At 47.3% G+C, this 57,263-nt stretch carries 57 protein-coding genes (1 of these 57 running past the window's edge); 29 read left to right on the top strand and 28 right to left on the bottom strand.

Features of this window, described 5'->3' with window-relative positions:
• The 4 genes from O8C68_07835 to O8C68_07850 all read right to left on the bottom strand — a co-directional run.
• Positions 1–838 (bottom strand): epoxide hydrolase (locus O8C68_07835; GenBank protein MCZ7395711.1); only part of this gene is annotated, 838 nt, incomplete at its 3' end.
• Positions 839–1,226: 388 nt separating this feature from the next.
• A complete protein-coding gene (locus O8C68_07840; protein MCZ7395712.1) occupies positions 1,227–1,754 on the bottom strand; it encodes a HEAT repeat domain-containing protein in 528 nt (175 codons plus the stop codon).
• 430 nt (positions 1,755–2,184) lie between these two features.
• A complete protein-coding gene (locus tag O8C68_07845; protein ID MCZ7395713.1) occupies positions 2,185–2,628 on the bottom strand; it encodes a GatB/YqeY domain-containing protein in 444 nt (147 codons plus the stop codon).
• On the bottom strand, positions 2,606–3,574 hold the full coding sequence (locus tag O8C68_07850; protein ID MCZ7395714.1) for a nucleotidyltransferase domain-containing protein: 969 nt from the start codon (positions 3,572–3,574) through the stop codon (positions 2,606–2,608). The genes O8C68_07845 and O8C68_07850 overlap by 23 nt, the downstream gene beginning before the upstream one ends.
• A gap of 209 nt (positions 3,575–3,783) precedes the next feature.
• Here O8C68_07850 and O8C68_07855 point away from each other — a divergent pair, with 209 nt between their 5' ends.
• A complete protein-coding gene (locus O8C68_07855; protein ID MCZ7395715.1) occupies positions 3,784–3,993 on the top strand; it encodes a TRAM domain-containing protein in 210 nt (69 codons plus the stop codon).
• 33 nt (positions 3,994–4,026) lie between these two features.
• On the opposite strand, the gene O8C68_07860 is transcribed toward O8C68_07855, so the two are convergent.
• Positions 4,027–6,201 (bottom strand): ATP-dependent DNA helicase, encoded by a 2,175-nt coding sequence (locus O8C68_07860; GenBank protein ID MCZ7395716.1) that lies wholly within the window; start codon positions 6,199–6,201, stop codon positions 4,027–4,029.
• A 126-nt stretch (positions 6,202–6,327) separates the two neighbouring features.
• Here O8C68_07860 and O8C68_07865 point away from each other — a divergent pair, with 126 nt between their 5' ends.
• The 14 genes from O8C68_07865 to O8C68_07930 all read left to right on the top strand — a co-directional run bounded on the left by O8C68_07865 (position 6,328) and on the right by O8C68_07930 (position 19,498).
• Positions 6,328–6,750: a DUF356 domain-containing protein gene (locus O8C68_07865; GenBank protein MCZ7395717.1), complete on the top strand. Its 423-nt coding sequence runs from the start codon at positions 6,328–6,330 to the stop codon at positions 6,748–6,750.
• Between the two features lie 90 nt (positions 6,751–6,840).
• A complete protein-coding gene (locus O8C68_07870) occupies positions 6,841–7,212 on the top strand; it encodes a tRNA CCA-pyrophosphorylase (protein ID MCZ7395718.1) in 372 nt (123 codons plus the stop codon).
• Entirely contained in the window at positions 7,212–8,543 is a 1,332-nt protein-coding gene (locus O8C68_07875) for a formylmethanofuran dehydrogenase subunit B (GenBank protein ID MCZ7395719.1), read from the top strand. The genes O8C68_07870 and O8C68_07875 overlap by 1 nt, the downstream gene beginning before the upstream one ends.
• A gap of 1 nt (position 8,544) precedes the next feature.
• Complete coding sequence (locus tag O8C68_07880; GenBank protein MCZ7395720.1) at positions 8,545–10,263, top strand: formylmethanofuran dehydrogenase subunit A; 1,719 nt, start codon at positions 8,545–8,547, stop codon at positions 10,261–10,263.
• The gene (locus tag O8C68_07885; GenBank protein ID MCZ7395721.1) at positions 10,264–11,022 is read left to right on the top strand and encodes a formylmethanofuran dehydrogenase subunit C; all 759 of its coding nucleotides are present in this window, start codon (positions 10,264–10,266) and stop codon (positions 11,020–11,022) included.
• Complete coding sequence (locus tag O8C68_07890; GenBank protein ID MCZ7395722.1) at positions 11,019–11,621, top strand: cytochrome c3 family protein; 603 nt, start codon at positions 11,019–11,021, stop codon at positions 11,619–11,621. The genes O8C68_07885 and O8C68_07890 overlap by 4 nt, the downstream gene beginning before the upstream one ends.
• A 67-nt stretch (positions 11,622–11,688) precedes the next feature.
• The gene (locus O8C68_07895; GenBank protein ID MCZ7395723.1) at positions 11,689–12,483 is read left to right on the top strand and encodes an indole-3-glycerol-phosphate synthase; all 795 of its coding nucleotides are present in this window, start codon (positions 11,689–11,691) and stop codon (positions 12,481–12,483) included.
• A gap of 31 nt (positions 12,484–12,514) precedes the next feature.
• A complete protein-coding gene (gene trpB, locus O8C68_07900) occupies positions 12,515–13,702 on the top strand; it encodes a tryptophan synthase subunit beta (protein MCZ7395724.1) in 1,188 nt (395 codons plus the stop codon).
• Positions 13,699–14,499 carry a tryptophan synthase subunit alpha gene (trpA, locus tag O8C68_07905; GenBank protein ID MCZ7395725.1) on the top strand — a complete coding sequence of 267 codons (801 nt, stop codon included), beginning with the start codon at positions 13,699–13,701 and terminating at the stop codon, positions 14,497–14,499. Before trpB ends, trpA begins: the two co-directional genes overlap by 4 nt.
• 84 nt (positions 14,500–14,583) lie before the next feature.
• A complete protein-coding gene (locus tag O8C68_07910; protein ID MCZ7395726.1) occupies positions 14,584–14,817 on the top strand; it encodes an antitoxin family protein in 234 nt (77 codons plus the stop codon).
• 138 nt (positions 14,818–14,955) lie between these two features.
• Complete coding sequence (locus O8C68_07915) at positions 14,956–15,894, top strand: protein translocase subunit SecF (protein ID MCZ7395727.1); 939 nt, start codon at positions 14,956–14,958, stop codon at positions 15,892–15,894.
• Positions 15,891–17,549 carry a preprotein translocase subunit SecD gene (locus tag O8C68_07920; protein MCZ7395728.1) on the top strand — a complete coding sequence of 553 codons (1,659 nt, stop codon included), beginning with the start codon at positions 15,891–15,893 and terminating at the stop codon, positions 17,547–17,549. The genes O8C68_07915 and O8C68_07920 overlap by 4 nt, the downstream gene beginning before the upstream one ends.
• A 50-nt stretch (positions 17,550–17,599) precedes the next feature.
• Entirely contained in the window at positions 17,600–18,940 is a 1,341-nt protein-coding gene (locus O8C68_07925; protein MCZ7395729.1) for a cyclic 2,3-diphosphoglycerate synthase, read from the top strand.
• A gap of 27 nt (positions 18,941–18,967) precedes the next feature.
• Positions 18,968–19,498 carry a YfcE family phosphodiesterase gene (locus O8C68_07930; GenBank protein MCZ7395730.1) on the top strand — a complete coding sequence of 177 codons (531 nt, stop codon included), beginning with the start codon at positions 18,968–18,970 and terminating at the stop codon, positions 19,496–19,498.
• Between the two features lies 1 nt (position 19,499).
• Here the strand turns inward: O8C68_07930 and afpA are convergent, their stop codons facing one another.
• Positions 19,500–20,057 (bottom strand): archaeoflavoprotein AfpA, encoded by a 558-nt coding sequence (gene afpA / locus O8C68_07935; protein MCZ7395731.1) that lies wholly within the window; start codon positions 20,055–20,057, stop codon positions 19,500–19,502.
• 238 nt (positions 20,058–20,295) lie between these two features.
• On the opposite strand from afpA, the gene O8C68_07940 reads away from it, so the two are divergent.
• Positions 20,296–20,685, top strand: a complete 390-nt coding sequence (locus tag O8C68_07940; GenBank protein MCZ7395732.1) for a hypothetical protein — start codon at positions 20,296–20,298, stop codon at positions 20,683–20,685.
• An 18-nt stretch (positions 20,686–20,703) separates the two neighbouring features.
• On the opposite strand, the gene O8C68_07945 is transcribed toward O8C68_07940, so the two are convergent.
• A complete protein-coding gene (locus O8C68_07945) occupies positions 20,704–21,138 on the bottom strand; it encodes a cupredoxin family copper-binding protein (GenBank protein ID MCZ7395733.1) in 435 nt (144 codons plus the stop codon).
• Between the two features lie 172 nt (positions 21,139–21,310).
• On the opposite strand from O8C68_07945, the gene O8C68_07950 reads away from it, so the two are divergent.
• From O8C68_07950 to O8C68_07960, 3 genes are all read left to right on the top strand, one after another.
• A complete protein-coding gene (locus O8C68_07950) occupies positions 21,311–22,375 on the top strand; it encodes an AI-2E family transporter (GenBank protein MCZ7395734.1) in 1,065 nt (354 codons plus the stop codon).
• Between the two features lie 80 nt (positions 22,376–22,455).
• A complete protein-coding gene (locus O8C68_07955; GenBank protein MCZ7395735.1) occupies positions 22,456–22,848 on the top strand; it encodes a ferritin-like domain-containing protein in 393 nt (130 codons plus the stop codon).
• Positions 22,849–22,852: 4 nt separating this feature from the next.
• The gene (locus O8C68_07960; protein ID MCZ7395736.1) at positions 22,853–23,341 is read left to right on the top strand and encodes a hypothetical protein; all 489 of its coding nucleotides are present in this window, start codon (positions 22,853–22,855) and stop codon (positions 23,339–23,341) included.
• Positions 23,342–23,353: 12 nt separating this feature from the next.
• Here the strand turns inward: O8C68_07960 and O8C68_07965 are convergent, their stop codons facing one another.
• From O8C68_07965 to sdhC, 4 genes are read right to left on the bottom strand one after another with little or no spacing between them, the layout of a single operon-like run.
• Positions 23,354–24,055: a succinate dehydrogenase iron-sulfur subunit gene (locus O8C68_07965; GenBank protein MCZ7395737.1), complete on the bottom strand. Its 702-nt coding sequence runs from the start codon at positions 24,053–24,055 to the stop codon at positions 23,354–23,356.
• Positions 24,055–25,749: an FAD-binding protein gene (locus O8C68_07970; protein ID MCZ7395738.1), complete on the bottom strand. Its 1,695-nt coding sequence runs from the start codon at positions 25,747–25,749 to the stop codon at positions 24,055–24,057. Before O8C68_07970 ends, O8C68_07965 begins: the two co-directional genes overlap by 1 nt.
• 2 nt (positions 25,750–25,751) lie before the next feature.
• Positions 25,752–26,102 (bottom strand): hypothetical protein, encoded by a 351-nt coding sequence (locus O8C68_07975; protein ID MCZ7395739.1) that lies wholly within the window; start codon positions 26,100–26,102, stop codon positions 25,752–25,754.
• Positions 26,103–26,105: 3 nt separating this feature from the next.
• Positions 26,106–26,504: a succinate dehydrogenase, cytochrome b556 subunit gene (gene sdhC, locus O8C68_07980; GenBank protein ID MCZ7395740.1), complete on the bottom strand. Its 399-nt coding sequence runs from the start codon at positions 26,502–26,504 to the stop codon at positions 26,106–26,108.
• Between the two features lie 294 nt (positions 26,505–26,798).
• Between sdhC and O8C68_07985 the strand changes: the two genes are divergently transcribed.
• The gene (locus O8C68_07985; GenBank protein MCZ7395741.1) at positions 26,799–29,111 is read left to right on the top strand and encodes a TIGR03118 family protein; all 2,313 of its coding nucleotides are present in this window, start codon (positions 26,799–26,801) and stop codon (positions 29,109–29,111) included.
• A 385-nt stretch (positions 29,112–29,496) separates the two neighbouring features.
• Here the strand turns inward: O8C68_07985 and O8C68_07990 are convergent, their stop codons facing one another.
• Positions 29,497–30,096, bottom strand: coding sequence for a PH domain-containing protein (locus O8C68_07990; GenBank protein ID MCZ7395742.1), 600 nt, complete (start codon positions 30,094–30,096; stop codon positions 29,497–29,499).
• 319 nt (positions 30,097–30,415) lie between these two features.
• Here O8C68_07990 and O8C68_07995 point away from each other — a divergent pair, with 319 nt between their 5' ends.
• Positions 30,416–30,802, top strand: coding sequence for a RidA family protein (locus O8C68_07995; GenBank protein ID MCZ7395743.1), 387 nt, complete (start codon positions 30,416–30,418; stop codon positions 30,800–30,802).
• Positions 30,803–30,815: 13 nt separating this feature from the next.
• On the opposite strand, the gene bioD is transcribed toward O8C68_07995, so the two are convergent.
• Genes bioD through bioB form a run of 5 tightly spaced genes read right to left on the bottom strand, consistent with a single transcriptional unit; the run spans position 30,816 to position 35,432 of the window.
• Positions 30,816–31,529: a dethiobiotin synthase gene (gene bioD, locus O8C68_08000; protein ID MCZ7395744.1), complete on the bottom strand. Its 714-nt coding sequence runs from the start codon at positions 31,527–31,529 to the stop codon at positions 30,816–30,818.
• Positions 31,526–32,683: an 8-amino-7-oxononanoate synthase gene (bioF, locus tag O8C68_08005; protein MCZ7395745.1), complete on the bottom strand. Its 1,158-nt coding sequence runs from the start codon at positions 32,681–32,683 to the stop codon at positions 31,526–31,528. The genes bioD and bioF overlap by 4 nt, the downstream gene beginning before the upstream one ends.
• Positions 32,680–33,681 carry a hypothetical protein gene (locus tag O8C68_08010; GenBank protein ID MCZ7395746.1) on the bottom strand — a complete coding sequence of 334 codons (1,002 nt, stop codon included), beginning with the start codon at positions 33,679–33,681 and terminating at the stop codon, positions 32,680–32,682. The genes bioF and O8C68_08010 overlap by 4 nt, the downstream gene beginning before the upstream one ends.
• A 9-nt stretch (positions 33,682–33,690) precedes the next feature.
• On the bottom strand, positions 33,691–34,464 hold the full coding sequence (locus O8C68_08015) for a 6-carboxyhexanoate--CoA ligase (protein ID MCZ7395747.1): 774 nt from the start codon (positions 34,462–34,464) through the stop codon (positions 33,691–33,693).
• Positions 34,464–35,432: a biotin synthase BioB gene (gene bioB, locus O8C68_08020; GenBank protein ID MCZ7395748.1), complete on the bottom strand. Its 969-nt coding sequence runs from the start codon at positions 35,430–35,432 to the stop codon at positions 34,464–34,466. Before bioB ends, O8C68_08015 begins: the two co-directional genes overlap by 1 nt.
• Before the next feature lie 117 nt (positions 35,433–35,549).
• On the opposite strand from bioB, the gene O8C68_08025 reads away from it, so the two are divergent.
• Positions 35,550–36,017, top strand: a complete 468-nt coding sequence (locus O8C68_08025) for an NOB1 family endonuclease (GenBank protein ID MCZ7395749.1) — start codon at positions 35,550–35,552, stop codon at positions 36,015–36,017.
• Between the two features lie 78 nt (positions 36,018–36,095).
• Here the strand turns inward: O8C68_08025 and pheT are convergent, their stop codons facing one another.
• From pheT to O8C68_08040, 3 genes are all read right to left on the bottom strand, one after another.
• Positions 36,096–37,694 (bottom strand): phenylalanine--tRNA ligase subunit beta, encoded by a 1,599-nt coding sequence (gene pheT, locus O8C68_08030; GenBank protein MCZ7395750.1) that lies wholly within the window; start codon positions 37,692–37,694, stop codon positions 36,096–36,098.
• 117 nt (positions 37,695–37,811) lie between these two features.
• The gene (locus O8C68_08035; protein ID MCZ7395751.1) at positions 37,812–38,255 is read right to left on the bottom strand and encodes a PIN domain-containing protein; all 444 of its coding nucleotides are present in this window, start codon (positions 38,253–38,255) and stop codon (positions 37,812–37,814) included.
• Positions 38,252–38,527, bottom strand: coding sequence for a hypothetical protein (locus O8C68_08040; GenBank protein ID MCZ7395752.1), 276 nt, complete (start codon positions 38,525–38,527; stop codon positions 38,252–38,254). Before O8C68_08040 ends, O8C68_08035 begins: the two co-directional genes overlap by 4 nt.
• Before the next feature lie 570 nt (positions 38,528–39,097).
• Between O8C68_08040 and O8C68_08045 the strand changes: the two genes are divergently transcribed.
• The 7 genes from O8C68_08045 to O8C68_08075 all read left to right on the top strand — a co-directional run bounded on the left by O8C68_08045 (position 39,098) and on the right by O8C68_08075 (position 47,378).
• A complete protein-coding gene (locus O8C68_08045; protein MCZ7395753.1) occupies positions 39,098–39,994 on the top strand; it encodes a Fic family protein in 897 nt (298 codons plus the stop codon).
• Between the two features lie 270 nt (positions 39,995–40,264).
• Complete coding sequence (locus tag O8C68_08050) at positions 40,265–43,105, top strand: DEAD/DEAH box helicase family protein (GenBank protein ID MCZ7395754.1); 2,841 nt, start codon at positions 40,265–40,267, stop codon at positions 43,103–43,105.
• 53 nt (positions 43,106–43,158) lie between these two features.
• Positions 43,159–43,362: an antitoxin family protein gene (locus tag O8C68_08055; GenBank protein MCZ7395755.1), complete on the top strand. Its 204-nt coding sequence runs from the start codon at positions 43,159–43,161 to the stop codon at positions 43,360–43,362.
• Positions 43,298–43,759 (top strand): PIN domain-containing protein, encoded by a 462-nt coding sequence (locus O8C68_08060; GenBank protein ID MCZ7395756.1) that lies wholly within the window; start codon positions 43,298–43,300, stop codon positions 43,757–43,759. Before O8C68_08055 ends, O8C68_08060 begins: the two co-directional genes overlap by 65 nt.
• Positions 43,760–43,930: 171 nt before the next feature.
• A complete protein-coding gene (locus tag O8C68_08065) occupies positions 43,931–45,154 on the top strand; it encodes a restriction endonuclease subunit S (GenBank protein ID MCZ7395757.1) in 1,224 nt (407 codons plus the stop codon).
• Positions 45,151–45,903, top strand: coding sequence for a hypothetical protein (locus O8C68_08070; protein ID MCZ7395758.1), 753 nt, complete (start codon positions 45,151–45,153; stop codon positions 45,901–45,903). Before O8C68_08065 ends, O8C68_08070 begins: the two co-directional genes overlap by 4 nt.
• Complete coding sequence (locus O8C68_08075) at positions 45,870–47,378, top strand: class I SAM-dependent DNA methyltransferase (GenBank protein MCZ7395759.1); 1,509 nt, start codon at positions 45,870–45,872, stop codon at positions 47,376–47,378. The genes O8C68_08070 and O8C68_08075 overlap by 34 nt, the downstream gene beginning before the upstream one ends.
• Here O8C68_08075 and O8C68_08080 read toward each other — a convergent pair.
• The 8 genes in view from O8C68_08080 to O8C68_08115 are tightly spaced (at most 5 nt apart) and all read right to left on the bottom strand, a layout consistent with a single transcriptional unit that may run on beyond the window.
• Positions 47,359–47,820: a hypothetical protein gene (locus tag O8C68_08080; GenBank protein ID MCZ7395760.1), complete on the bottom strand. Its 462-nt coding sequence runs from the start codon at positions 47,818–47,820 to the stop codon at positions 47,359–47,361. The genes O8C68_08075 and O8C68_08080 overlap by 20 nt on opposite strands.
• A 5-nt stretch (positions 47,821–47,825) precedes the next feature.
• On the bottom strand, positions 47,826–49,295 hold the full coding sequence (locus O8C68_08085) for a hypothetical protein (protein MCZ7395761.1): 1,470 nt from the start codon (positions 49,293–49,295) through the stop codon (positions 47,826–47,828).
• Between the two features lie 3 nt (positions 49,296–49,298).
• Complete coding sequence (locus O8C68_08090) at positions 49,299–50,450, bottom strand: Coenzyme F420 hydrogenase/dehydrogenase, beta subunit C-terminal domain (GenBank protein MCZ7395762.1); 1,152 nt, start codon at positions 50,448–50,450, stop codon at positions 49,299–49,301.
• The gene (locus tag O8C68_08095; GenBank protein MCZ7395763.1) at positions 50,450–50,902 is read right to left on the bottom strand and encodes a hydrogenase iron-sulfur subunit; all 453 of its coding nucleotides are present in this window, start codon (positions 50,900–50,902) and stop codon (positions 50,450–50,452) included. The genes O8C68_08090 and O8C68_08095 overlap by 1 nt, the downstream gene beginning before the upstream one ends.
• On the bottom strand, positions 50,899–52,881 hold the full coding sequence (locus O8C68_08100) for a CoB--CoM heterodisulfide reductase iron-sulfur subunit A family protein (protein MCZ7395764.1): 1,983 nt from the start codon (positions 52,879–52,881) through the stop codon (positions 50,899–50,901). The genes O8C68_08095 and O8C68_08100 overlap by 4 nt, the downstream gene beginning before the upstream one ends.
• Positions 52,882–53,295 carry a hydrogenase iron-sulfur subunit gene (locus tag O8C68_08105; protein MCZ7395765.1) on the bottom strand — a complete coding sequence of 138 codons (414 nt, stop codon included), beginning with the start codon at positions 53,293–53,295 and terminating at the stop codon, positions 52,882–52,884.
• The gene (locus tag O8C68_08110) at positions 53,292–56,351 is read right to left on the bottom strand and encodes an FAD-dependent oxidoreductase (GenBank protein MCZ7395766.1); all 3,060 of its coding nucleotides are present in this window, start codon (positions 56,349–56,351) and stop codon (positions 53,292–53,294) included. The genes O8C68_08105 and O8C68_08110 overlap by 4 nt, the downstream gene beginning before the upstream one ends.
• Positions 56,348–57,263, bottom strand: the 3' portion of a protein-coding gene (locus O8C68_08115; GenBank protein ID MCZ7395767.1) for a CoB--CoM heterodisulfide reductase iron-sulfur subunit B family protein. Its footprint extends 23 nt past the window's final position; 916 of the gene's 939 nt are visible here — the last part of the coding sequence; its start codon lies off the right edge, out of view — the gene reads right to left on this strand; the stop codon is at positions 56,348–56,350. Before O8C68_08115 ends, O8C68_08110 begins: the two co-directional genes overlap by 4 nt.

Here is a 57,263-nt window from a genome sequence, read left to right on the forward strand (position 1 = left end):
CATCGCCGCCGCAATCGCTCCAGGTGCGGAACTTCTCGACGATCCACGCACACAGTCCGGCCGGCGAGTCGTTCAATCCGTATGCCAGCGTCTGCGGCTTGGTGCCCTGAATCCACTGGTAGCCGGTCTCATGGGTGCGGAATTTTTCCAAGTCAGCCAGGAAAACTTTCTCTTCTGGCGTTAGCTCGGGAGCATTGCGGCCCTCGGCCGGGCCCACCGCAATCATGTTGAGATGAATCCCGTACACGCTCGCGGCGTGCACCTCGCCGATTCGCGACGTTATCGCCGCGCCCCAGTCCCCGCCCTGCACCGCATAACGATTGTAGCCGAGCACCTGCGTCATCAGCTTGTGAAAAATATCGGCCATCGCCTGGATATTCATCGCACGGGCACGCGCGTGATCTGAAAATCCATAGCCCGGAAGCGACGGCGCGATCACGGTGAACGAATCTTTCGCGTCGCCGCCGTGCGCCGCCGGATCGGTGAGCATCGGGATAATCTTCATGAACTCGTAAATCGATCCTGGCCATCCGTGAATCAGCAGCAGCGGCTTGGGATTCGGTCCCTTGCCTTTCTCGTGGATGAAATGAACGCCCAGCCCGTCGACACTTGCCTTGAAGTGCGCGAAGCGGTTGATCTCACGCTCGTTGGCGCGCCAGTCGTATTTTGTCCTCCAGTACTCAACCAGTTCCTTTACGTAGGCGAGATTGGCCCCATACTCCCACCCAGTATCGGGCACCTCGTCGGGAAACCGCGTCCGCGCCAGCCGCTCCCTGACGTCGGCAATCACCGCGTCGGGCACTTCGATACGAAACGGAACCGCCTTTCCATCTGCCATATTAGCTGGACCTCGGATTTTGGTCTCGGGATTACGCTCAAAGTGCTACAAGGAATCGTGTGATTTCGTCAACCCGATTTCCCGCGCTGGAGCACCCGCGCGCAATTGTATGCGGGGCTCGCGCCCCGCACCCCCGGCAGGGCACTGCCCTGCACCCTCTACGTCTCCTGTGTACCTTGTTACCCTCGCCCGCTTGCGGGAGAGGGAACGACGTCCGCGCCTAGGGTGAGGGTGCTTTCGGAAAGATGCGGGCTACGCCCTGTTAGGAAGTTAAGGCGCGAGGACGCGAATCCCCTCCAAGCGCAACCGCGTGGCACTATCCGAGGCGTAGCGAACGCGGAGTCGAGGGAAATCAAAAGTGCCGCGAGCCCCGCATACGATCGATCGCCTATGGTTGCTCGGCAGCCGCCGCGGTCTGCGACTCCGCGTAGCGCTTGAGCCCCCAAGTCGCCCACGTCCGCAGCTTCGGATCGGTCTCGTCGCGCAGGATGCAGCGGAATATCTTGGCGATGCGCCGCTGCGGCTTTTGAATCGCCAGCGTCAGCGCCGCGGTACGGCGCACCTTGATGCTCTTGTCCTCGCGCAGCCTTTCGGCAAGCAACGGCACCGCGTCGATCGGATTCTCACCGTTCTTGCATCGGTCGCAGCCGAGCGAATGCACCGCCGCCTTGCGAACCTTCAGCTTCGGATCGTGCAGCGTCAGCACCAGGCGCTGAAGCGATTCGACGTCCCAATTGTGGTCGAGAAACATCGCGCACCACTGTCTGACACGCCACTCGGAATGCGACAGGCCGGCGCGGATGTGCGGCAGCGCATCGTCGCCAGCTTTCTGCAACTCGGCCCACGCGGCATTCAGCGTCTCGCGGTTGGCAAGCTGTTCGACGTATCGCGAAATATTCTGTTTTTGCTCTGCCATTTTTTTCCTCCAGCCGCCAAATCCCGCGCCCGCAAACGAATTAACCCCGTGTTTGCCTGACCGGATATTCGGTCTGACGAACACGGGGTGTCCCCGTCTTCGCTCGGGCGATGCGCCGAATCTGTCGGCAGCAAGGCCCGGATATGTTTACGCCGCCGTGTCGGACGTCAGCGACCGCTGGTTTAGGGCGGCCGTCTTCCCTCGCGGCACGGTCGGCACGTCGATCATATCGACCCGACGCTCAGTGTCAACACTGCGCCTACGCGCAATTATCAATGGACTTCGAGCGCAAGCGGTGATGCCGCCGTGTCGGACGTCGGCGTGACGCTTTTTTAGGGCGCCACGTCTTCCCTCGCGGCACGGTCGGCATACCGATCATAGTACCGCGCGATATGCAGTCAACATGTGAAATCAAAGTTCGCGCGGCGGGCTATTTCTTCGCGAGCGCTTCCTTCGCGAGTTCGCTGGCTGTCTTGCCGTCCAGGCTGGCGCCGAACTTTTCGCGCAGGGCCTTCATGATAGCGCCCATCTGAGACGCGCCACCCGCCATCGCCGCCGCAATTTCGGCACGCACTTGATCGGGCGATGCCGTCGCGGGCAAATACGACTCGAGAATCCTCGCTTCGATCTCATTCTGCTCGATCAAATCGACGCGCGCCGCCTTGCGCGCGAACTCCAGCGACTCTTCGCGCTTGGCCCGTTCGCGTTTGAAGATTTGCAGAATCTCGTCCGTGGTCGCTTCGGTGTTGGGCGCCCGCTTCTCGGCTTTTTCGAGCCTCGAAATCTCCGTCATCACTCCGCGCAGCGTCATCGTGCGCAGCTTGTCGCCGCTTTTCATCGCGGCCTTCAAATCATCCTGTATTTTTTGTTTCACAATTTGGATTTCTGTTTCGCGATGATTGCAGCGCGACGCGGCCCGCGAATTCGCGAGCCGGAGTCCGCCGCCGTCCTAGTATGAGTACCGGCGGCTGTTTCGGCGTCCGGCTACTTTTTCTTCGCCGGCGCCGCGGCTTCGGCGGCGCCCGGAGCGGCCGCGACCCCACGTAAGTATGGGTATAGGAAAGCACGTAGCTTATATCAGGATGCCGGATTTTATAAATTGCTGGGCTGTCGAATGAAAAATCCGCGTTTGTCACAACTGCCTCGATTGTCCGGGCGCCGGCATCAACTCCACGAAGACATGGGGCAATCTCCTCCCAGTCCCGCACGTACAGGAGGTCAAAATATGTTTCTCCCACCATGCCCCTGTTCCCCTTCCTCTTTTCATGAGTCAGGAATTCATCGAAAGATAGCTCAGGCTTGCGTTTCTTATAGATTTCATGCCACATCTGGTCGCTTATCTCTGCTATGGGATTTTTTTCCTTCTTTGCACGCGCAATAATATCCCTGGCTTTGAACCATGAACGTCCATACACAATGAAATCAATGTCCGACGACTCGTTTTCCAGACCTGCAAGAAGCGACCCCGTAACTCCCATTTTATCAGGCGGGATAGAGCTAAGTGTGCTCACAATAGCCCTGACTTTGCTGTTTTCCGCTGCCACCAGCGCCAGCCCACTGCTGGGCGCAAGTACCTGCCTGACACAATCCCACGGAACTATATGGACGTCGCTCACCCATTCAGGGCGCGCTGCTTTCATAAACTCAAATGCAGCATCAAAATCCAGTTTGCGGTATTTTTTATGTTTCCCCCTTTCACCCATGGCATCAGGCACGTACCTGAGAATCGAGCGTACTCCCTTTTCATGGCAGTAGTCTGCCACTGCAAATATCCAGTCATCGTGTGTAATTATAAAATCCCGGAGGCGGGTTCTTGGCATCGATTACTCTACGGAATCGGATTTATATAAAGAGTACGCATATCGCATCTGATTTTATTTAATTTTAGCAAAGTTTTATATATCGTAAGGATAATTATCAAACAAGATTAAAGCTGTTTTAAGCGGCATTTACAGCAGTAAAGGTTTGACTATTTCTGCAGTTATGTTTGCCCCGACAGATGATAATCGAACGTTAAGGATGTGTAATAGTGAAAGAATTTCAGGAAAGAATTGCTCCGGTAAAAGCCGGGGAAACGTATGATGTATCGATAGACGACCTAGCAAAAGAAGGCGACGGTATCGCCAGGATAGAGGGCTTTGTTATCTTTGTGCCTGCAACAAAAGTAGGCGATAAGGTCAAGATCAAGGTAAACAAAGTAATGCGGAAATTCGCAATCGCCGAGAAAGTAGAAGCCTAAACAATTATTTTTCTTATTTTTCTATCTTAATTATTAATTTTTTGCATTATTTTTCTTGATATCATTAAAAAAATTCATAAGAGAATACTTCACGTTTTCGGGCTTGACATCGATTATCTCTTCCCGTTCTGTTTCCGGAAAGATATTGAATACGGAATATTTCCCCAGTTTCTTAGCCGATGAAGAGGTGTATCGCCCGTCAAGCAGCACTCTGACACCAAAGTCCTGAGGTGAACGCACCACCCTGCCGAGCGCCTGCCGTACTTTTCTAATTGTGGGGATCTCAATCGCATAATCCCAGCCGTGCCCGAACTCTGCCTCGTACGCAGCCTCGATTGCCCTCGTCCTATCGCTCAAAGCCGGATATCCCACGCCCACGATAACCACGGTTCTCCCCCTTCCATTCTTATAGTCCACACCTTCGGTGAGGGTTCCCCACATATATGATATGAGCACAGCCTTTTTGCCATTTTCCCCTATCCTGAAGAACTCATCCCTGATGGTCTGCGCCGAAACGCCAACCTCGTCGAGGAAAACGGGAACACTGCATTTAAGCCTGCTTTTGTACAGCAGAGCCTCATTGAAGCTCGGAAAAAATATGAGCACATTGCCATCCGACTGCTCAATTATATCGCCCAGAACTTTGGTGACAAGCTCCTTTGTCTGTGGCATATCCCTGTCCTTGGCAAAAAGAGGCGGAACCGAGACTGCAATGGTCTGTCGTCTTTCTCTTGGAAAGCACAGACCAAACGCCAGTTCACTGGTTTCGCGCGCTATGCCAAGAGTGGTCTTGATGGTCGCAAACGGCGCAAGCGTGGCTGACATTAATACTGCTGCATGGAGAGAATTAAATAGCGGCGCAGTTACGTTTTTTGGGATGCAGGTGAATAATTCAAGCCGTCCGTAAATTTCATTGTTCAGGCGCCGCACACCCAGAACAGGGTAATATCCCATATCGTTTGAAAATTTAAAGTAATTCGAAAGGAAACCTGCTGTAGCAAGGCTGCTGGATATTTTTTTGACGGGGCTTTTTCCTTCCATGAATTGCTTCTCGTAAAACGCATCAATAGTCGCCCCGAAACTCCGTATATGTTCTATTGTCTCCTCGGTTTTCTTAATCCCTGCTCCGTCCAATGCCCGCAGAAGTCGAGCCCTGAACATATCCATCCTTTCTTCTGGGTCTGATATTCGAAGGTCGTGCCACTCCTTGCCAATCCTTTCCCGTTCACCGAATTTCTTATCGAGGATGTAGTTATATGTCGATTTCAGGGTATCAAGAAAGACGCGCAAAAACGTTTCAACTTCCTGCGAGGGGAGAGTGTCCCTGTTCGCTTCAACCTCATCGAGCGCCCTGTTTATGGTAAGTTCTGAAAGTTTCATGGACGAATGAGAGCGCGCTGCGGATTCAATATTATGGGCTTCATCAAAAATTGCAATAATATCCGCCAGGCTTTTATCCATCCACCCCAGCACATTGGTGCGGATATCCTCATCAAGAAAATGATGATAATTGCATATCAAAAGGTCGGCTTCTTTCATAAACCTTTTAAGTAATTCGTACCCGCAAGCTTTATGTGATAATGCCCACTCAGCGACTTCTTCCGGAGTGCGCACACCGGAAAAAAGCCATGTACGGAACTCTTCATTGTCGCCCTTTAGCAGTTCAAGCAGCATATCGCATGAATTTTTCCTCTGCTCATGGAGATGCCGCTCTTCTTTATCGAACTCAATACTGAGTTCCCTTTGAAGTTCGATTAACCCCGAATCTTTGACTCGCTTCAGTTTGTCCTTGACGGATTTTATTTCGGTTTTCAATTGCCCGAAGTCTTTCTCCTGCTCGATCAGTTTATACGTATTATCCCGAAGCAAACTGCATGTGTCGTAATCCATATTCGGCTTCGGGCACATCAGCATTTTACCTTTGAGCACTATCACTTTAATATCGGTTTGTTTTTTTATTTCCCTTGCCTCTTCTATGAACTGAGCCATCTGCTGGTGGACGTTGGTGGCGATAACCACGGTCTTTTTCTCTGTTTTCGCAATATGAAGGGCTGGTGTAAGCGCGCTCAGCGTCTTCCCTGTACCGCACGCTCCTTCAAACAATGCGACCTGTTTCTTTATTAAAGCCTCGTGTATGGCATCCATCGCTTCCAGTTGGTTTGGATAGTATGAGCTCTTCGGAAAGTAGTGCAGGTAGTCCTTTTTCATCAGCAACTATACGATGCAGGCATGATATAAACAGTACGATAGGTTATTCGAGCACTCCAGTACTAATTAAGTAGTACTAAATTAGCACCACTATATATATTGGTGTTACTACTTTTTAATTTAAAAATGGATAGTGCTAAAAAACAGGGGGAAACTATGAATTCAATGGCTGTGGTGAGAGCTGATGACGTATCAAAAGTTAAAATAGCTCTCTGCGATCTGGTGAGATACGGACATATGACTTTTGCAGATAGTGCAAGAAAACTGGAACCCACTTTTGCAGATAATATTCTCGTACACATAATGAAAAGCCCGCTCAGGGCAAGCTGTTCGGCTGCGGCCATAGTGCCGCTTGAGGATCAGGCAAGCATTGCAATCGGGAGGCTTAGGAAAATCCATCCGCCTGCCCATGTGATTATCGTAAGCCCAAGGCATGAAATATACCACGAACTGGTTAACTATGTGGACATATTGCCTGAGATAGACCTGATGCTTGAGCCCTGGGCTGAGCCTGAGCAGGTTCTGCAGGCAGCCGAAGCCCAGGTTTAACCTGGCTCGTTTTAGTTTTTACGTTTTTCCGGTTTTGTGAATCGAACAAAATCACATACTTTTTAAACATGGAAGTAAAAAGAAGAGACCATGACATTAAAAGTAACCTTGATAACAGGAAGAACAATCAGCCAGGGAGTAAATCTTGAAAACAAGACCTCTTCTGATTATATGGAAGCAACCGCTTCCTGTGAATTGAATTCAAAGGATATAGAGCTCTTGGGTAAACCAAAGTATGTGAGGGTTAAAACGGAATACGGGGAAGTGATTGTGAAGTTAAAAGAGAACGACGCCAATCCGGACAGCATCGCATTCATCCCGATGGGCCCATGGGCAAATGCTGTTGTCGACCCCGACACCAAAGGCTGCGGGATGCCAGGATTCAAAGGAATCCCTGCTGAAATCGAAGCTACGGAGGATAAAGTACTGTTATTGAAAGAACTGATGGCGAGGTATAAGTAATGAAAGTAATAACCGACGCGCTCTGCCCTTTTTGCGGCTGTCTGTGCGATGACATCACAGTGGTTGTAGAGGATAACAAGATAATTGAAGCAAAACATGCCTGCATGCTGGGCTCTGCAAAAATACTGGGGCACTGCAGGCTTGGCGGGACAAACATAGAGACGCACCACACCATAAAAGAACCCATGACCAGAGCAGATAAAAATGCGAATTTCAGGGAAGTATCCTATGATGAAGCCATCAACGAAGCGGCAGGGATACTTGCCAAATCAAAGAGACCTCTTCTGTACGGCTGGGCTTCTGCATCATGCGAAGTCCATAAAAAAGGCCTCCTTTTAGCCGAAGAACTTGGTGCGATAGTAGACAATACAGCATCTGTATGCCACGGTCCAACAGGGCTTGCGACCCATGAAAAGGGCGCCCCGTCTGCCACACTGGGACAGATAAAGAACCGCGCTGATGTTATCGTGTTCTGGGGCTGCAATCCTGTGCAGGCACATCCAAGGCACATGGGACGTTATTCGACTTTTGCACGGGGATTTTTTTCGGAAAAGGGAAGAAAGGGACGCAAGATTATCGTAGTGGATGTACGGAAGACCGACACTGCAAAAATGGCTGATGAATATGTGGAAGTACAGCAGGGCAGTGATTATCTGGTTCTATCGGCGCTGCGCGCCATACTTTCAGGACATGCTGATGTCGTGCCTGAGACTGTGGGCGGCGTTTCGAAGGCTTCACTTGTAAAGGTTGTGGAGACATTAAAGACAGCCAATTTCGGTGCGATATTTTTCGGCATGGGACTCACCCAGAGCAAATCCAGGTATAAGAACATCGACAATGCCGTTTCGCTGACCTTTGAATTGAACTCGTTTACAAAATATGTAATCATGCCCATGCGCGGGCACTACAACGTGACGGGTTTCAACCAGGTGTGCACATGGGAAACGGGTTTCACAACGGCAGTGGATTTTTCGCGCGGGATACCCTATTATAATCCAGGCGAGACAGCAGCCAATGACGTGCTTTACAGGAATGAAGTGGATGCCGCGATGATTATAGCTGCCGACGCTGCTGCGCATTTCCCTGCAAATTCGGTGCGCCAGCTTGCAAAGGTACCTTTAGTTCAGATCGACCCCCACTGGAGCGCCACAACAGAGATAGCCAATGTGGTTATACCCACAGCCATCTGCGGTATTGAAGTGGAAGGAACAGCGTACAGGATGGACGGCGTTTCCTTGCGCCTTCGAAAGATGATAGAACCAACGCATATGACAGATGAAGAGGTGCTGGAAAGAATAACCCAGCGTGTAAGAGAGCTGCGGGGTGAGTGACATGGAACTTCTAATAAAGAACGGTGCTGTTTACGACCCGATTAATGGTATTGCAGGCGACAAGACCGATATCTCAATTAAAGACGGGAAAATCGTGGAAAAAGTGAGCAGCAGTGCTTCAGTAATCGATGCGGGCGGAAGGCTTGTCATGCCCGGGGGTGTTGATGCCCACTCTCATATAGCAGGCGCAAAAGTGAATCTGGGCAGGCTGATGCGCCCCGAGGATTCACGAATAGGATTAAAACCCAGAACAAAAGTAACCAGGGTATATTCGGGATATACAGTTCCGAATGTCTATGCCATGGGATACCGCTATGCTCAGATGGGCTATACCACGGTTTTCGAGGCTGCGCAGGCAATCATGAAGGCGCGCCATACCCATGAGGAGCTGGAGGAGATCCCCATAATAGACAAAGGCGCGCTCACGCTGTTCGGGAGCAACTGGCCTACAATGGATTACGTTCGCGAGAAGAACCTTGACAAACTTGCAGCATATGTGGCATGGGGACTGCTTGCCTCCAGAGGCTTCGGTGTAAAGGTTGTGAATCCAGGCGGAGGAGAGATGTGGGGCTTTGGAAAGAACGTCACAAGCCTTGATGATGTAGTCCCGAATTTTGACGTCACGCCAGCACAGATAATCGTGTCGTTGATGAAAGCCAACGAGATGCTGGGGCTGCCGCATTCCGTGCACCTTCACTGCAACAATCTGGGAAAGCCGGGCAATTATAAGACCACGCTTGCGAGCATGGAACTGGCGAAGCAGGTCAAGCCCAGCAAGGAAAGGCAGGTGCTGCACGTCACGCATCTCACATTCAATGCATGGGGCGGAACGAATTGGGGCGACTTTGAATCCAAAGCAGATGAGATTGCGAATTACCTCAATAACAGTGAGAACGTGACAACCGATATGGGTCAGCTTATCTTCGGCAGCGCAACGACCATGACTGCCGACGGTCCTGTGCAGTATGCCAATGCAAAATTGCTGCATGCCAAGTGGGGCAACGGCGATGTAGAGCTTGAGGACGCCTCGGGTGTTGTTCCCATCTTTTATGCCAGGCAAATCTCCATTCATGCCATCATGTGGGCGATAGGGCTTGAACTTGCGCTGCTCACGAAAGACCCGTATAAGGTCTTATTAACCACTGACCATCCAAACGGCGGACCATTCGTGAACTATCCCGAGGTCATAGCCCTTCTCATGAGCAATAAGAAACGGCAGGAAGAAATAAAGACCCTTCACGAGGCGGTTCATAAAAGGACAAAAATACCCGGGATTACGCGGGAGCTTGACTTCAACGACATAGCGATAATGACAAGGGGAGGTCCGGCAAAAGTGCTCGGGCTTCTTGAATCAAAAGGGCATCTCGGAGTTGGCGCGGACGCAGATGTTTCCATATACGACATTTTACCCGACCAGATAGACCCGTCAGTGGAGCACGCAAGGATAAAGAGCGCTTTCTCATCAGCAGCCTATACGCTCAAGGGCGGTGAGGTTGTGGTGAAAGATGGGCAGGTTGTGGCTACACCCATGGGCAGGACTTTCTGGGTAAATGCCTCTGTGCCTGAGCAGTACATGAATGAAGTTATGAAGGATATGGAAATGAAATTCCGAAATTACTACTCCATACAACTTGCAAATTATATGGTACAGGATGCATATGTCACGCATCCGAGAGTGGTCAGGGCTGGTGTCGCCCCTGTGATGGCGGAGGTGGAGTGAATGCAGGAAGTTTTTTTAAAGCCGAAGGCGGAATTTAAGATTTCAGTCGAGGCTGAGAACATTTCTCCTGACAAGTTCGCAGGCAGGACGGAAAAAGAGATACAATCCCTGGAAGCCTGGATGGGAAATCATAAAACCACGCTCGGAGAGCTGTTCTCGGTTAATGTGAATGGAACAGGAGCGGCAGCAGATACAAAAATAATTATGGAAGGTGACTTCTCGCGCGTCAAAAGAATCGGAGAAGGTATGACAGCGGGTCTCGTCACGATCAAAGGCAATGTTGATATGCATCTTGGCTCGAAGATGAGCGGCGGTAAAATATCAGTGGCGGGAAATGCAGACTCATGGGCTGGCAGGGAGATGAAAGGCGGGGAAATCATAATCGAAGGAAATGCAGGCTACTACCTCGGAGCAGGATACCGGGGCGAGACGTGCGGTATGCGCGGAGGCAAAATCACGGTTTCAGGAAATGCCCTTGACTTTCTTGGGGAACATATGTGCGGGGGTGAAATTGTTGTGAAAGGTAATGCAGGAATACTCCCGGGATTGAGCAACAACGGGGGAAAAATCGTAATCGAGGGCAGCACCTCCCGACCGGGAAGCGAGATGGCAAAAGGCACAATAATTGCCGGCAGGGTGGAGGAAATGATGCCTGTGTTCAAGCTTGAAGGAACGGAAGCTTTGGACGGAGTTATGTACAGGAAATACGTGGGCGACGTAATAGTAAATGGAAAAGGCATGCTGTATGTGAAGGAATGAAAGCTGAAACGGTTATTTATTTAATTGTTTTAGTGGTAATCGGGCTTGTAATCGGCATATTTTTCTCTATTTATTCGCCTAATAGATCTTCCCTCGAAGAATCAAAAGTTGAATCATCTTCAGCTGGAACGCAGACAAAAGATATACAAACCTCGAATTTCACCGCTCTGATCTCGGCTGGACAGAATATATGCGAAGGCTGCCATCTTTCAGGAAAGAAATACATTCCACAGGCATACGAGGTAAAACAGCATGTGGATGGGGGCGCCTATTGCCTTAAGTGCCATAAAATCGACCACAATATCCATCCTATCAACAAAAATGTTACATGCGAGCGATGCCATGGACCTACAAGCCCGAAGGTTCCTGAATTTAGAAATGGTACCATAGTATGTGCAGAGTGTCATGATTTTCCAGACCCGCTAAAACCGAGTAATGACAATCTTATAGTAATACACCGTCCAAGAAATGTGGATTGCATCAGCTGCCATTTAGACTCCTTCGAATCGTGTTTTAAGTGCCATAATGAAATCAAGAACGATACAAGGTGGGAAACAAGGCTCACCCATTTCAACACACTTCTGAAGACATTGCAGTAACCGCAAAATTTATATTCAATGAACATAATTGTACATCAGAGTACTAAAATGTACAGTAAGATAATTTATGCACCCGACAATCAATGAAATACTCAGATTAACAAGAAAGAGGATTCTGCCTCTTAGAAATGAGGAAAAAAAGGTTATAGCCTCGAGGAATTTCCACGACATCATAAAAGCCAGAAAACAACAAAACCTGATTCCTGTGATCGCAGAGGTAAAACCCTCCTCGCCTGCACAATTTATCAGAAACGTAACCCCAAAGGATGCGGCGCAAATCGCAAGAGAAATGGAAGCTGGCGGTGCTTCCGCTATTTCCGTGCTCACAGAACCGCAATTTTTTAAGGGAAGCATCGAAAACCTGGTCTCGGTGCGGCAGGCTGTAAGCGTTCCTGTGCTGCGAAAAGACTTCATCATCGATAAAGCACAGATTTGTGAAGCAGATAGCGATCTGATACTGCTCATCGCAGGGATCCTTGGTGATAAATTGAATGACTTCGTGGACGAGTCCATGTCCTGCGGCCGTGAGCCTCTGGTAGAAGTTCATAACAAGAAGGAAGTGGAAAGTGCCCTTTCCACGCACACCGGCATCATCGGGATAAACAACCGCGATCTGGACACATTAGAGGTGGACATAACAACTACGGAAAAACTGGCGCCGCTCATCAGCGACAGGATAATTATCAGCGAAAGCGGAATATCCACCCCTGAAGAAGCGGTCCGAATGATAGACGCAGGGGTGGATGCTGTTCTCATCGGAACATCCATCATGCAGGGAAATATTTACGATAAAACATACGAGTTAGTACACGCATTGAACAGTCCAGATGAAAAAATAAAAACCGCAGATAAACACAGATGAACGCAGATGTCCACCTGTCGGGAATAAAACTATGAAACAGGAACTCAAATCAGCAAAATTCGGCAGATACGGCGGGCAGTTCGTGCCCGAAGTACTGATGCCAGCCCTTGAAGAGCTGGCGGAACAATATGAAAAATACAGGGACGACCCTGTTTTCAATGAGGAATTGAATTATTATCTCAGGGATTTCGCAGGGCGCCCCTCGCCGTTATATTACGCCAGACGACTGAGCAAAGAGTACGGTGTCAAGATTTATTTAAAGCGCGAGGACCTTATCCACGGCGGAGCCCATAAACTGAACAACACGCTCGGGCAGGCGCTCCTTGCCAGATATATGGGGAAAAAAAGGATTATCGCTGAGACTGGTGCGGGTCAGCATGGAACCGCATGCGCAATGGCTGGTGCAACCTTCGGCATAAAAACCGAGGTTTACATGGGCGCCAAGGATACGCAGCGCCAGCGAATGAACGTTTACAGGATGGAATTGATGGGCACAAAAGTAATACCTGTGAAAAGCGGCTCGAAGACCTTGAAAGACGCCATCAACGAGGCAATGCGTGACTGGGTCGCCAATGTCGAGACCACGCATTACATGATAGGTTCTGTCGTGGGTCCGCATCCTTTTCCAACCATCGTGCGCAACTTCCAGAGCGTCATAGGAAAAGAGGTGCGCACGCAGATAATGGAGAAGGAAGGAAGATTCCCGGATTCCATCGTGGCATGTACGGGCGGAGGCAGCAATGCCATGGGAATTTTTTACCCTTTCATAGAGGATGACGTTTTGCTTTTTGCAGTCGAGGCAGGGGGAAGCGGAATGAAGACCACGGATAAGGAGGCGCTGCATTCAGCATCCCTGTGCGCAGGCGAAGAAGGGATACTCCACGGCATGCGCACCAAAGTGCTTCAGAATAAGTATGGGCAGATACTGGAGTCAAGCTCGATAGCAGCCGGGCTGGATTATGCGGGCGTTGGTCCAGAGCTTGCCTACCTTGCGGAGATCGGAAGGATTAAACCCAGAAATTCAATGGATAGCGAGGCACTTGGGGCATTCCACGACCTGTGCAGGCTTGAAGGCATAATACCTGCCCTTGAGTCCTCGCATGCGATAGCGTATGTGAAAAAGGCGGCAGCATCGGGAGAACTGGGAGACGTTGTGGTGATAAACATTTCAGGCAGAGGCGACAAGGACCTGGAGACCGTGCTGGGTGTTAAGCAATGAAGATTGGTGAAAAATTCGGGGAATTGAAAAAGAAAAAAGAAGGGGCTTTGATCGCTTATATCTGCGCAGGAGACCCGACTCCAGAGAAAACAAAAGAGTACGTAGAGGCACTTGTAAGAGGCGGCGCCGATATTGTGGAACTTGGGCTTCCTTTCTCAGACCCTGTGGCTGACGGTCCCACCATCCAGGCAGGGCTTGAGCGGGCGCTCAACGGCGGGATGACGCCTGATATTTATTTTGAGACCGCCGGCTCACTTTCCGTAAACACACCTCTTGTGGTGATGACCTACTATAACCTCATATTCAGAAGAGGGCTTGAGAAATTCGTAAAAGACTGCGTATCTTCGGGTATATCTAGCATAATAGTCCCCGACCTTCCCGCAGAGGAATCGGGGGAGCTTGCGGCTTTCTGCAAGAAACACGGTGTTGATCTCATTTTCCTCGTTGCTCCAACGACCACGGAATCCAGGATGAAGCGGATTCTGGCGCAGGGGACGGGTTTTATCTATCTTGTGGCGCGCCTCGGCGTCACAGGGGCGCGGGCTGATGTTGCGGGCTCGACGCGCGAGTTGATTAAAAGGGTGAAGACCACGACGCCGAAGGCTGTGGGATTTGGGATCTCAAACGGCAAGCAAGCTGCCGAAATCATGCGTGCCGGCGCTGACGGGGTGATTGTGGGCTCAGCGTTCGTGGATATTATTGCGAGCGGCAATAACGCTGCGGAGAGGCTTGAGGCGCTGGCGAGGGAGTTGAAAGAAGGGATAAGGGCGGCGCGGGGGAGTAAATTTCTTCGATGAGTTTATGGTACTTTTGGCAGGAAATATTATATAACACATTCAGATATAGTATCTATTAAAACGGATACCAACGAGGAAACCACAATGCAAACCGTTCACGCAATTTACAAAGGAAAAACCTTCCACCTAAAACAACCACTGGATTTAAAACCCGGTCAGGAAGTGGAACTTATAATAAAAGAGTTGGAGCCTGCCGAAAAAGACCCGTCATTTGACTTAGCCTTCTTAGCCGTTGAAACAGGAGTATCCGACCTTGCTGTAGAACACAACCATTACCTGTACGGCACTCCAAAGCGCGGTAAAAAGAATGCCAAGTAAGGTTTGCTACGTAGATGCTGTCTGTTGGATTTGCGCTTTTAAATAAAACCGAACTGATTCACCAGCCATCCCGCCAAATAGCAAAAGGTAAATACGTTGTGTTATAATCTAAGCGAGTTCTTTGAGAGGAGATTATAGATGGAATTAATCAATGAAAAAACCATAGAAGCATACGTTAAAAACGTCACTTTAAAACAGATGCTCATAATTCCTTCAATACTGCTTATATTATCACTCTCCATTCTGGCTTATACATACTATAAAACCGGTTCACCTGTGGAACTGGGAATGGAATTCAAAGGCGGAACGGCGATAATTTTCGACAGCCCAAAAACCCCTGACCAGTTAAAAGAGGAGTATTCCGCATATCCTGGGGTCGAGGTAAGAGAATACAGCGCCGGAAACCGTAAAATAATGGAATTCAGTCCGATGGATCCAACGTTAAAAGATGATCTCATCAAAAAAGTCAAATCTGAAACTACCAACCCGGATACTGTTCAAATAAATGATATGGGAGCACAATTCAGCCAATCGCTGCAGTACCAGACAGTTCGAGCCATAATTATTGCGTTCATATTCATGGCAGTCGTGATTTTCATAATCTACAGAACGTTTGTCCCCTCCATTGCAGTAGTGATTTCAGCGTTTGCCGATATCACCTTCGCAGCCGCAATGACGGATGTATTCGGTATATTCCTGTCCCTTGGAACTGTTGCGGCTCTCCTGATGCTTATCGGTTATTCCGTGGATACGGACATACTCCTGACCACACGCCTCCTCAAACGCAAGGGCGAGCTAAACGATAAGTTAAAGGATGCCATGATAACAGGACTGACCATGACATCAACTGCGCTCGCAGCTCTTATTGCCATGTTCTTTGTATCATCAGGTCTTGTAATATCATTCACACGCATTGATATAATAAGGGATATCTCTGCAGTCCTCATTTTCGGCTTGATTGCAGATATTATAAACACATGGATGACAAATGCCGGGATTTTGAGATGGTATGCAGGGAAAATCCAGCGAGTTGAAAAGCGAATCGAGAAACCAAAAAAGAAGAGGCAGAGAGCATGACCGATGAAGCACCTTTTTATAAAAACTTTCGCGTTGTACTGCTCATACTGGTAATTCTGGGCTCTATTGCCTCCATAGCAACATTTCATTTAAATTACGGTATCGACCTGGATGGCGGTTCATGGCTGCAGGTGCAACTGCAGGGAGCCGTTGCACAGGTTGACGCAGATGAGGGAAAAATAATCCAGGCTGAATTTGGAAGACTTCTTAATGACACGTCAATAAAAATCGATAGCGTATTTGCTGGTTCTGTCACCTTTACCACATCAAAGGACACCACAAAAAAAACCATTGATTCATTTGGATTTGGCATATCCAACGTATCAAGCGCACCCGGCGGCGGTACCATGGTGACGCTGCAAACAACCAAGAACGTTCTAATCCAGCAGTATCTGAAGGACAGTCTGAATGCAGACGTACAAGAAATCCCAACCAGTCCGGGCAGACCCCTGACTTATGAAATAAGAACAGCTGTAACCCAGGATTCATTAAATGCTAATTTAACGCTTGTTGGTGGAAAGGTCATCCCGCCTTTCAAGCTCGGCGTGACCCCGGCAACAAGGGATGAGACCGCAAAGAGACTGGCTGAGAAGCTTAACCCGATATCCCTTAAACAAATTACTATTACGCCAATCGGCGATAATTACCTGCTCATCGACCTGCCCGGCGTATCGATAGAAGAAGCAAGAAATCTTGCCCTTACGCCTGGGAAATTCGAAATCAGGATACAGGTCAGCGGTAACGTGACAGAACATGTCCTTTACGGCGACCAGATCGTAGGCGTGGGAGTACCGCAGCAAGAAAGCGGAACAGCATGGGGCGTGTCTTTTGAGCTCAGTGATGCCGGTGCGGCGGCGCTTCGGGATGCAGCGATAAAATATGGGGCAGTAGCCAACCCGAATGCTCATTACCTGAGCATGTACCTTGATAATAACCTTGTATTTAATGCACCTCTTGCTGCAGATCTTGCAAGGAACATACAGAGCGTGCCTGTGAAAAACATGATCGCAACTACAGGCACAGGGGATACCGGACAGACAAAAGCAAAAGAACTCCAGCTTCACCTGAGAGCCGGAGCGCTGCCCGTCAATGTGAATGAGGCAGGTTCGGGCACAGTCCCTGCACCGCTTGGGCAGAGATTTAAGGAACAGGTAGCAATTGCTGGAATAATTGCCCTGATACTGGTTGCGTTCGTTGTGGCATTGCGATATAAGCAGCCCAATATCATCGTCCCGATGCTTGCGACCTCCTTCAGCGAGATCATCATCATACTGGGATTTGCCTCGCTTCCTTTTATTGGACTGCAGCTTGACCTTGCGACCATCGCAGGCATAATTGCGGTTATAGGCACAGGCGTGGACCATCTAATAATCATAACGGATGAGGTGCTCGCCGGCGGTGCCATGCCGCCTGGGAAGGTATACCTATCACGCATCGCGAAGGCGTTCGCAATTATTTTTGCTGCCGCAGCCACGGTACTTGTGGCGATGTTGCCCCTCATACTGGCTATGGATTCCAGTGCGCTGCGGGGTTTTGCTGAAATCACCATAATAGGCGTGCTTATCGGTGTATTCATAGCGCGCCCTGCGTATGCTGTCATTATCCAGGGCATGCTCGTGGAAGAACCTGGAAAAGAGTTTGTTGATGAGGATTGAGCATACAATTAAATGATAACAGAGCTAATCATTACCTGCGAGGTTAGTTCATGAAGACAAGAGTTTTAATAATGGGTGCGGCAGGTCGGGATTTCCACAACTTCAATGTATTTTTCAGGGATAACAGGGATTACGAGGTGGTGGCCTTCACGGCTGCACAGATTCCTGGAATCGCAGGGCGCGTCTATCCCAGGGAGCTGGCGGGTTCGCTGTACGAGGGAGGCATACCGATATACCCGGAAGAGGAATTAACAGAACTCATAAAAAAATACGGCGTCGACCAGGTGGTTCTGGCTTATTCAGACCTGTCACACGAGACAGTTATGCACAAAGCCTCGCTTGTTCTGGCGGCAGGCGCTGATTTCAGGCTCATGGGGACGGGGAGCACCATGCTGGTGTCAAATAAGCCGGTTATTTCCGTATGCGCTGTGAGAACCGGCTCAGGGAAAAGCCCGACCTCGCAAAAACTTGTGGACATATTGAAAGCAAAGGGATGGAAAATAGTGGTGATACGCCATCCCATGCCGTATGGGGATTTAAGGAAGCAGGAATGCCAGAGGTTTGCTTCGATGGAAGATTGCATTAGCAATGAGTGCACCATCGAAGAGAGGGAAGAATACGAGCCTTATATCTGCTGCGGAACCGTGGTTTATAGCGGTGTTGATTTTAAGAAAATCCTGAGCAGGGTGGAAAAGGAAGCCGATATTATTATCTGGGACGGCGGGAACAACGACCTCCCTTTCTACAAGCCTGACCTCCATATTGTAGTGGCAGACCCGCACAGGGCTGGGCATGAGCTGACGTATTATCCCGGGGAGGTGAACGTGCGCCTTGCTGATGTGGTTATTGTAAACAAGGTGGATTCAGCCAGAGAAGAGGATGTGGAGCTGGTCATTAAGAACGTCAGATCAATAAATAATAAGGCTATAATCATAAAAGCTAATTCGGTTATAACTGCCGATAAACCTCTCCTGATAAAAGGGAAACGTGTTTTAGTGGTGGAAGATGGACCCACTCTAACGCACGGTGGGATGGCTTTCGGGGCAGGGATAATCGCTGCAAGTAAATACGGGGCTAAAGAAATTATCGACCCCCGCCCTCATGCTGTCGGCTCGATTTCAAAAATATACAGGGATTTTCCGCATCTTGGCGCTGTGCTTCCTGCCATGGGTTATAGCGTTGTCCAGATGAAAGAACTGGAGATGACCATAAATGCTGCGGACTGCGATGCTGTGATTGCAGGTACGCCCGTCGACCTCGGCGGGCTGCTGAAGCTTAATAAGCCTGTTGTCAGGGTGAGGTACAGGATTGAGGAAGTGGATGTTAAGCTGGAAGATATTGTTGATAAATGGTTGAAATCAAAAGAGATACGGAGCCGCATTAAATTATAAACGCGGATTTCGTAATCTGATATCATTATGAAACTCATCGTCTTATCTGATACTCATATCAGGAAAGGGCAGTCGCTGCTTGCGCTTCTTCCGCAAGACCTTATAACTATCATCAAAAGCTCGGATATCATCATCCATTCCGGGGATTTTGAAACTCTTGAATGTTATAAGGAACTTCGAGGCATGGGAAAGCTAGCAGCTGTACATGGAGATACCGACGTTCCTGAACTTGTGAGGATTCTTCCCGAGCGCAAGGTCATCAAGGTTGAAGGCGTGAGAATTGGTATAATCCACAAAGGACAGCTCACATCAGAGCATATGGACGGGCTGCGCTACCTCGCAAAAGAGATGGGTGTGGACGTGCTGATATTCGGGCATTTCCATCACCCGATCGTTGAAAAAACCGATGTATTGCTGCTCTCTCCTGGCAGCGCCACGGTTCCTGGGATTGCGGAGCCGAGCGCAATCGAGCTTGAAATAATAAAAAATACCGTAAAGGGGAAAATTATCAGATGCACAGGGGATGTGTGCAGTTATTTTGAATACAAAAAATCCTGAGCTACTTCTTGCTTTCGATGTGCCTTTTGACAATCTTTCTTATCTCATCAGGATGCCCGAGCACTGTTATCCCTGCCATTTTCCGAAGTTTATCCACAGCCTCGATATCAACATCCCGCATCGTAAGCGTGAGCTTCTTGCCGCCGGGTAAATCCGTGGTGATGTCGCCTCTTACCTGGTCGGCAGGGAAAATATAGACAGGCACTTTTGCCTTCATAGCCAGCGCAGCAGCATTGGAGAGCAGGGCGTCGGATATGCCTGCAGCAATTTTCCCGACTGTGTTGGAGGTGGAGGGCATGATGAGAAGAAAATCGTATTTGCCAGTTTGCAGATCTCCTCCTAAAAAAGGAATGTTTGGTGATTTTTCACTAAAGGTCTTTGGGAAGCTGGTTTTCAGCTCATCATAGAGCCTGTACCATTTTACCACCATCTCGCCTGCCTCGGAGAGAAATACTCTCACGTCGAGATTATGCTCTCTTGCGAGTTCTTTCATTATATCAAGACTTTCCATGAGATGGTCGCCGCAGCCTGTGATTCCCCATGCGATTTTTAAAGCCATATCTATCTTAGGAACACGTGGATGAACGTACTATTAACTCTTTTGGTTGATACAGTAGATGGACAGGTGGGTACAAGCATCGCCATGTACTGCGTGGATGCATTAACAACCAGTATGCTTAATTAATGATTAAATATATTTATCTATTCTGGAACCAAAAAACATATACTTGCTTTTATCTCATCTTATATTGGGGTGAGGCGGAAAGCCAGTAAAAAATTGACAAGGGTAAAAAAATATGATATACATAAAGCTCAGGTTCTGGAGATTGTGGGAAAAATACGTAATGGGTCTCTTTAAACATGAAAGAGAGCCGTATTATATTGGAAAAACTCAACTGGACGATGTTGATACAATAGAGTCTAAACTTATTGGCATTGGTTATCAACCTGACTATTTTTCTTTCGAGGATAAAGGACAGATGACTTCAATGCGAATAATATATATTTTAGATACCAAGTGGAGGCAGGTTCATGTCAGGGTATTTGATGACTGGTCAGTAACAATTCATGACGAACTGACGTACGAGGAAGACGTAGATGGTCATATAAATGGCGTTTCACTCAGGATGCCTTCCCCGGAGAATGTAGCAAAAGTAACAGGAGCATTAAATGTGATAAACCCTTAGTCAGATGGAATTTTGAGTTTATTTCACGATGATTTTTCCACTCATGCTGGGATGGATTGAACAGCCATAATCGAATGTTCCAGCCTCATTGAACGTATGGCTGAAGGTCTGCCCCTGACTGAGAAGACCTGAATCAAAGCCGCTTCCTGATGCGATTGTTACCGAGTGCGAAACACTATCTTTTTGTGTCCATACCACGGTGGTTCCTTTCGGGACGGTAATGGTTGCAGGGTTATATGCAAAACCTTTAATCTCGACAGCAACCGCTGCCTGTGTGGATGTGGGCTGTGCGGTTGTCGGCGCAGGTGTGGATGTCTGTGTTAGTTGTACGGTGGATGTTGTGGATGCGGGTGTCGGAGTTGAAATTGATGTATTTTGTGGGGTTACTTGCTTATCTACACATCCAGAAACAGCAAGGGCAACCACCAATAATATCAACAAAATTGCTTTCATGCTTATAAGTCCTGTGGAGAAATTATGCTTACCATTCTCACACTGTCTTTTTCATCCACCATGTTGAAATTGCACCCGGGCTTTACCATGCGAGGATGGTATATTAAAATACCGAAACCATGCTGTTCATAATGAGCCAGATATATATTCCCCTAAAACATTATTGATTCAAATGCCCAGCTCTCAATTAACAGACGGAATGTCTGTGTTAATAAAACACAAATGGAAAATCGTGGTTGCGGTCAGCCTATTTCTGGTTGCTGCCCTGTTCATAAACATCATATTTCCTCTTCTGGATGGAATAATCATGGGCGTGGTGCTTGCGTACGTTGCGCGACCGCTGAAAAACATTTTCGACAGGCATGTACCGAAATTATCCCCTTACCTTGCTACAACTGCCATTGTTCTTCCGATTTTTCTGATCACAGGATTGGGTGTTATTGAAATTTTCAATACGCTTCTCTGGGCAATCAATAATCAGGACTATGTGGTCGGGGTTTTATTAAGCAGCCTGGAAAGACTAAACCTGCCGCAGTTCGCCCGTGGCAGGGTCATTGATATCATATCGAATTTTTCATCCTATCTTCTGCCAATATTGAGAGGGCTTCCAGTCGGCGCAATCGCAAAAGCCGCTGCGATTTTCATAATTAATATCCTGATCGCGGTAGTCCTCTGTTTCTACCTGCTGGTTGACGGCGGCCGTCTTGTCGATAAGATAAACGATATAATTCCCGATGAAATAAAGGACTTCTCAGGGAAATTCATGCAGCACTTTGACTGCATCCTTTCCGCATTATTCATTGGAAATATCTACAGCGCGATTGCGGTCGGGATTTTATCATTGATCGTTTTCTGGGCATTTGGGTTCGCAGACGTGCTTGCGCTCTCAGCCCTCATGCTTATTGCCGCCATCGTTCCATTTCTGGCAGGCTGGATGGTGATAGCGCCGCTTGTGATATACCGATATTTTGAACAGGGAGGCCAGAGCGCGCTAATTTTCCTGGCAGTATCATTACTGGTATTAATAATCCCGCCTGAGATATTAATCAGGCCGTATATCATCCAGTCCCGCTCGAAGATACATCCTATGCTGATTATCATTGCATTCCTTGGAGGCGGGCTGGTCGGGGGAATTGCAGGGTTCTTCATCGCGCCGATACTGCTCGGAGCGATCGTCGCAGCATACCGGGCGAGCGCTGAAATCAGGAAGGAAGATTTAACGAAGGTTGATTTGTGACATTTTCAATTAAAGATAAATAGTAATCTGCCCAATCTTCCTATCAATCATGAGGAGGACTGAATCTGGAAGTTGAAGAAATACTCCGTTTACTAAACGAGGACTTTGTCAGGGAACTGGAAGCTTCGATGATCTATGTGAGGAACGCCTTCGTAATCCCAAAGTGCGACCCGAGCAGGGTTACAGAAGCCATATCCATCGATGAGATGAGGCACATGAACTGGCTTGCCGATCTTATCATGAGGCGCGGCGGGAAGCCGAGTATGGAGCATAAAGAGCTTGACTTCGGTGGAGATGACTTAAGAAGCCAGTTAGAAAAGCAGATAGCGCTTGAGACAGAAGCCGTGGAGAGGTATAAAAAGCATATTGAAATGATAGACGATGCTGAAGTGGTCGGAGTGTTAAGGCACATACTCGATGAGGAAAAAAGGCACAGGAAAGAGTTCAGGATGAGGCTTGAGCGAATAAAGTAAATTTATGATACTGGATGGTTTTGATGAGCTTGTTGTTGATAAACAGCGCTCTGAGATTAAAATACCTGTGATGGATGTGGAATTATCCCTCAATGTCAGGTATTTCCTCGGGAAAGGGGTAGGCTACTGCGGTTTGTTGATTACCGAAGTTTCCGGAAAAGGTTTGAGAGGACGTATAAAAGCAGCCGCAGCAAGGGTTTTTGTGGGAAGGACAATCTTCGTATTTTTATCCGAGCTCGAAGATGGGAAAAAGCTCATCACGGTGCCGGCATTGTTTGAAAAAGAGCCGTCGTTCGATGGGAATGTGGACTTGAGCGGGCTTGTTATAAACACGTATTATCACGATGATTTTAAGAGGACAGCAGAGGAGGTCTACAAAGAGCATACGAATGCCATGGCAGGTAAAAAGATATGCGATGATAAGGATTGCCTCAGCAGGAGCATTCTTGAGCTTCCGGCAAAAGGGATTGAGATACTGAAGTCCTACAGGTAATATTCTTTTTTCTCAAAAGCGCCGTGTAAAATACTTCCTTTTCAAAAACTCGATTGCATCCGTAATGGGTATATCCTTTGGGCAGTACTCAGTGCAGCGGAATATCGTCCTGCAGCGCCAGATGCCTGTTTCGTCCCCGATTATTTCAAGCCTCTCTTTTCCTCCAGAATCCCGTGAGTCGCGGTTAAACCTGTACACCTTGGTGAGCGCCATGGGCCCTACGTACTTTTCCCTGCTCGTCCATGATACAGGGCAGGATGACTCGCATACCGCGCACAGGACGCATCTGACATGAGGCTGCATCAGGTTCACCTCCTCCTGCGTCTGGATATTCTCTTTATCAGGTGTGTCTTTTGGTATGAGATACGGTTTGATTTTCCGATAATTATCAAAAAAAGGTTCAATGTCGACGACAAGGTCTTTAATTACATCGAACCCGGGCAGTGGGTCAATGGTAAGGGTGCCGCTGTAATCCGAGATTTGCGTCTCGCAGGCAAGTCTGCATTTGCCGTTGAGGGATACGGCGCAGGAACCGCATATCGCCCACCTGCATGAATATCGGAATGCCAGCGTCCCATCCTGATTATCAAGCACCTCAAAAAGCGCCCCAAGGACGGTCATGCCAGGTTGTGTCTCTACGGTATATGTCTGGTAATGGGGGTTTTCGTATTCGGGATCGAATCTGAATATCTTGAGGTTGAGTTTGGTGGGCATCAATACACCCTCTTTTCAGGTTTGAACTTTGTTATTGCGACATCCTTGTATTCGATTGTAACACCATCAGGCGTGGAGCGGGCTATTGTATGCTTAAGAAAGTGAGCATCGTCGCGTTCAGGATAATCCGTTCTGAAATGAGAGCCCCTGCTCTCTTTTCGCAAGAATGCCCCTTTTGCTATTATCCCTGCGAGCGCAAGCATGGCATCGAGGTCAAGAGCATGCAGCAGGTCGAGGTTGTACACAGTGCCGCTGCTTACATGTACGTGCCTGAACCTCTCGGATAACGTACTGATCTCATCCAGAGCTTCCTTCAGCAGGTCTTCCCTTCTGAATATCCCCACCTTTTTGGTCATGAGCTTCCCGAGGTCGTTGCGTATGGCTGCAATTTTTTCCTTCCCATCCCTGCCTTTTATCCTTTCACCAACTTTTTCATATTCCCGTTCTATCGCATCCAGAGCGCTCTGGCTTAATTCCTGTTCACGCGCCGCAAAGGCAGCGGCGGACTCACCCACGCGTTTGCCAAAAACCAAAGTCTCAAGGAGCGAGTTCCCACCCAAACGATTGGCTCCATGAACGCTCACGCAGGCACATTCTCCAGCCGCATACAGACCTTCAATCTCTGTCTCGCCGTTCACATTGCAGTCTATCCCGCCCATTGTATAATGCTGTGCTGGTTCAACCGGGATGAGGTCCCGAACCGGGTCCAATCCTATAAAACTCTGGCACAGCTTCCTGATACCGGGTAATCGTTCATCGATCTTCTTTTCACCAAGATGGCGAAGGTCAAGATACACATACTTATTACTGGCGCCTCTTCCCTCCATGATTTCCGTGGCAATAGCTCTTGCCACAATGTCTCTTGGTGCAAGTTCCAGAGCTTTTGGTGCACACCATGCCATGAACCTCTCACCCTTGCTGTTCAGGAGATAACCGCCTTCGCCCCTGCACCCTTCCGTGAGCAGGATGTTGATCTGAAAAAGCGAGGTGGGATGGAACTGCATGAACTCCATGTCTTTTAATGCCGCGCCGGCACGGAACGCAAGATAAATGCCGTATCCGCTCATTATCAGGGAATTGGTGGTCTCGGCATATATCCTGCCCGCGCCTCCTGTGGCAAGCACGACGGAATGAGCGGCGTATGCCTCCAGTTTACCGCTCAGCCTGTTCAGAGCTATTACGCCTGCTACCTTCTTATCCAGAACAACAAGCGAGACAACAAAACGTTCAGGGTACACCTTGATATCATTTTTTACCGCCCGCTCATTCATGGTGTGAAGAAGAGCATGACCCGTGGTATCCTCGGCATAGCATGTCCTTGGGAATTCTGCGCCTCCGAAAGGGCGCTGTGCGATCTTGCCCTCGGCGGTGCGGGAAAACGGCGTACCCCAGTGCTCCATCTCGTATACCCGCTCACGAGCTTCCTTTGTAAGTATCTCCACCGCATCCTGGTCAGCAAGAAAATCAGACCCTTTCACCGTGTCATAGGCATGCTTCTCCCATGTATCGTCCTTACCTTCAGGCGCGTTCCCGAGCGATGCATTAATCCCGCCCTGGGCGGCGCATGAATGAGACCTGACGGGATATACCATCGACAGCACAGCCACATCGCAGTATTTCTTAGCTTCAAGCGCAGCACGCAGTCCAGCAAGACCGCCACCTATCACAAGCACCGGATGGAAGATCGGCGCCATCACTACCTGCCTGCCATAAAAGGATACAGCGAATAAAAACCGAAAATGACCGTTGCTATTCCGACGATTAGCAGGATAAGCGAGAGGGATCTGTTGTGAGGGAGAATTGATGGATAATCAAGAACGATATTCCTGATGCCGTTTAAACCGTGAAATACCACCAATATAAGAAGCATGGAATCTACGCTTACAAATATAGCATTTTGAAGCCGCATTTGCACGCCTGCAAAGGTTATGGATGCTCCCAAATTGGCATAATGTCCTACCCAGAAATGGATGAAAAGGAGAACAACAAGAATCCCGGCGCTTATGCGCTGCATCAGCCAGGGAATGGTACTAAAACCTCTGCCCATAAATTACCCCTTCCCGAAAAATACCGGAATCAAAAGCTCAGCCGCCAGCACCGCAATGATACCGGTCAATACCAGAGCGAGTACAAAACTCAGTTTCTGTTTTTTTATTCCTATCCCAAGATCGAAAAATATTATCCGAAGCCCGTTGAAAACATGAAAAGTTGCAGCTGCAAGTAGAGCAACATCGAGGGCAAGAAACAGAGGCTGGTTAAACGTTCCCAGTTTTGCATCGAATGCCTGTGGGGATACGGTAGAAAGGGAGATGGTCGATAGATGCAGGAAGAGGTAACCTGCCAGGATTAAGCCTGTCAGGCGGTGGAATACATACGCAAGGGTACCGGGCTCGCCGCAGTTGGAAAAAGTTCGAATAAGAATCTTGAGCTGTGAATCATTCGCTGGCATACAGGTTATACATGGTTGGTATAAAGTATATAATTTTCATTGTGTTATCGGATTGGAACAACACGACTGACTTTAGTCAAGGACTCCGCACTGGAAGGACAGCATCGACGTCAGACATTTCACCGAATCCTGAGTTTCATATACCGTGATAATTAGTATAAAAAAAATTAGTATCAGTAGATAGTTTTATTAGGCGCAAAAACCAGTATCTATTGTGAGATACAGCAGTGTATCTCAAGTAATGCATTTGTAACAACAAATGATCAGGGTTTAGTAGAACAGGGAGGGATTAGTATGAGTAAAAATAAGGCGGCTATTTTGTTTTTTACGACAATAATAGTCATTGCAGCCATAGGTATGGTATCTGGAAAGCCAGATGCGATGGTAAAAAATACGACATGGAATGTGATAGCAGGCGGGCAAACTAAAGACATGGCAATACAGGGAATGGCTTTCTATCCCGGGATAATTATTATCAATGTTGGAGATACCATTAAATGGAAAATTGGAGGAAATTTCCACACTATAAGTTTCTTGTCCGGGCAGGCACCACCGCCGGCAGGTAGTCCAGAATCATTAGCCCCTAACGGAAGTTCGGAATATAATGGAACAGGATTTGTAAGTTCAGGAATCCTGTCAACAGGGGGTATCTATTCGCTGAAATTCACTGAACCCGGAGTATTTTCATATAGTTGTTTAATCCATCCGGGAATGCAGGGCATCGTCATTGTACAGCCATCCGGAAGCAAATATCCTTTTACACAGAAAGAATACAATAATCAGGGCGAGACGGATCTGCAAAAAGACATAGATGTTGGAAGAGAATTGGCAGATAAAGTGAAACATATGGTGACATCATCCCCAGGACCTGATAATACGACTATGTGGAAGATATTTATCGATATTCCATTACCGGAAATGGTTAATGTAAATATAAAAAAAATAAATTCTTCCCATGTAAAAGGAAAGGCAACCCTGGACATGATAAGTCCTGTGGATCTTAATGTCAAAATAGATGTTACCGGATTAGAACCAAATAGTAATAATCCTTCAAATATCAAGATAGGAAGCTGTGATATGCCTGGTTCAACAGTATTTTCGCTTGGTGATATCACAGCAGACTCAAATGGCAAGGCATCATTTATGACAGACATTACCGTTCCTCCTGGATCCGGAATAATGAATAGAGGCTGGATTGTTTCAATAGACAACGGTATTAAGACGGTTGCTTGCGGTGATGTTGTAAAACATGATGCAGCCTACCTGAGATTTACTCCGGATACGCTGAAGATTAACCAGGGAGATAATGTAAATTGGACTCAACTTAATCCTATGGAGATACATACAGTATCGTTCCTGGCAGCCGGCCAGACTCCTCCTGAATTCTTGCTTCCGGGCTTTAATATAAATCCTGTAGCAGCGGGTCCTTCTGGAGTTGATGGCTATAATGGAAGTGGATTTTATAACTCAGGAATATTAATTCCAGGAGCAACCTACAATCTCACATTCACCGAACCGGGTGACTTTAAATATCTATGCCTTATCCACGATGAAATGAAGATGATGGGTGAGGTAGTTGTGAAGCCGCCCAAAGAAAGCGCCTCAAAGCATTATCGCCAGACTAATCTTGTCTCTGACGTCCCGGGTCTGGCGAAAATTACCGATCCCAACCTCGTGAACTCCTGGGGCATTGCGCATCCCCCAGCGGGTCCATGGTGGGTTGCAGACAATGGGGTGGGCGTTTCAACCCTGTACAACGGAACAGGCGTCCCTTTCCCTGTAGGTAGTCCGCGGATCGTTACAATCCCTCCGCCCACAGGTGGGAGCGGTCCAGCAACCCCGACAGGAATCGTTTTCAATAACGATTCGGATTTCAACGTAACACCTGGCAATGCCTCCAGGTTCATTTTCGTAACCGAAGATGGGACAGTATCGGCCTGGAACCCGACAGTCGATCTCCACAATGCTATTCTTAAAGTGGACAACTCGCCTGCCGCCGTTTACAAGGGCGTGACCATTGCGAAGAAAGGCAACGCGAATTTCCTCTACGTCGCAAACTTCCGCGGCGGAACTGTTGACGTATTTGACACAAACTTCACTCCCGTCACGCTGGGCGCAGGCGCTTTTATGGACACAAAAATTCCTGCGGGCTTTGCCCCCTTCAATGTGCAAAATATTAATGGCAAGATATTCGTTACCTTTGCCAAGCAGGATCCCCAGAAGCATGATAACCTGAACGGCCACGGTCTTGGTTTCGTAGTTATGTTTGACCCGGATGGAAATCTGCTGATGCGATTGAAACATGGGAATTGGATGGATGCACCCTGGGGTATAACGCTTGCACCCTCAGATTTCGGCAAGTTCAGCGAAGATTTGCTGGTTGGCAATTTCGGAAGCGGACAGATTGCCGCCTTTGATCCTGAAAAAGGGAACTTCCAGGGCTTTCTGAAAGGTCTTGATGGCAAGCCTGTTGTTATAGACGGGCTCTGGGGTTTGGGCTTTGGCAACGGCGCAACTGCAGGGCCGGTTAATACCCTGTTCTTTGCAGCGGGAATCAACGATGAGCAACATGGTCTCTTTGGAACCATTACACCGGTCAACAAATAGAACGAAGACCAGGATTGACCCAGAGTAAGCAGTTAGAGGAAGAGAGCGCGAAAGGCTGCTCTCTCCCAATTGATAAATTGAAATGTCCGGAGCTACATATCGGCGTTGGAGGAGTCTGACATGTCTGTGGACATTTCAACTAATTTTCAGCCTCGTTCAGATTCTCATCACTTTCCAGAGCATTAAATCCCCAACCTGCAGCACCGACCGCCGTTTTCGAAAAGCGGGGCATCAATGCGATGCTCGAGGGTTTAAGGTTTCTGTCATTTTTCTTATTTGTTAAGCTTAAATTCAGGCGCAGTATTCAGTTCAGGGAAGTCGATCAGTATCTTGGCGTACTCTCGCAATCTAAAAATCGACTTTATCTACCCTGAACTTAATCACCTTAATTTCCAGAAGATTTTTCCATTAGTTCTCTAATCTTAACTAATTCATCAAGAATCTTCAAGTTAATTTCTTCTTCGTAAGTTCCTACTGCCAGGGGTTTTTTGCCTCTCACAAATCCCATTATTAACTCTCTTAAATCCTCAAATTGTTCCATTCCTTCTATTCTTATTTCGGCTAACATACCTCCACCACCTGATTGGCCTGAATAGCCTGCAGTTTGAATTTTGATCGATGCTATTCCAAAACTTCTTGAAACAGGACCTTGAACAATATCGATATTGGTTATTCTGTTGTAAGGCACAATTCCTGTGTTTTTGAACCATACCCCTCTTCTCCAAACGATTTCATTTTGAGTAAGTTTGTAAAGCATCGTATCGTAGTATTTTGGGATCCAGTAGGATACGAATATCAAAATAGCAAGAATAGGTATTAAATAGCCTACCATTACTATAAATGGGGCAAAAAGTAAAAAAACAGGAATATACCATGGTAAAATACCAAAGACAATTGCTAACAATAAATAAACGTAATAGAGCTTTTTAAATTGTGGAGCTGGTCTAAATTCTTCACCGATTTTTATTTTTTGAAGTTCTCTCATGTTAGTTCACCTTTTGCTTTCCTTCGCCTCAAAAGCAAGTTTTGGGAATCTCATTGACATATTGCTCAACTTTTCCATATACTACCCCCTCATTTCTTTTAATTCCATAGTGTTAAAAGGACTTATAATTTTCCTCTCAAAAATGTGCGCCTATTTTAATATAATTAAATAAGGTTGTTTTGTATATCTATTACCTTAGTAATGTTCATGCGCAGAGGATTATAATTTAAGAGATAACATTAAATAACAACTCCCTACCCACAGACTTTATGCTGCAAAACATAGGTTTAATGATTGTTGATATTAGTAATAGTGTTTTATGAATCCGAAGGAAATCGTGAATACAAGCGAAGCGCCAAATGCTATTGGCCCTTACTCACAAGCTATCAAGGTTAATAAAATGGTCTATCTGTCAGGTCAGATCGGAATCGACCCTAAGACTCAACAGTTCATTGATGGTGATGTAGAGACCCAGACAAAAAGAGTTCTTGATAACCTGAAAGCTGTTATTGAAGCATCGGGGAGCAGCCTTGAAAGTGTGGTCAAGACAACTATTTATCTAACAGATATTAATGATTTTTCAAAAGTGAACGAGATTTATGCGTCTTATTTTTCTTTGGGCAAGCCTGCCCGTTCTACTGTGTGTGTTACAAAGCTTCCAAAAAACGCAAAGATAGAGATTGATGCGATTGCAGAGATTATTTGAAATGGGAATTTCCTTAAATCGAAAGGAAGGAAATGATTTTTTCTATATCAACATTCTTTTCCACTAACGATACAATATTTCCGTGACTTCCGCCCTCCACATTTATTTTCGTATCGTGTGGGATAATCCCAAGTATATGGACTCCGGTAAGTTCTGTTATTATCCCTGGGTTTGTTTCCTCGACTTTTCCACCCCGGTAATTGTTTACAATCACCCCGATCACAGGTATCCCCCAGTTCTTTGCATGCTCGATGGTAAGAAAGGTATGATTTATTGTACCAAGTCCTGCGCGGGAAACGATTATAGCAGGAGTGCCAAGGCTGGTTATCAGGTCTGAAATGAGGATTCTATTTTTCAAGGGCACTGCAATTCCACCCGCGCCTTCCACAATCACGATGTCATGGCGCCTCCCAAGTTCCTGATAAGCATTGTTGATGAGTTCGAGGTCCACAGGCTTTCCCTCAATTTCTGCAGCAACGCTTGGCGCCAGCGCCTCTTTCAAAAGTACGGGGCATACCAATTCTGGCTCATCGCACGTGTCCAGAACTTTCATCAGGAACTCTGCATCCTGGGAATACAGCCTGCCGTTTCTTTCCATGGCGCCGCTCTGTACGGGTTTCATCACCCCGACGCTGTACCCCCTCTTTTCCAAAGCCCCAGCCAGTCCGGCAGCCACAGCGGTTTTCCCGACGCCGGTGTCGGTTCCTGTTATAAATATCCCTGTCATGAAAGATCGAACTTTTCCTTGATTATGGAAATGGCAAGAAGTGCCTCTGCTATATCCACTTCGCTATGGGTAGCCATGAGTGAAGTCCTGATCCGTCCTTTGCCCTGTGGCACGGTTGGAGGGCGTATCCCCTGTGCGAAAACGCCGAGCCTCAGAAGCTCGCTGGCTGCTTTTACAGTCTCCTCTGTACCCCCTGTCATGAGAGGAATAATCTGGGTCTCGCTCGTAATGGTAATTCCCATGTCTTTGAGCCCTTTTTTATAGATAGCGGTATTCCTCCAGAGTTTTTCAGCGGGATTCTCCTCCTCGATGACATCTATGGCAGCCTTTGCAGCAGCAACAGCAGGCGGGGGGAGTGCGGTTGAATAGATGAACGCTCTTGCCTTGTTTCGAAGATAATCGATCAATTCACCACTTCCTGCCACGTAGCCGCCGATGCTTGCAAGCGCTTTGCTTAATGTCCCCATGTTTATATCCACATCCACGTTAAAATAATCTGGCGTGCCCCTTTTGTGTTTTCCAAGAACGCCCGTGGCATGGGCATCGTCCACCATGACCATAGCATCGTATTTTTTCGCAAGCTCGGAAATCTCTGGCAAAGGAGCTACATCGCCATCCATGCTGAAGATGCCGTCTGTGACTATCAGTTTTTTTTTGTGTTTCGAATTGCGAAGCTGGTTTTCTACGTATGCCGTATCCTTGTGGGGATAGACCGCCACGTCGGCTCGGCTCAGCCTGCATCCATCGATTATGCTTGCATGGTTTCGCTCATCGCTCAGGATAAGGTCGCCTTTTCCTGCTATCGCCGCGATCGTTCCGATATTTGCCATGTATCCCGTGCTGAAAACGATGGCATCCTCCGTGCCTTTGAATTTCGCTATTCTCTCCTCCAGCCTGCCGTACAGCTCATGGTTGCCGGTGGTAAGGCGCGAGCCTCCAGAACCTGTGCCGTAGTGCTCCACTGCCTCAAAGGCTGCCTTTTTTACTTTGGGGTGATTGGTTAATCCCAGGTAGTTGTTGGAGGAGAGAAGTATGAGTTCCTTTCCATCTTGTCTTATCCTTGGCGTCTGCGCGCTTTCGATTGTGCTGAGGCTTCGATACAATCCCTTCTTTTTTAGCTCCTCAAGCTCGCCTGCAAGCCACTTCATCTTCATTGCACAAATCTCGGCATAATCTCAGCCGACCCGAAAACCCCGTATATGCCGCGGAGATGGAACTCAAGTCCTGCTTTCATCCAGCCAAGGGCTGGTCCTACGACGTTGGCAGCCATCGTGCTCTCATCCCCGAGAATGAACCTGTGGCTTGAAATAGCGCCGTCAAAAGTCCTGCCCGTCAGGGTCATTGTGGTGCTTACAGGCTTTCTGGGATTCCGCGTATCCACCACGCCGCCGACTTTTACTTTTTCCCGCGATACAATTCCTGCCCTCTCAAGAAGTACATCATCCGCATGCTCCATACTGCCAAGATGGAGTATGCCTCTTCTCCTGTCGAGTTCTTCTTTAATCTGTGCGCAGGTCATGCTTGCTGCTTTTTCAAGGTTGAATCCCTCAAGGTGCGCAATATCCTCGCGTATCGTTGCGCGATACGATTCCCAGTTATCTACTCCCACGCCGAAGTTGATGTCCACGCTCATCACTTCCATAAAGGAATTTGCCGCTATCGCAGCGGCGCACGTAAGCAAGCCTGGCGTGGCGCCCGCACCTGTGATGTATGTGATTCCGGCGTCCTTTAACTGGCTGTCCAGCCCGAAAATCATCTCCACTGCCTGCGAGCGTTTCAGTGCGTCCACCATTACACCGTTGTAACCGTGCCCGGCAAACCTCAACGCAACCTGAGGGATAAACTCGTTTGTGAGGTTTGGAAGAGCAATAAAAATACCGTCAAAACCATCTGAATTTTTAATCATTGAGCCTATTGCATCGTCAGTTTTCTCGCCGATATCCCCTGGTTTTTTATTCTCAAGGCTCTTCGGGTCTATGCCATCAGGATCAATCAGGCAGCCGCTTTTATCTGCTATGGCTACAAGTTTCATCTCCTTTTTCCCTGCAATCATTTTTGCAGCCGCCATTCCAAGACCGCCTGCTCCCAGAACTGCGATATTAGCTTTACTTGCGGCTCTTCCTCTTGTTTTCATTATCTGCTGCTGTTTCATATTATCCTCCTATATTTTTACGGTAAGCTCCTTTATTCCGCCGAACTTATTGACAAGGACAGGAGCTTTCTCCATTTCATGAATGTAACTATCAAGGTCTATACCGTCCACGAAAAACACCCTCCCCCCGCGGGAATCTCCTTCGGGTTTCAGATGCGGGATGCGCACATAGCCGATCTTCGAAGCAACATAACCTGCTGTATAGGACGGGTCATCAGACCAGCACAGTTCGGCAATGTTCCCATTTACCGAGGCAACTTTTGTGGCTAGCACAAGCGCCTCGCTAATATAAGCGTAATATGATGACAATCCGGCATCCTTGATAGAACGCGCAAGTTCTGCAGAGGCTTCCTCTGTAATATCCATGCGTGATGCTCTTATGCCTCGATATTTGTCAGGCTCAAGCCGCTCCCCGCTCATATTCATTATCATTGCCCCCCTCATGCTCTCCCCGCCAGCAGCACCGTTTCCAAGGAGGGTTATTGCCTTTTCTATGCAGAAAAGAGGTATCCCAAGAGATAACAACAGCTTTCCTGCAAGTGCCCTGCCTTCTGCAGCATTCCTGACATGCGTTAAAATAAGCGGTAACGAGGTTATGTTTTTGATGGGAATCTTTAATTCTTCAAGAGATATATTTATAAAATCCGGTTTTCCTTTTTCGTGAGAAAGAGCCCTGTCTATCAGCGACTGCGCAGCAGAAAATATTTCATGGTCACCGGTTATCCGCTCCGCCCCAGATATGTGTTTTCCATCTTTTTCCGCCCTCATTCTAACGCTGTACATCAAACGCCTCCGGGAACAAGTCCAAGGTCACGAATCATACGGATATCCTCACTGGGAACTCTGCCCGGGGTTGTGAGATAGTTGCCCAAGAGCAACCCGTTGGCGCCGGAAAGCAGGCAGAGGCACTGGAGGTCTCTCAGGTTCTTTTCCCTGCCACCGGCCACACGTATATTTTTTTGAGGAAGGACGAGGCGGAAAACCGCGATTGTTTTGAGCACTTCCATCGGCGTTATCGGCACTGCGCAGGAAAGAGGTGTCCCAGCTATGGGATTAAGGATATTGATTGGTATGGAATCGACATCTATATCACGAAGCATGAAGCCAAGCTCGATTCGGTCGCGTATGGATTCTCCCATCCCTATTATCCCGCCGCAACAGACCTCAAGCCCCGCATTTTTTGCTATATTTACAGTTCGTATTTTTTCATCGTATGAGTGCGTGGTGCAGATATTCCTGAAAAAGCTCTCGGAAGTCTCAAGATTGTGATGTATCCTTATAACGCCTGCGTTTTTAAGCGCGTTAGCACTTTCTTCGGTGAGCATCCCGAGGGAAACGCAGATGGATAATCTTGTCTCTTTCCGTATTCTCCTTATGGCGCTCGATATACGTTCAAAATCCTGGTCGTCAGCCTCTTTTCCGCTTGTAACAATGCAGAATCTCGCCGCACCTTCGTCCTGCATCATCAAAGCCATATCAAGAATTTCCTCCTCATCCATCAGGGGATGAGGGGTTACCTCAGCGTCGTTATGTGCAGACTGGGCGCAGAATTTGCAATCCTCGGGGCAAAGACCGCACTTTGCATTGACAATCGAGCAGAGGTCAACCCTGTCGCCGAGCTTTGAGCGCACGCTGTTGGCTAAGGAAAAAAGCTCCATGCATTCGCTGCCATGGAGATTCATGAGCGCCACGGCTTCTGGAAAGTTTATGGGGTCGCCGTTTTCGAGTTTTGATCTGACGTTTTGGAGCATAATTTTGATTGTGAACCTGTTTTACCTGATGGTTAACAATGGCTTAAAATTTGCGATTTGAGATTGTTTTCTTTCGTGGGATATCTTTATCTGAAATGATTCAGTATCTTCCTGCAAATGCCCTACATCGCCGACTCCTCCCTTTTCATCATCAGAAAGCGCCTCGAAGGGAGCGTAATAACCGTTCCTTCGGTGGTTCTCGAACTTAGGGATGAGAATGCCCGAACAACGCTGGAATTGATGAACGTGAGTATTGAGCCTCCACTTCCAGGTTTCATAAAAGAGGTAAGGTCAAAAGCTGGCATCACAAAGGACAGCGAGGAACTTTCAGCTACCGACATCGATATTCTTGCAAAGGCGCTTGAATATTCAAGCCGTGGGGGAATCCTGGTCACGGATGATTTTGCAATCCAGAACATCGCGCTCCAGCTCGGGATTAAAGTAACGCCGGCAGGAGGAAGGAAGATAAAAGACGTCCTGCTCTGGGAAAAGCGGTGCATCGGATGCAAGAGGCGTTTCCCGCAGGGGGATGTATGCCCAGTGTGCGGCTCGCCTTTGAAAAAAATCAGGAAAAGGAAAGTTTGAAGGACACTTTGCGTTCTTAGCGTCTTTGCGGTGTTTGGTTTTATTCACCGCAGAGGCGCGAAGGTCGCAAAGATACGATTAAAGCTCCACTTCAAACGCAATGATGGGGTGCTCAAGCCCGAAGTTTGAGATGACTTCGGGGTGGATTTCTCCAAATACCCCTGCCCTCTCACCTTTGATTATTAAATCAGCACGCCTGCCTTCAATGAATGCCGGGTCGTCCGATTCCGTGACCTCGTATGCGATGCCCCTCTCCCTCATCACGGCATCCACCACAGCCTGGATTTCGGTAAAATTAGCCTGCGGGTGAATGGCAACGGCTCCGAGGCGCTGCTCAGTCTTGCAGCTAACCACCACCTCTCCCACTTCGAATATCCGCTGCGGCAGTTCGCGGTGCTTGTTTATGGAGAGAATCTCAAGAAGGTTGGGAAGGAGCGTGGGGCGAACGATGGTATGTTCTTCGCTTATGGGATACAGGATATGTGTTATACCCGAAGCCTTTTCCCTGCGCATCATCCCGAACTGCACGCGCTCGCTGGTAAGGGTGAAAGGCATTACTTCAAAATAACCCAGTCCTACCATTATTTCGCGGATAGAATCCCTGAGTTTCGATATCTGATGGGCTTTGCCGATCGTGGAAGTGGGCGGAAGTTCTAACTTGATGTTATCAAAACCATATCCTATGGCGATATCCTCTATCAGGTCCCAACTGTGCAGGATATCTGCCCGGTAAGCCGGGACTGAAACCTGGATGGCGTTTTTTAAAATTCGCGCGCCGTATCTCATCTTTTCAAGGCAATGAATGAGTTCGTCGTGTGTTAGTTTAATCCCGAGAAGTTCCTCGACTTCTTTGCATCTCAGGTTCATGGTCATTGGCTCAAGCCTTGGCGTTTGGATTTTGTCACCAATGGTAACCGATTCAATCCTGCATCCCCGCTCTGCTAGCGACGACACCACGATGTTCAGGGCTACTGAAACAGCAGGGTCAAGCCCCGTGACCTCGATAAATAAATCTCTTGTGTCTTCAGTTACCCTTGTAAGCTCGCCGTTGATTATGGGCGGGAATGAGAGCACGTTGTCCTCAGCATCAAGAATTAGCGGATATTTATCGAATTTTTCAAGGATATATGCAAATTTGATGCCTTTTGGATGTTTTTCAAGTATCTCCTTCATCGTCATCGGCTCTGCGAAGTCAAGAGGCGTGAACTTAAATTCCGGGGATTGCGCTATGTACCTGAAAGGCGGTTTTATTCTTGCAAGGTCATGCACTCCTATGGATACCTTCTTGCGATTCCTGCCCAGCGCCCAGTGGAGCGACTCCTGCAGCGCCATCAGGGATTCGATGGAGCGCGAATTGAACTGCATGCCCCGGATTACAGCGCAGGCAAGATAGGGTCGGGTTTTTTCAATTCCTTTGTCTTTTGTTATTTTGACGTCCGATGGTGCGACATTGAACTCCCGGATCCCAGTCTCAATGCCGAGAAATCCTTTAAGCGCCCGCGCCACGCCTTCTGTGCTGTAAAGGTCGGGTCTATTGGGAAAGAACTCGATGTCCACGTGGTCTTCCCCGATGCGTTCGATATCGCATCCCATCATGGGGATCCTCTTGATGACCGTGTCTTTATTAATCCCGGAGAGTTCTTCAAGGTCGTCGTAATATAACGTAATAACAGGCATTTTTATCAGCCGAAAAACGAGCGGAAGATATATTAATCATTCTATTTGATGAATTAAAACAACCAACTGATACGAACTCGTAAGAACTTTAGCGGCGCAGGGGCGGGGGTGCTGCGTTTACTTCTTTCCAATTTTTGCTTTTAACTCTTTTAAACTTTCAATTCTCACGATACCTTCAACCGCATCGAAATGTTCCCTGTCAAAAGATACAATTAGTTCTATTCCCTGCCTGTTCATGATAGCGCATATGATAGCATCAAAACTTGGCATAGGATGAAGCTTGAATATTTCCAGTTCATTTAGTATATCGTCAATATCGCTGTTCAGCACTGTAACATCTTCAGCTTCGATCAAACCCAGCGTCTTATCAACTGCTGTTAGTAGGTCTATTTTCTTCCATAGCACATACTGCAGCTCAAGCACCGTTACATCGCAGGTATAAAGATTCAGGTTAATCTCCTCTGCATCGATTATTTCAGTTGCCTGCTTATGGAATTCGTCCTCTATATTGAAGTAAGCCACCAGCGCGCTGGCATCGAGGAAGAGGTCGTAGTGCTTCATAGGCTGTATTCTTTATCCACGAGCTCTTCTGCACTTACTTTTGAGAGGTCTCTCCCGCCACGGATGCTTCCTTTCAGTTCCTTAATGGATTTGACAGGTTTTCTGAAATGTACCCTTATCTCTCCATTTTTATCGTACCAGACAACCTGCATTCCCTGTTTCACAGCATAGGCTCTTCGGATTTCTTTTGGGATTGTGGTTCGGAATCCATAGGCTACATTTGTTTTAGCTACTCTGGTTTTTGATAAACCTTTGAGTCTGATTTTAACCATATTACTACATCTATTTTTGGCGCATATTATAGTTTATGGTTGGATTTAGAATATTTGCCATGAAATGATTATTCGGGTTAATTAAGAGTCTTAACTAAACTTCCTGCGGCGCCTTCAATGATTAGAGGCGCGAATGAGGCGCAGGCACCTGTCGGAGACACGCATGTGGGGTTTGTGTATGGGGCGGGATTAGCAGTGTATTGATTGTACTTGGATTTAACAGATTGGCTAAAATAATTGTACCGTTATTCCCCTCTCCCTCCAGCAAAAATTCGCCCGCGTCGTCGAGAAGATCGACTCCATGCGCCAGTACCAGAGCCAATCAAAGCAGCAGATAGAGGACTTGTTCAGTGCCCTGATGCAGAAGGTGTTCCCGGGGGAACTGGCGTGTATCTCTTTTTACAGCAATATCCATACTGTCAAAATAATGAACTTTTGGAAGGATTAATTGGATTGTCAGGATAAAATATCAAATAACATCCCGTTAATCCTGTTATCCTGTCTTACCCCTACATTTTATTAAAAAAACAAAACTTTATAAGTTTGTAGGGATAATACGGTATTAATCTTATGGTAGCGATCAGAAAAAAAACAGTAGGGAAACAAATATATTATTACCTTGAGCACAGCTTCCGTGAAAAAGGCAGGGTGGAGAAGAAGGAAAAATACCTTGGAAAAACCTTGCCGCAAAATATCGAAGAATTGAAGCATCAGTTTATTTCTGAAATTTACAGGGATAAATGGTTCGGTCTTTTTGACAAAATAAAAGAAGAATATTCTGCGCAGGAAAAAAGAGCCACCCCGTCGGCAAAGGAAAAAGAACTGGAGAACTTCGCCATCAAATTCACATACGATACGAACAGGATAGAAGGTTCGACCCTGACGTTCAGAGAAACTTCTTTGCTGCTTGAAAAAGGCATAACTCCAAATGCAAAGCCTCTGCGTGATGTAAAAGAGGCGGAAGCGCACAGGAAAGTATTTTATGAAATGTTGGATTATAAAAAAGAGTTATCGCTTGATACCGTTCTGTCCTTTCACAAAAAATTATTTGAGGACACAAAAAAAGACATAGCAGGGAAGATCAGGCAGCATCAGGTGACGATTGCGGGAAGTAAATTTACACCGCCTTTTCCCGCTGAAGTATATCCTTTGCTAATGGATTTTTTCAGATGGTATCGTAAAAATAAAGACAAGATGCACCCAGTGGAGCTGGCGGCACTTGTCCATCTGAAACTTGTAACTATTCATCCGTTTGCAGACGGGAACGGAAGAATCAGCAGGCTGATGATGAACTTTGCTTTAAATAAATATGGTTTTCCTATGCTCAATATACCTTATGAAAAAAGAGCGGGTTATTATAGCTCTTTAGAGCGGTCTCAGATAAAAAAGGATGAAACTATATTTTTGCAGTGGTTTTTCAAAAGATACCTGAAAGAACATACGAAGTATCTCAAAGAAGAGTCTTGATTTAGACGGGATTAACCTGTACTTAAATTATTTCAACAGTGGCGGCGCCGATAGAGAAACGATGTTACCACTGAGGGCGAAGAACGCAAAGTATAGCAGCAATCTTTTTCGACAAAACAACGAACTTATACGAACTCGTACGAACTCAGCGGCGCAATGTCAGTCTGCGGCGCCAGATTCATTTTCGTTCATTTCATGGTTAAAAAAATTTAAGTATGACTGGGTACTTCTAATACTACAGGGTACTAACTGTATGAGGAAAGCTTGAGCATGGAACTGAACGAATTTCTTACTCGAAAACAGATGATCGATGTCATGCTTAAAGAGCAGGGATGGGTGGTCGGCGATAGAACCAAAGTAATTGTTGAAGTCGATACAAAGCAGTCGGATTTTCGCGCTCAGAACTACAAAACCGTCTCAGAGACGCTTAGAAACGATATGGATAGTAAGTATGTCGATTATCTGCTCCCAGACAGTGCTGGCGCGCCTATAGCTATTGTTGAGGCTAAACGCACATCAAAAGATCCCATTCTCACAGCACAAAAGCAGGCAGAAGAGTATGCAAACGATATCAAAGCGCAAACAGGAAAAGACGTTTTTATTTTCTTATCCAACGGGTATGAAATATGGTTCTGGGACAGGGAACGCTATGGTCCCAGAATTGTGAAAGGATTCTTTTCTCAGAAAGACCTTGAAAGGCTCAGGTTCCAGGTTGTAACGAAGAAAAATCTAACAGATTTTGACATTGATGGAAAAATTGTAGATCGTACAAAAAGCATAGAATGCACAAAAAGGGTATTAGAGCATATTCAGAAAGGGAACCGCAAAGCACTCATCGTCATGGCTACCGGGACTGGAAAAACAAGAGTGGCAATGGCGATCATTCATGTCCTTCTAAAGGCGAATTGGGCTCAAAAAGTCCTGTTTCTTGCTGATAGAAAGGCGCTTCGGGACCAGGCATACGATGAAGGGTTTAAACAGTTTTTTCCTGAGGAGGCAAAATCAAAGATTTTTTCCGGCGTATTTAACAAGAACTCAAGGCTTTATGTATCCACAATCCAGACATTCATGGAGATATACAACCAGAAGGACAGCTCAGGGAAATATCAGATTTCACCTTCCGAATTTGACGTTATCATCTCTGACGAAGCCCACCGCTCCATATACAACAAATGGAAGGATGTTTTTACATATCTTGATGCTATCCAGATTGGGTTGACTGCGACACCTGCTGAATTCATAGAGAGAGATACTTTCAGGTTCTTTAACTGCGAGAATAAGGTAGCTACGGCTCTCTATGATTATGAAGATGCTGTAAGGGATGGGGTGCTGTGCGACTTCCGGAAAAACATATCCGGCGCACGAACACATTTCCAGATTGAAGGCGTTAAAACACCGGATTTGCCCCTGGGCGAGATAAATAGACTATCCGAAGAGGGTATTGACCCTTACGAAATAAACTTCGAAGGAACCGAGCTTGAGAAAAAGGTCGCTGTAAAAGGAACAAGCGAAGCTCTTGCGCGGGAGTTTATGGATAATTGTCTGGTCGATCAATCAGGAAATCTCCCTGCAAAATCCATTGTATTCGCCATTTCAAAAAAGCACGCAAAAAGATTGTGGGAAGCCTTTGAGAAACTCTATCCTGAGTACAAAGGAAGGCTTGCGAGGGTGATTGTTTCCGATGACCCGAGGGCGCAGGCTTCAATCAAAGAGTTCAAAACAGAATCGCTGCCCAGAGTGGCGATATCTGTTGATATGCTGGATACAGGCATCGATGTGCCGGAAGTCTGCAACCTTATTTTTGCTAAGCCCGTATTTTCAAGAATCAAGTTCTGGCAGATGCTTGGGAGAGGTACGCGGTCTGATAAGACATGCAAGCATAAGGAATGGCTGCCAGATGGGAAGAAGGAATATTTTAAGGTGTTTGATTTCTGGGACAATTTCGAGTACTGGGACATGCATCCCGAGGGCGACCAGAAAGAGTCCGGGGAAGCCATTACCAACAGGATATTCCTTATCAGGCTCAGGCAGCTTGAGCATTTCCTGAATATCGGTGACACAGAGAAAGCCGGGAAAGTTAAAACGAAGATTTTTGAAGATATTGCATCGCTGCCAAAGGATTCCGTGAGCGTGAGGGAGAACCTGAGGGATGTTGAGAAAGCACTATCTCCAAAGCTCTGGGACAATGTTGGACTTGATCCTGTAGATTTCCTGAAGAAGAAAATCACTCCACTTATGAGATTCAAGCAGGATGTCAACCTGAACGAGGCTTCTTTCACTCTTAAATGCGAAAAACTGGGAGTTGCAATCCTGCATGGTGACAGGGAGGAAATTGAGAGGTTAAAACCCAAGATAGGAGAAATGGTGGACTGCCTGCCTGATGAGTTAAATGTGGTCAAACCAAAGATTGCATTTAAAGAAAAGGTTCTTTCCAGCAGGTTCTGGGAGAGTATATCATTTGAGGACTCGCAGATTCTCATCTCTGAACTTGCAAACCTGATGAAATACATGGCGCCTGAACCCAGGAAAACCATTGTTCTTGACATGGATGACATGATCCAACAAAGGACGCTTATCGAGTTCGGACCGGATGCAAAACAGGAGTATGTCAAGGTCTATAAGGAGAAGGTGGAGGATAGGATAAAGAGGTTGGCAGATGAACATCCGGCTATCATAAAAATCAGGAGGGATGAGGCGCTGACCGAGGAGGACCTGCACGCACTTGAAGAGACTCTCAATAACCCTGAATTGTATATCACCGAGGATGTGTTGCAGAAGGTGTATAACCGGAGCAAGGGCACGCTGGTTCAGTTCGTCAAGAATATTCTTGGCTTATATAAATTCCCTGAACCAGAGACCAGGATAAAGGATGCCTTCAATACCTATATTATCGAGAATAGCAGGCACTACAGCGCCGACCAGCTTAATTTTATCAGGACTGTGCAGACGGTATTTTCGAAGAAAAAACACATAGAGTACACCGAGCTATTCGATGCACCGTTCACGAATTTTGGTATTAATGCGCCCATGCCAATGTTCACTGAGAATGAGTTGAATGACTTTATTAATATTTGCGGAACTTTGGAGAAGGAGATTTATGCGGAGGCTTGAGGGGCATTGTCAATCATAATTACTATATACAAAGGCAACCTTTTCAGTTATAAATGAGAGTAAGAGCGATTTACCGGGATAAGATATTGAAACCAAAGAAGAAATTGGCCCTCGCCGAAGGGGAAGAGGTTACCATAGAAATACGAAAATCCAAAGTTGACAAGCTTGCAGGTCTTCTGGGAGATATAGATATTGATTCAGTCGAATTACAGCACAGAACGAAAGAAGTCTGGGCAAAGAAAAGCTTATCTTATTGACACGAATATTTTTCTTGAGCTTCTCCTAAATAGAGCTTTTAAGAATGATTGTGCTCGACTCCTAAAAGAGGTTGAGATTGGTAACTTAGAGGCTTATGTATCTTCATTTTCCATTCATTCAATAGAAGTTATATTGAGCAATTTCAATAAACAAAAAGAACTCAAAATATTTTTAAGCAGTATAATAGATTTCGAAGGATTAGCTGTTTATTCAACGAATCTGGAAGAAGAGCTTGAGGCTATTGAAGAGATGAAAAAAAGTCTGGATTTTGATGATGCACTGCAATCATTTATTGCAAAAAAGCTAAAAGCATCAATAGTCAGCTTTGATAAGCATTTCGATAAGGTCAAAGGATTGAAAAGGCTTACTCCTGCCGACATATTAAAAACTTTATAATGGTGGATTATGGAACCGCAGATGAACGCAGATGAACGCAGATTTAATAATCAGGTATCCTCATTCATCCGCGCCTTAAAATCGGTCTTTGCGCCCTCTGCGGTCCTCTGCGGTGAGATTAAAATATGCACCGCAAAAAGAACGCGAAGAACGCAAAAGGGGGAGCTATAAATGGATGCTCATGAGCGGCATGCGCTGCCGGAGGGGTGGGAATGGAAGAGGCTGGAGGATGTGGCAACCGTTGGCGCAGGAAATAGCGCGCCTCAAGGTGATGAATTTTTTGTTGACGGCGAATATCCTTTTGTTAGAACGCAAGATGTAGGCAGGGAAAAAGCTACGATTTGTTTGATTAATACAACAGACAGGATAAACGAACTTGCCGTAAAAGAGTTTAACCTAAAGCTATGGCCTGCCAAAACGCTTCTTATTCCGAAAAGTGGGGAATCGACATTCTTGAACCGTCGTGCACTTTTAGGCGTACCGTCATTTGTCTCTTCTCATTTGGCAACAGTAATCGCATGCAATAATTTAGCACCAGAGTATCTGTATTTCTGGTCTTTGACTGTTGATGCCAAGAAACTGACTCATGATATCAACTATCCTTCGCTCAGGCTTTCAGAGCTCGAATCTGCTAAAATCCCCCTCCCCCCTCTCCCAACCCAGCGCCGCATCGTGTCAATCCTTGAGAAAGCCGAGGAGACTACGAGGCTGCGGGCGCAGGCGGATGAGCTTACGGACAGGCTGCTGCAGAGCGTGTTTCTGGAGATGTTCGGGGACCCGGTGAAGAATTCAATGGGGTGGGAAATTAAAAAGATAGGTAATGTGGCAGAGCATGTTTCCAGTGGTTCAACGCCAAAAGGTGGTCAAGAAGTTTATCAAGATAATGGGATTCTCTTTATACGAAGCCAAAATGTACATATGAATAAGCTTATTTTAGAGGATATAGCGTTCATTTCAGAAGAAATTCATAATGCCATGAAAAGGACATGGGTAAAGAATGGGGATGTTCTTATTAATATTACAGGTGCTTCCATTGGCAGAGTGACTTGGTTTTCAGGTGAAGATAACTCTGCGAATGTAAATCAGCACGTTTGTATTATTCGACCTGAAAAAAATTCAATACAAACTGAATTCTTATCATATCAGATTTCAATGCCGCATTATCAAAAGAATATAATAGCAAAACAATCAGGTGCAACAAGACAGGCTTTTAATTATTCGCAGATTAAAGATTTTGATATTATTGTCCCTCCCATCCCTCTCCAGCAAAAATTTGCCCGCATCGTCGAGAAGGTCGAATCCATGCGCCAAAATCAAAAGCAATCCTACCAACAAATCGACTCCCTTTTTAACACGCTTATGCAAAAAGCATTCATGGGGGAGTTGGTAGCGTGACAGAAAAAAGGGAACCAAATCTTTGGGATTCATTCACTGCAGAATTCTGGGCAGAATTATTGGCTGAAGCAATTTCTGATACTTTAAAAACACCAATTCAGAATTTTAAATTTAACATCTTGAAAGCTAAGGCGTTACATGCAACCGCTATGGAAGTAAGTTATATTTGGGAAAAAATGTTAGAAAAAGTGACAGAAAGCAATGCTGAAATTGTCCTTGTTCTATATTATGTTTATACCGAGCAGGCGTTAGTCACGGCGGTAAGTGCATCAGAGGTTTATTTCAAAGACAGGCTAGCTTATGCGATTCAAAATGAGAAAAGATTATTAAAACGTTACTTGGATAAGGAAATCACGGTGAAGAGAATTTTAGATACAGACTTGAATCTATCCGAAGACATTGGAATTTTAATAGTTGAGAACCTGAACCTTCAAATTGAGGAAGTCCAGAAAGAATACAAAAGAGTGTTTTGTTTTGAACCGTTCACCAAAGACGAATTGAAAAGATTGAAAGAGATTCTCAAAATTCGAAATGTAATTGTTCACAAATCTGGAATCGTTGACCATTTGTTCGTTTCAGAAACTGAATTAGATTATCAAGTTGGGCAAAGACTCTTTTTTGAACGGGATGAAATACTGGAAATGATTGATTTTATTGAAAATATTGTAACCAAAGTTGATTCGGAATTGAATGAGAAATTAAATGTGGAGGACGCATGCGACTCGCCCCTGAACTCAAATCCAAAATAGACGCCCTCTGGGACAAGTTTTGGAGCGGCGGCTTGTCAAACCCGCTCTCAGCCATCGAGCAGATGTCATACCTGATTTTCATGAAGCGCCTTGAGGATATGGACGCGGCAGAGCAGAAAAAGGCGCAGGCTAAGAAGCAGCCCTTTAAATCCGTTTTCGAAGGTCATGAGGATTGCAGGTGGTCGAGCTGGAAGCACTATCCGGCTGAAAAGATGCTCATCCATGTGAGGGACGTTGTGTTTCCCTTTATCAAGAACATACACGATGGAGAAAAAACGCTCTTCTCAGAGCACATGAAGGACGCGGTTTTTATCATCCCCAAGCCCTCGCTTCTTCAGGAAGCGGTTTCCATTCTCGATGACCTGAATATAACAGCGCAGAACAGGGATACGCAGGGGGACATCTACGAGTACCTCCTCAGCGAGCTTAAGATAGCAGGCAAGAACGGTCAGTTCAGGACGCCAAGACATATAATCGGTATGATTGTGGAGCTTGTGGACCCCGATATCGGGGACAGGATATGCGACCCTGCATGCGGAACGGCAGGTTTCCTTATCAACGCCTACGAGTACATAATCAGGAAGCATACAAGCCCTGATATGGTTCAGGAGGACGATGAAGGGAAATATTATGGGCTGTATGGTGATAAAATAACAGACAAGAACGCATGGACGCTGTTATGGAGTTCTTTCTATGGATATGACTTTGAGCCCACGATGGTAAGAATATCCCTCATGAATATGGTGCTTCACGGCATTGCGACTCCTAATATCGAAATGACCGACACCCTATCCAAGGGATTCACGGAGGAGAACGAATATACGGTAGTGCTTGCCAATCCGCCTTTTAAAGGAAGCATCGACAAGGGCGATATAAACGACCATTTGACAGTCGGCACGACAAAGACCGAACTTCTCTTTGTTGAGAGGATGATGAACCTTCTTCAGATTGGAGGAAAATGCGGCGTCATCGTGCCTGATGGGGTGCTGTTCGGGACTTCAAATGCGCATAAAAAACTGCGACAGATCCTGCTTGAAAAATGCCAACTTGAAGCTGTAATATCCATGCCTTCCGGGGTTTTCAAGCCGTATGCAGGGGTTTCAACTGCGGTTCTGGTTTTCATAAAAGGGGATAAGACAGAGAAGGTCTGGTTCTATGATATGGAAGCAGATGGTTATTCGCTGGACGATAAGAGGAATTTCATCGATGGGAAAGGAGACCTACCAGATATCATCGAGAGATTCAGAAAGCGATATGAAGAGAACTCTGTGGACAGGAAAGGGAGGTGCTTCTTTGTTCCGGTTAGCGAGATTAAGGAAAATGGGTATGACCTCTCGATTTCAAAGTACAAAGAGATTGAGTACGAAGAAGTAGCCTATGAAAAACCAGAAGTTATAATGGGGAAAATAGAAGGGTTAGAGGAACAGATAAAAGCTAATATTGCTGAATTGGAAATCATGTTGAAGCATGCTTAATTTCCTCAATGCCCGCGCCGCCTTCCGCGTGCGCCGCCGCATACCTCTCCGTAATCAGCGCGCGCCTGAGCCTGAACAGCACCTTCTGCTTATCAAAACCATACTGCTCCGCAAGCGTCTTGACAAGCCTCTTCTTTGAACCGCCTTTCAGGTTCATCTCAGCCATTACAGCGTCCACGAACTCCTTGCCCGGTTCGGCTTCTTTCTTGGCTTCAGCTTTTGCAGGCTCTGATTTTGCAGCTTCAGGTTTGACTTCAGGCTCTGTCTCTGTTTTAACTTCGGCTGTTGGCACCTCAGGCTTTACTCTGGCTACCTCTTTTACTGCTTCGGCTTTCTGAACCTGCGACGGCGCTTTAACTGCCACAGCATTTTTCGCCTCTGGTTTTACAAGCCCTATCAGTGTTGCCTTCGCTGCTTCCTTAACCGCTTTTTCTTCAGCCATTGCCATCACCTCGATACCTGAACAGGCGTAATAGTTCCTTTCTCTATCCCGAACTTCCTGCCTGTGAGCAGTACATTATCCTGCACAGGCGCCACTTTGAACTTCTTTTCAATCACGCTTCCATTTGACTTTATCTTGAGCGTCCCGCCTTTTAAGAGCTTGAGCGCCCTGACCGTATTCAGGTTCAGCTCCACGAAGTCGTTGTCGTCAGGCAAGCCGTACCACATGAACGGGTTGTACACGCTCACAAGCGCAGTTTTGGCTTCAGCCTGTTTCTGCGCAGCCTGTATCGCGCCGTAAGGCGGTCTTTCGTATTTCGGTATCGTGAATTCATCAACTGCAGCTATGCCGAGCGCCTTTTTCACGGATTCGTGAAGGGCATCGTACTCGAACCTGGTGCCTGCAATAATTCCAAGCGCCTCAAGTCCGTTTGTCCCCGCGCCGCCCAGAGCCGCCGCCCGCCCCTCATTGTTGATGAGCGTGCCCTTCTTTTTGTAGAGAGGCTCGTGGGCTATCACGATGTTCGCTTTAGTTGTGAGCGCGCTTGCCCTGCCGGTCTGGACTATCAGGTTGGTGAGTTTCCCGAGCGTCTCCTGCGGGATTAACTCGCCCGGGTATGATTCAAGACAGAACAGTGTTTTTATCGTTCCTTTATTAATATCCTCAATAAGCTGCCCCAGCGACTTCTGTTTTGCATCCTTTGAAAGAATATACGCGCCCGTTGAATTTGCAAAAGGCTTAAGGAAAGTTATTCTTGCGCCATTGTTTTTCGCAAGAGAAAGTATGCTTTTAACCTGCTCCACATCAGAAAGCGGATGGAAATCAGAAATAACAAGCGAATCCTTTGTGAGCTGAAGTTTTGAAATATCAGAAGGTCTTATATTCCCATCAGCCAAAGGCAAGTCCTTCCACCATACAGAGGTTATTTTTGCTCCTTTCTTTTTGGCTGAAAGCAGGCGCCTTACGATAAGTGGATACTGCTCGTAGGGGTCGATGAATAAAACAATATGTTTTGCTGCCTCGATTTCACCGTATGGTATTCCAACACTCAGGGTCTGGTAAGTATCCTTTGGAAGCGCTTCAAAATCAACGCCTGTGTATAATGTGCCGAAAGATTCAGCAAGTTTCCGGAACGCAAGGAGTTCCTCGCATGTGGTGTTGCCGAAGGAGAGAAAAGCCACAGAACCTTTGCCGGCTGAAATCCTCTTGGCTGCCTCTTTAGTAGCTTCCTCAAAAGCTGTCTCCTTGCCATCTACAATAGACTTCACAGGCGTGTAGAGGCGTGGAAGGCTCATCCCGAACCTGCACAGCTTCCCTGCATTAGAAGGAGAGGATTTCCTGAAATCCACTTCGAGTCTTTCATTCTTTGATGAACCAAATGTTATCTGTTCTTTTTTGACGGTTTCATCAAACTCGCGAATGTATAACCCGCAGCCGAAGTTGCATCCGGGGCAAATGGTCGAATAAACGTTCATAACTCATACCTCCAGCTTTGCTTCAAAGTATGGCGGTTTTCGCAAATCCATCCCGGGCTCGTACTTCAACTCCTCCTGCACAGGGTTTGCAATTCTCCTGTAAAGCCTCGTGAGCGGGATATCCACAGGGCACACGTCGCTGCACTGTCCGCATCCGATGCACGAGTCTGCAAGATGCAGAAATCGAACTAAATGATACATGGACATCCTGTAAGAGTCTCCACGCATGTGGAACTCGGTGCATTTTGAAACATCGCCGCACGAGCAGGTAGGGCACACAGCCTTGCATGCGCCGCAGTCTATGCAGTGCTCAAGCTCTTTCCTGAAATACTCAAGCCTGTTATCAACAGGAACGAACACTTTTTCCTTCCATTTCTTGCTCATGCCTTCCATGGCACTTTTTATCTTAGCCCGCCCCGCAATCCCTTTCTCATCAGGTTTCTGAATTTGAATATATCCGGCATCAATGGCATTCTGCAGGAGCTTTGCGCCTTTATCTGAATTGATTTCCACAAAGGTGGCTTTGCCTGCAAGCTCTCCTGTTACGCCCCAGTTCCCGCATGCAAGGTCGGCATTACTGGGTATCTTGATGGTGCAGTATCTGCAGCTCTCACGCCTTCCGTACCCTTTTTCCTCAAGCTCATCGATGGTAATGGCATGCTCTTTCCCATCCTTTGTCTCGAAGATGAGTTTTCCTTTTTCGATTTCTTCCCCGTGCACGTCCTCTGGTTTGATCTTGTACATGACCTCAAGCATCTCTCGCGTCGTAACAGGATGCATCGATCCGCCGCAGTTCAATCCAACGATATACGTGTTATCAAGGTTTACAGCGTTGCGCTTTGCCTGCTCGATGATCCCGCGCACATCGCATCCCTTCGCAGGAAGAGCGACTTTGAGGTTCCTATTTGTGATGAGTTTTGCAAAGTTGCTCGGCACCGAATGTAAGGAGCCTGCGGAATTCAACACTTCATTCACATCAGAGGTTATTATAGGTACAGCCTCGAACTCATTAACTTTCTTTAGCACAACAACGGCATCAACCAGCTTCTTTTCAAGCGCTGCTGCAAGCATTGATGTCACAAGACCTCCTGAGCCGCCGCGCTTCCTCACATCCTCTTTGGTTGACCAGCCCACGAACATCTCACCCTTCTGCATCAAACCACCCCCTCGGGCTTCAGGGGACTCGGTCCCAGCTTCTTAATCTGCTCTGTGACACCGCGGATGAAATTAGCAAACTTCTCTCCCTCGCTTGCCGATATCCAGTTAAGCTGCAGCCGTTCCTTTTCAAGTCCAAGCTCTCTGACCACGTTTTCGAGGAACCTGTATTTGATCTTTGTCTTATCGTTTCCGTTGACATAGTGGCAGTCCCCTATGTGACAGCCTGTGACCAATACTGCGTCTGCCCCTTCAAGGAAGGCGTTGAACACATGCAGGGGGTCTATCCTTCCTGAACACATCACGCGGATTATCCTTGCCGTAGGCGGCTGCTGGAACCTCCCCATGCCAGCGCTGTCCGCGCCGCCGTAGGAACACCAGTTGCAGCAGAACGCCACAATCTTGGGCTCCCATCCGTTGCCAGCCTGCGCAGGCTTGGTTTCAGTGCTCATGCCGCTACCTCCCGGAACCTGAACACGTTCTTCACCTGCGCCAGAACTTGCGAGTTCTTGAAGTGGCTCTGCTCCAGTGCACCTGTTGGGCAGGCAGTGACGCATGTACCGCAGCCTTTACACAGCGCCTTCATCACATTTGCCCTGCCTTCTTTCTCATCCATCTTTATAGCCTGGAAAGGGCACATGGGTATGCACACGCCGCATCCCACGCATACATCAGGATTCACCACAGCGGTTATACCCTCGGTGATGGCTTTTTTATTTATAAGAAGAATCGTGGCGCGGCTTGCGCATGCACTCCCCTGCGAAACGGCATAGGGAATGTCCTTGGGACCTGATGCTGCGCCAGCCAGGAATACGCCGTCTATGGTAGTATCCACAGGTCTGAGCTTGGGGTGCGCTTCCATGAGCAGGCCGTCAGCCGCCTTTGATAATTTGAGGAGCTGCTGTATCTGGTTAATGCCCTCATGCGGGACAATGCCAGTTGCAAGAACCAGAAGATCAAATTCAAGATTCCTTATCTCATTGGCGAGTGTATCCTCGACCCGCACCTTGATATTCTTGGTAACAGGGTCTTCCTTCACGTCAACAGGTCTTCCGCGCAGGAACTTCACGCCCAGGTTTCGCGACCTGTTATAGCTCTCTTCATATCCCCGAAACGGTGTCCTGATATCGATATACATTATCGTCTGGTCTGTCTCCGGGCGCTTTTCCTTTAGAAGCTGCGCATTTTTTATGGTGACCATGCAACATACACCAGAGCAGTAAATATTAGTATTTTTATCGCGGGAGCCAACGCAGTTCACGAATCCAACTCTTATGGGTTCTTTGCAATCCGAAGGTCTTACAACATGCCCGCCCGTGGGCCCTGCGGCATTGAGCAATCGTTCAAATTCCATGGCTGTTATGACATTATCGTATAAACCATAGCCATAGTCATGCCTTGGCTCAGGGTCGTAGGTCTTGAAACCCACTGCGCCGATGATGACGCCCACATTGATATCGCTGTAAGAGGTCTCCTGGTCATAATTAATCGCCTGGCTTGCGCATGCTTTGACGCAGGCTTTGCAGTTGATGCAGTTCTCCTTGTCCAGTACTGCCCGCAACGGCACAGCCTGCGGGAACGGCACGTATATCGCCTTGCGTGTCCCGAATCCCTCGTTAAAATCATATGGAACTTCAACAGGGCAAACCTCGCTGCATTTGGCGCAGCCGGTGCATTTGGTAATATCGAGATGCCTTGGTTTATGCTCGATCTTGACGTTGAAGTTGCCGACATAACCATCCACTGCTTTTACCTCTGAATAGCTCATTATCTTGATATTCTTGTTCCTTGCCACTTCCACCATCTTGGGACCAAGTATGCAGATGGAGCAGTCGTTCGTGGGGAAGACTTTATCGAACCTCGCCATCCTGCCCCCGATGGATGGCTCCTTCTCAACGAGATAGACCTGGAATCCCATATCAGCAAGATCCAGCGCAGCCTGCATTCCCGCAACGCCGGCTCCAACAACAAGAGCCTTATCAGTCACAGGCACCTCGCTTGCCTGCAGGGGTTCAAGCAACTTTCCGCGCTCAATACCCATCCTTATGAGGTCTTTTGCCTTTTCGGTGGCTTTCTCCTTCTCCCACATGTGGATCCATGAGCAGTGATCCCTTATATTTACGAATTCAAGGAAGTACTGGTTCAAGCCCATCTGCTCGATGCAAGCCCTGAATGTGGGCTCATGGGTCTTGGGAGAGCATGCAGCCACAACAACACGGTTGAGGTTGTGTTCTTTGATCTTTTGCTGTATGTCAGCCTGACCTGAATCAGAGCATGTGAACTTATTTACGGATGTGACCTTTACCCCTGGCAAAGTGGATGCATACTCAACAACTGCCTTTGTATCCACCACACCTCCGATATTCACGCCGCACTCGCATACAAAGACGCCCACCCGTTTTTCTTCCTGATTATCCTTTGCTTCGCTCATCTATTTCACTTCCTTCACCGGGTTTTGACCCAATTTCTTAATCTCTTCTGTAAAATCTCGAATAACTTCTGAAAATCGCGCACCTTCACTTGCTGATATCCACTCAAGCCGGAGCCTCTTATCAAGCCCGAGCTTTGCAAGTGCTTTTTTAGTGTTATTAATCCTGACCTCTGCGTTCTTATTGCCGTCGATGTAATGGCAGTCCCCTATGTGGCAACCCGCAATCAGCACGCCGTCCGCACCGTCCTTCAGGGCTTTCAGGATAAATGCTGGTTCAACCCTGCTTGAACACATCACCCTCAAGACCTTAACGCTCGGCGGGTACTGGAAGCGGCTCACGCCTGCAAGGTCTGCGCCTGCGTATGAACACCAGTTGCAGCAGAATGCAAGTATGTTGGGTTCAAATTCGCTCATACCACTACCTCCACCACGCCCGTCTCAATCGAAATACTCCTCACACCTTTATTAAAAGCATCGATTGCCTCTCCTATCTCCTTTGATGAGAAATGCTGGGCTTTTATCGCTCCGGCAGGGCAGGCAGCTGCACATGAACCGCATCCTTTGCATGCGGCGGGATTGATGCGTGACTTCCTTGCCTTGTAGGTGACTTCTTCTGCTGTGACTGTTACTTCAGAAAGCAAAGGTGCATTGTACGGGCATACGGTGGCGCATGTCCCGCAGCCTATGCATCGTGCTTCATCCACTACCGATATTGCACCTTCGGTCTCGATGAATTTGCGGGACAATATGGTACATGCACGCGAAGCTGCTGCGCTTGCCTGCGATATGGCTTCCTCCATGAGCTTTGGCGCCTGCGCACTTCCGCACAGGAACACCCCATCCGTGGCGAAATCCACAGGTCGAAGCTTGGGATGTGCCTCGAGGAAGAATTTGTTCCTGTCAAGCGGTATCTTGAAGAGCTGGTTTGTCTCTTCATTCTCTCCTGCCACCAATGGCGTGCTCAGCACGACAAGGTCTGAAGATATCTCGATATCCTCGTTGAGCATGGCATCATGGACTGTAACTTTACCCTCCTGTACCGTGGGCGGTTTTTCGGCATCGTATCTGATGAATATTACTCCAAGTTCCCTTGCCTTCTCGTACAGTTTCTCAAGCACTCCATACGTCCTCATGTCGCGGTATAAAACAAAAACATTCGAGCTGTTATTTCCCTTCTTAATCCTTATGGCGTTCTTGACCGCATCCACACAGCATGTCCTCCCGCAGTATTCCCGCTCTTTATTCCTTGCCCCGACGCACTGTATCATCGTTATATTATTAGCGCTGATGCCACTGCCCAGCATTTTTTCAAGCTGAGCCTGCGTTATCACACCTGGGTCTTTTCCATAGTTGAATAGTCCTGAAGGTTCAAAGTTCCGTGCGCCCGTAGCCACCACCGCCGCGCCGAAATCCACAGGTATCTCTTTTCCATTTGACTTGACAGCACCTTTAAAATTGCCGAGATAACCTTCCACTTTGATGAGTTTTGCCTCGTTTATGACTTTGATATTTTTATTTTCATGTACCCTGAGGATGAGGTCTTTCAATACATCCGAAGGCTTCTTTCCGTCGTATAATTCCGTCATTTCCCTGAGCATCCCTCCGAGTTCTTTTTCCTTCTCGACAAGGGTAACAGGATAACCGTTATTTGCAATATCAAGGGCAGCGGTCATTCCTGCCACGCCGCCGCCGAGTACCAGTGCCTTGTTGATCAGGGATACTTTTTGCTTGTATAGGGGCTGGAAAAGAGCCGATTTAGCCACAGCCATTTGCACGATTGCCTTGGCTTTTTCAGTGGCTTTCTCCTTTTCCTTCATATGTACCCAGGAACAGTGCTCACGGATATTGGCAAGCTCGAAAAGATACGGGTTAAGCCCGGCTTCGCGGCAGGTATTCTGGAATAAAGGCTCATGGGTGCGCGGTGTACATGATGCAACCACCACTCGGTTCAGGTTATTCTTGGCAATGGCGGCTTTTATCGCCACCTGCGAGTCAGAGGAGCAGGCATACAGCATCTCCTGGGCATGTGCAACATTGGGCAGGGTCTTAGCATATTCAACCACCCCAGGAACATTGACCACGCTGCCTATGTTTATCCCGCAGTGGCACACAAACACGCCTATGCTTGGCTCCATGGAGATCGGCTTCTCCTCTGGGAACTTCCTCTCTTTTATCAATGTTCCCCTCTCCCCTGATAAGAGCGCAGCAGCCTTTGAAGCTGCAGCACTTGCCTGCGCCACGGTATCGGGTATGTCCTTTGGCCCCTGTGCCACGCCGCATACATAGATCCCGGCAACACTGGTCTCAACAGGGTTCTCGATACATGTGGCGATATTTCCGAATTCATTGAGAGCAATGCCAGAAGATTCGGCTATCCTCCTTGTGGAATCCGAGGGGTCAAGTCCTATGGAAAGTATGACCATGTCAAAGGCTTCTGTCCTGAGTTTTCCGGAATTGAAATCCTCGTATTTAAGTGCGAGAGCGTTCTTCGAGTCCACATTCACTTCGGGGGGGCGCGAGTTGATGTATTTGATGCCGTACTCCTTCTGTGCCCTGTTATAGAACTCCTCAAAATTCTTGCCGAATGCCCTTATATCAATGTGGAATATGGTAATATCAAGCTCGGAGTCGTGCTCTTTTGCAATCATTGATTCTTTGGTGGCATACATGCAGCACACTGAAGAGCAGTGTTTCCTGTTGATTCGCGGGTTGCGTGAACCAACGCACTGGATAAAAGCTATTTTCTTTGGAACCTTGCCGTCTGACTGCCTTGTGACATGTCCCTGCGTCGGGCCGCTTGCGCTTAAGAGCCTCTCGAACTGGAGCGATGTAATGACATCAGGGTGGTCGAACCTGTACTGCTTGAGAATGGATGGGTCAAAAGGTTTGAAGCCCGTGGCGAGGACCACAGAACCCACATTCAGCTCGATCTCCTTGTCTTTCTGCTCATAATCCACGGCTTTGGGTCCGCATACTTTCTTACATACGCCGCACTTTCCTTTTGTGAGATATAAACAATGAGCGGAATCTATCGTTGCGACACGAGGGATTGCCTGTGCAAATGGAATGTAGATGGATTTGCGTTTGCTCATGCCGGCATTGTATTCATCCGGAACTTTTGAGGGGCATTTTTCTGTACAGTTGCCGCAGCCCGTACATTTTGTATCATCCACGTAGCGTGCTTTTTTTACCACATTTACCTTGAAATCCCCGGCTTTCCCCGTTATGGATTTGACATCGCTGTAAGAGAGTAATTCAATATTCGGATGCCGTCCTGTTTCCACAAGTTTTGGCGACAGGATGCACATGGCGCAGTCGTTGGTGGGGAAGGTCTTGTCCAGCTGCGACATCACCCCGCCGATGCTCGGTCTTGATTCTATGAGATAAGTCTTGAATCCGCTGTCAGCAAGGTCAAGCGCAGCCTGTATTCCGGCTATCCCGCCTCCGACGACTGCGACCGAGCCAATCATTTTGCCACCTCTTTTTCTGTTTCTTCTTCTACCTTATTTTCAACTTTAATTTCCACTTTTTTCTCTTCCGGTTTTGTTTTGCCGATTAATTCTATAAGCTCTGCAGGAGAAACCATGTTCTTATCAAGCTCAAGCTCCTTCTCGCTCAAACCCATGGCAAGGCCGATAAGCTGGGTAAAATAAAGTACAGGTAAATCGATTTTGGTATTGACCGCCTTCTCAATCATCGACTGCTGTCCGTCAAGCAGCATATGGCACATGGGACATGCAACCACGATGACGTCTGCCCCAACCGCTTTTGCTTCATCGAACAGCTTCTTTGTGAGTAAAAATGCATAGTCCTGTTTGCTCATCAGGAGATTTCCCCCGCAGCATTTTGTCTTCTGGGTAAAAGGCAGGCATTCTGCGCCTGTGGCTTTTATGAGGTTATCAAGAGATGTGGGATTTTCGGGATTATCGAATTTACTCACTTCGGAAGGACGGACAAGGAGACATCCGTAATAAGGAACGGCTTTAATACCCTTCAATGGTTTTATGAATTTCTTCGCCAGAGCATCTGTTCCCACATTATTTACCATGACATCCAGAAGATGCTTGATTTTAACACCATTGTATTTTTGTCCAAGCGCCTTTTCAATCCTTGCCCTGAAAGCCTGGTCGGTTTTCATGGCTTTATCGGCTCTTGAAAGATTATGCGAGCAGATACTGCATGGTATCACAAGGTCAAGCCCGGTTTCCTGCGCAAGCATGTTATTCCTTGCAGATAAGCCCATGGATAATTCCTTATCGAAGATTGCTTCGAGTGCACCGCAGCAGTTCCAGTCTGGAATCTCTGTAAGTTCGATGCCTGAAGCTTTGCATACCGCTTTTGTGGAGGCGTCGTATTCGCGAGCAGTTCCGTGGAGGGTACAG

It is taken from the genome of Candidatus Methanoperedens sp., assembly GCA_027460525.1.
Classification (GTDB): Archaea; Halobacteriota; Methanosarcinia; order Methanosarcinales; family Methanoperedenaceae; genus Methanoperedens.

Excerpts from the sequence above, each read along its gene's own strand:
- O8C68_07840 (MCZ7395712.1), bottom strand. The coding sequence starts at position 1,754 with ATGGCAGAGCAAAAACAGAATATTTCGCGATACGTCGAACAGCTTGCC.
- O8C68_07850 (MCZ7395714.1), bottom strand. The coding sequence starts at position 3,574 with ATGCCAAGAACCCGCCTCCGGGATTTTATAATTACACACGATGACTGG.
- O8C68_07860 (MCZ7395716.1), bottom strand. The coding sequence starts at position 6,201 with ATGAAAAAGGACTACCTGCACTACTTTCCGAAGAGCTCATACTATCCA.
- O8C68_07865 (MCZ7395717.1), top strand. The coding sequence starts at position 6,328 with ATGGATAGTGCTAAAAAACAGGGGGAAACTATGAATTCAATGGCTGTG.
- O8C68_07870 (MCZ7395718.1), top strand. The coding sequence starts at position 6,841 with ATGACATTAAAAGTAACCTTGATAACAGGAAGAACAATCAGCCAGGGA.
- O8C68_07875 (MCZ7395719.1), top strand. The coding sequence starts at position 7,212 with ATGAAAGTAATAACCGACGCGCTCTGCCCTTTTTGCGGCTGTCTGTGC.
- O8C68_07880 (MCZ7395720.1), top strand. The coding sequence starts at position 8,545 with ATGGAACTTCTAATAAAGAACGGTGCTGTTTACGACCCGATTAATGGT.
- O8C68_07885 (MCZ7395721.1), top strand. The coding sequence starts at position 10,264 with ATGCAGGAAGTTTTTTTAAAGCCGAAGGCGGAATTTAAGATTTCAGTC.
- O8C68_07890 (MCZ7395722.1), top strand. The coding sequence starts at position 11,019 with ATGAAAGCTGAAACGGTTATTTATTTAATTGTTTTAGTGGTAATCGGG.
- O8C68_07895 (MCZ7395723.1), top strand. The coding sequence starts at position 11,689 with ATGCACCCGACAATCAATGAAATACTCAGATTAACAAGAAAGAGGATT.
- trpB (MCZ7395724.1), top strand. The coding sequence starts at position 12,515 with ATGAAACAGGAACTCAAATCAGCAAAATTCGGCAGATACGGCGGGCAG.
- trpA (MCZ7395725.1), top strand. The coding sequence starts at position 13,699 with ATGAAGATTGGTGAAAAATTCGGGGAATTGAAAAAGAAAAAAGAAGGG.
- O8C68_07910 (MCZ7395726.1), top strand. The coding sequence starts at position 14,584 with ATGCAAACCGTTCACGCAATTTACAAAGGAAAAACCTTCCACCTAAAA.
- O8C68_07915 (MCZ7395727.1), top strand. The coding sequence starts at position 14,956 with ATGGAATTAATCAATGAAAAAACCATAGAAGCATACGTTAAAAACGTC.
- O8C68_07920 (MCZ7395728.1), top strand. The coding sequence starts at position 15,891 with ATGACCGATGAAGCACCTTTTTATAAAAACTTTCGCGTTGTACTGCTC.
- O8C68_07925 (MCZ7395729.1), top strand. The coding sequence starts at position 17,600 with ATGAAGACAAGAGTTTTAATAATGGGTGCGGCAGGTCGGGATTTCCAC.
- O8C68_07930 (MCZ7395730.1), top strand. The coding sequence starts at position 18,968 with ATGAAACTCATCGTCTTATCTGATACTCATATCAGGAAAGGGCAGTCG.
- afpA (MCZ7395731.1), bottom strand. The coding sequence starts at position 20,057 with ATGGCTTTAAAAATCGCATGGGGAATCACAGGCTGCGGCGACCATCTC.
- O8C68_07940 (MCZ7395732.1), top strand. The coding sequence starts at position 20,296 with ATGATATACATAAAGCTCAGGTTCTGGAGATTGTGGGAAAAATACGTA.
- O8C68_07945 (MCZ7395733.1), bottom strand. The coding sequence starts at position 21,138 with ATGAAAGCAATTTTGTTGATATTATTGGTGGTTGCCCTTGCTGTTTCT.
- O8C68_07950 (MCZ7395734.1), top strand. The coding sequence starts at position 21,311 with ATGCCCAGCTCTCAATTAACAGACGGAATGTCTGTGTTAATAAAACAC.
- O8C68_07960 (MCZ7395736.1), top strand. The coding sequence starts at position 22,853 with ATGATACTGGATGGTTTTGATGAGCTTGTTGTTGATAAACAGCGCTCT.
- O8C68_07965 (MCZ7395737.1), bottom strand. The coding sequence starts at position 24,055 with ATGCCCACCAAACTCAACCTCAAGATATTCAGATTCGATCCCGAATAC.
- O8C68_07970 (MCZ7395738.1), bottom strand. The coding sequence starts at position 25,749 with ATGGCGCCGATCTTCCATCCGGTGCTTGTGATAGGTGGCGGTCTTGCT.
- O8C68_07975 (MCZ7395739.1), bottom strand. The coding sequence starts at position 26,102 with ATGGGCAGAGGTTTTAGTACCATTCCCTGGCTGATGCAGCGCATAAGC.
- sdhC (MCZ7395740.1), bottom strand. The coding sequence starts at position 26,504 with ATGCCAGCGAATGATTCACAGCTCAAGATTCTTATTCGAACTTTTTCC.
- O8C68_07985 (MCZ7395741.1), top strand. The coding sequence starts at position 26,799 with ATGAGTAAAAATAAGGCGGCTATTTTGTTTTTTACGACAATAATAGTC.
- O8C68_07990 (MCZ7395742.1), bottom strand. The coding sequence starts at position 30,096 with ATGAGAGAACTTCAAAAAATAAAAATCGGTGAAGAATTTAGACCAGCT.
- O8C68_07995 (MCZ7395743.1), top strand. The coding sequence starts at position 30,416 with ATGAATCCGAAGGAAATCGTGAATACAAGCGAAGCGCCAAATGCTATT.
- bioD (MCZ7395744.1), bottom strand. The coding sequence starts at position 31,529 with ATGACAGGGATATTTATAACAGGAACCGACACCGGCGTCGGGAAAACC.
- bioF (MCZ7395745.1), bottom strand. The coding sequence starts at position 32,683 with ATGAAGATGAAGTGGCTTGCAGGCGAGCTTGAGGAGCTAAAAAAGAAG.
- O8C68_08010 (MCZ7395746.1), bottom strand. The coding sequence starts at position 33,681 with ATGAAACAGCAGCAGATAATGAAAACAAGAGGAAGAGCCGCAAGTAAA.
- O8C68_08015 (MCZ7395747.1), bottom strand. The coding sequence starts at position 34,464 with ATGTACAGCGTTAGAATGAGGGCGGAAAAAGATGGAAAACACATATCT.
- bioB (MCZ7395748.1), bottom strand. The coding sequence starts at position 35,432 with ATGCTCCAAAACGTCAGATCAAAACTCGAAAACGGCGACCCCATAAAC.
- O8C68_08025 (MCZ7395749.1), top strand. The coding sequence starts at position 35,550 with ATGCCCTACATCGCCGACTCCTCCCTTTTCATCATCAGAAAGCGCCTC.
- pheT (MCZ7395750.1), bottom strand. The coding sequence starts at position 37,694 with ATGCCTGTTATTACGTTATATTACGACGACCTTGAAGAACTCTCCGGG.
- O8C68_08035 (MCZ7395751.1), bottom strand. The coding sequence starts at position 38,255 with ATGAAGCACTACGACCTCTTCCTCGATGCCAGCGCGCTGGTGGCTTAC.
- O8C68_08040 (MCZ7395752.1), bottom strand. The coding sequence starts at position 38,527 with ATGGTTAAAATCAGACTCAAAGGTTTATCAAAAACCAGAGTAGCTAAA.
- O8C68_08045 (MCZ7395753.1), top strand. The coding sequence starts at position 39,098 with ATGGTAGCGATCAGAAAAAAAACAGTAGGGAAACAAATATATTATTAC.
- O8C68_08050 (MCZ7395754.1), top strand. The coding sequence starts at position 40,265 with ATGGAACTGAACGAATTTCTTACTCGAAAACAGATGATCGATGTCATG.
- O8C68_08055 (MCZ7395755.1), top strand. The coding sequence starts at position 43,159 with ATGAGAGTAAGAGCGATTTACCGGGATAAGATATTGAAACCAAAGAAG.
- O8C68_08065 (MCZ7395757.1), top strand. The coding sequence starts at position 43,931 with ATGGATGCTCATGAGCGGCATGCGCTGCCGGAGGGGTGGGAATGGAAG.
- O8C68_08075 (MCZ7395759.1), top strand. The coding sequence starts at position 45,870 with ATGCGACTCGCCCCTGAACTCAAATCCAAAATAGACGCCCTCTGGGAC.
- O8C68_08080 (MCZ7395760.1), bottom strand. The coding sequence starts at position 47,820 with ATGGCTGAAGAAAAAGCGGTTAAGGAAGCAGCGAAGGCAACACTGATA.
- O8C68_08085 (MCZ7395761.1), bottom strand. The coding sequence starts at position 49,295 with ATGAACGTTTATTCGACCATTTGCCCCGGATGCAACTTCGGCTGCGGG.
- O8C68_08090 (MCZ7395762.1), bottom strand. The coding sequence starts at position 50,450 with ATGCAGAAGGGTGAGATGTTCGTGGGCTGGTCAACCAAAGAGGATGTG.
- O8C68_08095 (MCZ7395763.1), bottom strand. The coding sequence starts at position 50,902 with ATGAGCACTGAAACCAAGCCTGCGCAGGCTGGCAACGGATGGGAGCCC.
- O8C68_08100 (MCZ7395764.1), bottom strand. The coding sequence starts at position 52,881 with ATGAGCGAAGCAAAGGATAATCAGGAAGAAAAACGGGTGGGCGTCTTT.
- O8C68_08105 (MCZ7395765.1), bottom strand. The coding sequence starts at position 53,295 with ATGAGCGAATTTGAACCCAACATACTTGCATTCTGCTGCAACTGGTGT.
- O8C68_08110 (MCZ7395766.1), bottom strand. The coding sequence starts at position 56,351 with ATGATTGGCTCGGTCGCAGTCGTCGGAGGCGGGATAGCCGGAATACAG.